Below are 43,994 nucleotides of genomic sequence, written 5' to 3'. Positions count from 1 at the left end.
GGGGCTGCATGGGTAGGTCGGCGGCTTTAGCCCCGACATGGGCCTGTGCCGAAGCGGAAAAACGTCGGACTCTTCGAGTGCCGACCTACGGGGCTGCATGGGTAGGTCGGCGGTCGAAGACCCCGACATGGGCCTGTGCCGGGCGGAAAAACGTCGGACTCTTCGAGTGCCGAGCTACGGGGATGCATTGGTAGGTCTGCGGCTTTAGCCCCGACATAGGGCCTGTGCCGAAGCGGACAAATGTCGGACTCTTCGAGTGCCGAGCTACGGGGGCACGCTTTTGTAGGTCTGGGGCAACTACATCATCCCGATCATCGAACGTGGCACGCGCACCTTCAAATCCAGCAGCATCTGGCCCATGCCTTTGCCTAAAGGGTCGTTGCGGCTGGATGCGGGGCCGCCGCCGTCCAGGGCTTCGTGCAGCAGCAAGTTCATGGCGTCGATGCCGGGCAAGTGAAAACGCTCCACCGGCCCGTGCACCAGGTGTGCGAAATACGCCTTGACGACTTCGGGCGTCACCCGCGCCCACAAGAGCGGCAGCCACTCGGGGCGCCGTGCAATCAAGCCAATGTTGGAGATGTCGCCTTTGTCGCCACTGCGTGCCCAGGCGAGCCGAATCAGGGGAACTTCGATCTGATCTTCTTCAGGGTCCACCCACGGCACCGGAAGGGGCAGCACGGGGGCCGGGCGCGGTGTCGCCACCGGCGCCTCAGGGACAGACCAAACCTGATCGCCCATGCGCACCTGGACAGGCACGCGGGATTTGTCAACCAGAAAGGCCAAGGGTTGGATGTGCGGCGAGGCCGAGGGACGCCCCGCGCCCGGGCCGGTGGTGCCCGGTGACCAAGAGGTGCCAGATGGCGCAATTTCGCGGGCGAAGATGTCGAGCGCCTGTTTCATCGGGTGGTTCACCACCACGCGCAGCATGACTTCACGCGCCGCGCCCGCACGAGCATGGGGGCCGTACAGGGTTTCGGCTCCCAGCAATTCGACCACTGCGCGGCTGAAATCGGGCAGGCCCATCTGACTGAGCAGTTCGCGGCTGCGCGCCAAAATGGCCTGACCCGTGCGCTGGGCTTTGGCAGCGGCATCGATGCCGATGATCACCATGCTGCCGGTACAGCGGTAACCGTCCATGGCGGTGGCCGAGACCTTGTACTGCGCGCTGGGCGGGCGGCCTTGTGCGCCACTGACGCGCACACGCTCGGCGCTCAGTTGTTCGATCTTGACCTGGCGAAAATCGCAGCACACATCGGGCAAGAGGTAGGCGCTGGGGTCGCCGATTTCATAAAGCAGCTGCTCGGTCACGGCGGCGCGCAAGATGATGCCGCCCGTGCCGGGGGCTTTGCTCAGCTCAAAACTGCCGTCGGCCTGGCAGTCAATGATGGGGTAGCCGATGTGCGGCCAGTCTGGCACGTCTTGCCAGTCGGTGTGCAAGCCGCCCGTGGCCTGGCAGCCGCATTCGATGATGTGGCCCGCCAGGCTGCCGCCCGCCAGCGCGTCGTAGTCGGTGGCCGTCCAGCCAAATTCATGAATCAGGGGGCCGAGGGTGACGGCGCTGTCCACCCCGCGCCCGGTGATCACGATGTCGGCCCCGGCGGCCAGCGCACGCGCCACCGGCATGGCACCCAGATAGGCATTGGCCGACAGCAGTGTGCCTGGCAGCGGCTCATCCCGGAACATGTCGCGTGTGCCCACGTCACGCAATGCAGGCAGCAGAGCGCTGATGTCGTCGCCTTCGACCACGGCAATCTTCGGGCTCAGCCCCATGCTTTGCGCCAGGGCTTGCAGCGCGTTGGCGCAGCCTTGCGGATTCATGCCGCCTGCGTTGGCCGCCACCTTGATGCCGCGCCGCATCACCTCGGGCAGGACCGATTTCATGGCGATGTCCACAAAATCGGTGGCATAGCCCATCTCGGGTTTCTTGGCGCGCACCGCAGCCAGGATGGCCATGGTGGTTTCGGCCAGGTAGTCAAACACCAGGTAGTCGATCAGGCCCGAATTCACCAACTGGGGCGCGCCCACCATGCTGTCGCCCCAAAAACCCGAAGCGCCCCCAATGCGGACAGTTTTGCGCGTGTGCGATGTGCTTTGTGTCATGGTCAATCCCGTCGGTCAAGCGCCTGCACGTGCAGGCTTGGGCGCTAGGTTAGCAGCAGCTTGCAGGGTCTGGCTTGTGTGGACTGGCTGGCGCAATAGTCGGACTCCAGCGAGTGCTGGACTTGCAACAACGCCTCTGGTGTGGTCAAGCGCCGCAGCTGGATTGCCGCGTCGCAAGCTCCTCGCAATGACGGCCATTCGTCATCGCGAGCGAAGCGTGGCGATCCAGTGTGTGGACAAGCGCCGCAGCTGGATTGCCGCGTCGCAAGCTCCTCGCAATGACGGCCATTCGTCATCGTGAGCGAAGCGCGGCGATCCAGTGTGTGAACAAGCGTTGTAGCTGGATTACCGCGTCGCAAGCTCCTCGCAATGACGGCCATTCGTCATCGCGAGCGAAGCGCTGCGATCCAGTGTGTGAACAAGCGTTGTAGCTGGATTGCCGCGTCGCAAGCTCCTCGCAATGACGGAAACGATGTCCACCACGTCGCTGCGCTTACGGTGCTTCAGCTCCGACAATGCCCGCTTCGGAGTAGGCCGCATGTCGGGGCTGAAGCCGCCGACCTACGAGGGACATGCTGGCACCCTGGCGACAGTAAAGGGGGCGGGCTGGGTGCAAGGTGGCCTCGGACCATGACAAGCACAGGGAGCAACCAGTTCGCACAAGACGTTCAGCCACCCGTGTTTATGCTGCACCTGTTTTCAACTCATCACGCCCAAGCCATGCTGGACACACCTTCATTGCCCCATTACTTTTCGGCAGAACACGAAGAATTTCGCGCCTCGCTGCGTGATTTTGTGAGCCGCGAAATCACGCCCCATGTCCACGCATGGGACGAAGCCGAGACTTTTCCGCGTGATTTGTACCAGCGCATTGCCCGCCTGGGGGTGCTGGGTATTGGCTACCCCGAAGCCCTGGGCGGCACCCCGGCCGATCTCTTTTTCCACATCATCACGGCCGAAGAAATGGCGCGTTCGGGCAGCGGTGGCGTGTCGGCTTCGCTGCTCTCGCACACGATTAGCCTGCCCCCGATTGCCCGCTATGGCAGCCAGGCTTTGCAGCAGCGCATCGTGCCTGCCGTGCTGTCGGGTGAAAAAATCGCCGCGCTGGCGGTGACCGAACCGGGCGGTGGCTCGGACGTGGCCGCGCTCAAAACCACGGCCGTGCTTGAGGGTGACCACTATGTGGTCAACGGTGAAAAAGTCTTCATCACCTCGGGAATGCGGGCTGACTATTTCACGGTGGCGGTACGCACCGACCCGGCCAACCAAGGTGCGGGCGGCGTTTCGGCCTTGATGATCGAGGCCGATTCGCCAGGTTTGACGCGCACGCCCTTGAAGAAGATGGGTTGGTGGTCTTCGGACACGGCGCAGCTGCGTTTTGACAATGTGCGTGTGCCGGTGGCGCATCTGCTGGGCGTGGAAAACCAGGGCTTCAAGGTGTTCATGAACAACTTCAATGGCGAACGCCTGGGCATGTCGGCGCAGGCCTGCATGTTTGCCCAGGTGTGCCTGCAAGAAGCCACCGATTGGGCGCGTGAACGCCAGACCTTTGGCCAGCCGCTGTCGCAGCGTCAGGTGATTCGCCACAAACTGGTGGACATGGCCATGAAGATCGAGGCGGCCCGCAGCCTGGTGTACGAGCTGGCCTGGCAGGTGGAGCACCACCATGGTGACTCCGCTCATCTGGTGGCTCGCACCTGCATGGCCAAAATTTTGTCTACCCAGGCCATGCAGTTTTGCGCCGACCAAGCGGTGCAAATTCTGGGCGGCATGGGCTTCATGCGCGGCACCCGCAGCGAGCGCATTTACCGCGAGGTCAAGGTCATGATGATCGGCGGCGGCTCGGAAGAAATCATGAAAGACCTGGCTGCCCGGCAGCTGGGCATTTGAGGCCAAGGACCCCCATGCAATCAAGCTCTGAAGACCTGCTGGGTGAATACCGCGCACTGGCCGATCTGTGCGAAACCCTGACCCCCGCGCAGTGGCAAATGCGCACCGACTTTTATGACTGGACGCCTTGGGACGAAATTGCCCATCTGGCGTATTTCGATGAAACCGCGCTGCAAGCGGTCACCGATCAGGGCCAATTTGCCAAGGACATGCCCAAGCTGGTCCGGCTGATGCTGCGGGGTGACCCGATCAGTGGGGTGGCCCGTGAACATTTCGGCCATCTGTCGGGGCCTGCTTTGCTGGCCCTGTGGCGCCAGCGCCACGAAGCGCTGGTGGCGGCACTGGCGCCGCTGGACCCCAAGGCGCGACTGCCCTGGTATGGCCCCGACATGAGCGCTCGATCCTTTGCCACGGCACGCCTGATGGAAACCTGGGCCCACGGCCAGGACATCTGGGATGCGCTGGGCCGCACACGCGGGGCGAGCCCGGGGCTGCGCCACATCCTGCATCTGGGGGTGGGCACCTACGGCTGGACCTTTGTCAACCGGGGCTTGCCGGTGCCCCAGCCTGCGCCGCATGTGGATGTGGTGGCACCCGATGGCAGCCACTGGACCTGGGGTGATCCTTCTGCGACCGACTGGGTGACCGGGCCTGCCATGGACCTGGCATTGCTCGTGACGCAGCGGCGTCACCGGGACGACACCGCCTTGCGTTGGGCGGGGGCAGGGGCCGAGCAATGGACCCTGATTGCCCAATGTTTTGCCGGTCCCCCGGCCGACGGTCCCGCGCGAGGGGTGCGTGGCCAAAGCCGCTGATCCCCTGGGCGGCCTGTGCCTGCCAGGCCAGGCGCTGGCGCTGGATCTGGCGCCTGCGCTGGCACCCCGCTTGGCACAGCGGCTGGCAGGCTTGGGTGAGCACGCCCTGGCTGATCTGTCTTACAGCAATCTCTGGCTGTTCAGACGGCCCCACGACTACCGTTACCACGCCGGTCCCTGGCCCTGCATCAGCGGCCAGAGCTACGACGGCCAGCGCCATGCCTTGCCCTTGTTTGATGTGCGCGAAGCGAGCGCCGAGGTGGTCGATGCCTTGCTGGCCCGCTTTGCCTGCCTGTATCCCTTGAGCGCGCGCGAGGCGGGGCACTTCGACCCGGCGCGCTACCGCATCGAGACGCAGCGTGACGATGCCGACTACCTCTACAGTGCCGAGCAGTTTCGCCGCTACCCCGGGCGACTGCTGCAAAAAAAGCGCAACCTGATGGCCCAGTTGCAGGCCCTGCACTGCGTGACGGCGCAGCCCTACACCCTGGCGCTGCAAGGCGATGCCCTGCAGGTCTTGCAAGGCTGGCTGGGTGACAAAGGCAAAGCCGCAGGCGCGGCCGATGATCTGCCCTGCCGCGAAGCGCTGGCGCTGGCGTCGCAGCTGGGCTTGAGCGGTTTTGTGTACTGGGCTGACGCGCAGCCCGCCGGTTTTTTACTGGCCGAAACCGTGCAGCCGGGCGTGGTGGTGGTGCGCTTTGCCAAGGCCTTGGTGAACTGCAAGGGCATGGCCCAGTACATGTTTCACCACTTTGCCCTGACAGCGCCGGGGCCTGTGCAATGGCTCAACTTCGAGCAAGACATGGGGCTGGCCAATTTTCGGCGCACCAAGCTCAGTTACCAGCCTGCGCAACTGATCCAGAAGTGGCGTATCAGCCAGTTCTCGCAAGAGTCGTGATGCCCCATTCACTATGCTTGTTTCCCAGGCGCACCACCGCGAGTGGTCCGCACATTTTGATGTTTCCGATTGGTGAAAGTTTTCGACATGGCACACATTGAGTCCACCGTCTCCGTCAGCAGTCCTGCCTTTGTGGCCAACCGCGAGCAGATGCTGGCGCTGCTGGCGCAGGTGCGCGCTTATGAGCAGCGCACACACACCAAATCGGCCGCCTCGCGTGAGCGTTTTGAAAAGCGCCAGCAGCTTTTGCCGCGTGAACGGCTGGCCCTGCTGCTGGACCCGGGGGCACCTTTTCTGGAGCTGTCGACCCTGGCCGGTCTGGGCCTGGACACGCCCGATTTGGCTCGCAGTGTGCCGGGGGGCGGGGTGATTGCGGGCATCGGTTTTGTCAGCGGCATCCGCTGCATGGTGCTGGCGTCCGACTCGGGCATTGACGCCGGTGCCTTGCAGCCCATGGGCCTGGACAAATTGCTGCGGGTGCAGGAAATCGCCCTGGACAACAAGCTGCCTTATGTGCAACTGGTTGAAAGCGCCGGAGCCAACCTGATGACGTACCGGGTCGAAGATTTTGTGCGCGGCGGCAATTCCTTTCGCAACCTGGCGCGCATGTCTGCGGCCGGGCTGCCCGTGGTCACGGTGACCCATGGCTCGTCCACCGCCGGTGGGGCGTACCAGACGGGCTTGTCGGACTACATCATCCTGGTGCGTGGTCGCTCGCGGGCCTTTTTGGCCGGGCCGCCGCTGCTCAAAGCGGCCACGGGCGAGGTCGCCACTGAAGAGGAGTTGGGTGGCGCTGTCATGCACACCAGCATCTCGGGCCTGGGCGACTACCTGGCCGAAGACGACCGCGATGGCCTGCGCATTGCCCGCGAAATCATGGGGCAGATCGACTGGCACCGGGGCATGCCGGTGGAGGCACCGCGCCGCTTCAAGCCGCCGCGCTACGACGCCGAGGAACTGCTGGGCATCATGCCCGCAGACCACAAACGGCCTGTGGACATGCGCCAGGTGATTGCCCGCATTGCTGATGATTCTGAGTTTCTGGAGTTTGGCGAAAACTACGGCAGCGCCACGGTGTGTGGGCATTTCAAGATCGAAGGCTGGCCGGTGGGCGTGATCACCAACAACGGCCCGATCGACCCGGCCGGTGCCACCAAGGCCACCCACTTCATCCAGGCTTGCTGCCAGTCACGCACGCCCATCATTTACCTGAACAACACCACCGGCTTCATGGTGGGCCGCGCTTACGAAGAGGCGGGCATCATCAAGCACGGCTCCAAGATGATCCAGGCCGTGACCAATGCCACGGTGCCGCAAATCACCCTGTATTGCGGTGCCTCGTTCGGGGCGGGCAATTACGGCATGTGTGGCCGGGGGTTCCATCCGCGCTTTTGCTTCAGCTGGCCCAATGCCAAGACCGCCGTCATGGGCGGAGAGCAGGCCGCAGGCACCATGCGCATCGTGACCGAAGCGGGCATGCGCCGCAAAGGCGAGGTGGACGAAGCCAAGCTCGACGAAATGAGCCGCCGCATCGTCGAGCGCTTTGACAGCCAGATGAGCGTGTTCACCACCAGCGCCTTGCTGCTGGACGACGGCGTCATCGACCCCCGCGACACCCGCGCCGTCTTGTCCAAAGTGCTGGCCGTTTGCCGCGAAGCCGAAGCCCGTGAGCCGCAAAAAATGCAGTTCTCTGTGGCCCGTCCTTGATGGCTGGTCTTTGACGGTCCGTCCTTGATGGCCTGGCCCATTTACGCCCTCTTTTTCAACGAATGCACACCATGTCACCAGACACGCCACCTTTCACACCCTTTCACAAGGTTCTCGTTGCCAACCGGGGCGAGATTGCGCTGCGGGTGATGCGCTCGGCGCGAGCGCTGGGTTACCGCACGGTGGCGGTGTATTCCACGGCCGACGCCCAGGCCAGCCATGTGCAGGCGGCCGACGAGGCGGTGTGCATTGGCGAGCCTTTGCCCGCGCAGTCGTACCTGAACATCCCGGCCATCATCGAAGCGGCCCGGCTGTGCGGGGCCGATGCCATACACCCCGGCTATGGTTTTTTGGCTGAAAACGAGGACTTTGCAGCCGCTTGCCGCGAGGCCGGGCTGGTCTTCATTGGCCCCTCGCCCGAAGCCATCCGGGCCATGGGCGACAAGGCGGGCGCCAAGCGGCTCATGTTGGCGGCCGGTGTGCCCTGCATTGAGGGCTACCAAGGGGCTGACCAAAGTGCGCAGCACCTGGCCGAGCAGGCCGCGCAACTGGGTTACCCGGTGATGATCAAGGCCACGGCAGGCGGCGGCGGGCGCGGCATGCGTTTGGTCACGCAGGCGCAGGACTTTGCCGAGCATTTGCGCAGCGCCCAGTCCGAAGCGCTCAACGCCTTTGGCGATGCCACCGTGATCCTGGAGCGGGCCATTGTGCAGCCGCGCCACATTGAAATCCAGGTCTTTGCCGACCGCCACGGCAACGCCATCCACCTGGGCGAGCGCGATTGTTCGGTGCAGCGACGCCACCAAAAACTGGTGGAAGAAGCGCCGTCCCCGGCGGTGGACGCCGCCTTGCGCGAACGCATGGGGGCCACGGCAGTGGCCGCCGTGAAGGCCATTGGCTACGAGGGCGCGGGCACGCTGGAATTTTTGCTCGATCAGGACGGGCACTACTACTTCATGGAGATGAACACCCGGCTGCAGGTGGAGCACCCGGTGACCGAGGCCATCACGGGGCTGGACCTGGTGGCCTGGCAGCTGCGTGTGGCGGCGGGCGAGGCCTTGCCGCTGACGCAAGCCGAAGTGGGTTTTGAAGGGCACGCCATCGAGGTGCGCCTGTGCGCCGAAGATGTGCCCCGGGGCTTCATGCCGCAAAGCGGCACCATGAGCCGCTGGCAGTTGCCTGCGGGCGTGCGCGTGGAGCATGCGCTGCATTCGGGCGCTGTGATCCCGCCTTATTACGACTCGATGGTGGCCAAGCTGATTGCGCACGGCAAAACGCGTGAAGAGGCCCGCCGCAAGCTCATGCATGCCCTGCACGATCTGGTGGCGCTGGGGGTGACCACGAACCAGGCCTTTTTGGGCCGATGCCTGGCCCACCCCGAGTTTGCAGCGGGCCAGGCCACCACGGCCTTCATTGCCCAAAATGAAGCGGTCTTGCTCGAAGTGGATGCGGCCGCGCAGGGCAAAGCCGTGGCCGTGGCCGCTGGCTTGCTGCACCAGACCGCAGGCCGCAGCCTGCAGGGCCAGGCCGCGCAGGGCTTGAGTGTGCACGGCGACAGTGACCAGCGCCTGACCCACGCCCTGCCCATGGGCATGCGCCTGGCCATCGACGGTCAGGAAATTCAGGCCAGCGTGGCACAAACGGGGTCGCAGCGTTTGGATGTGCGGGTGGGCGATGCCCTGCACACCCTCGACGTGGTGTCGCTGGGCGCACATGAGGCACGCTTCATTTTGGACCGCGTCATGCAGCATGTCGCTTTTGAACGCGATGCGCACAGCCTGTGGCTGCTGCACGCCGGGCACCCCTATCAGGTGGTCGACCGCACGCGCCAGCCCAGTGCGCGCCAGGGCGAAGCTGGTGGCGATGGCAAAGTGCGCGCCAGCATGAATGGCCGCGTGGTGGCCGTGCTGGTGACGGTGGGCGAGCGCGTGCAGGCCAAGCAGCCCCTGGTCACGCTCGAAGCCATGAAGATGGAGCATGTGCACGCCGCGCCCGCCTCGGGCACGGTGGTGGCCTTGCCTGTGGCCACGGGCGAGCAGGTTCAAGCGGGCCGTGTGGTGGTCGAAATCGAGCCGGACTTAGTTGCCCCCGCTGTCAAGACTGAATAAGGAGTCACACCATGAACGAATCAGCAGCCGTATTGCACGAGGTCAGAGGCCGCACCTTCTGGATCACCATCAACCGCCCGGACAAGCGCAACGCCATCAATGCCGAAGTGGTTCAGGGCCTGCGCGATGGCCTGCGTCTGGCGCACACCGACCCCGAAGTGCGCGCTGTGGTCTTGACCGGGGCTGGCGATAAAGCCTTTTGCGCCGGTGGCGACTTGCAGCCCGGCAAGGGCTTTAACTTTGACCTGTCCAAGCCCAATTCGGCCTATGCCGATTTGCTGCGCGAGGCGCAAAACGCCACCTTGCCCCTGATTGCCCGCATCAACGGCACCTGCATGGCCGGAGGCATGGGCCTGGCCTGCATGACCGATTTCGCCATTGCAGCCGACCATGCGCTGTTTGGCTTGCCAGAGGTCAAGGTGGGCGTTTTCCCCATGCAGGTCATGAGCTTGCTCAAAGACTTGGTGGCACCGCGCACCGTGCGCGAATGGGCCCTCACCGGCGAGCCCTTTTCTGCGCAAGAGGCACTGCAGGCGGGGCTGGTCAATTATGTGGTGCCCAGTGCAGAGCTGGACGCCAAAACCCAGTGGCTGATCGAGCGCATCGTGAACAAGTCCCCCACCGCCATCCGGCGCGGCAAATACGCCATGCGCGCCATTGAAGCCATGTCTTTTGACCAGGCCATTGCCTACACCGAAAGCCAGATCGCCCTTCTGGCCATGACCGAAGACGCCCGCGAAGGCCTGGCCGCCTTCAACGACAAACGCCCCCCCGTCTGGACTGGCCGCTGAACGCTGGCGGGTGTGCCAGCCACTGTCGTGGTCTTCGCCTCCTGACCCGGTTCACAAGTCCAGCACGCTGGTCAGCGTGACATCGCTGGGGGCTTCGTAGTCCGCCACGATCCAGGCGCGGCTGGGCTGGGTGGCGGCTTCGTTCAGGAAGCCCTTGATGATGCGGATGGACGCCACATCCAGCGAGACAAAGGGCTGGTCCAGCAAAGTCACCGTGGCGCCCGAGGCCAGTGCGGCGGCGATCATGACTTTGCGGCGGCTGCCCGTAGACAGCATGTTCAGCCGTTTGTGCAGGTGTGGCGTCAAGTCCAGCGCTTGCACCAGTCCTTGCAGCAGCGCATCGTTCCAATGCGGGTAACTGGGGCGCAATGCGTCCCAGCGCGCCTGTACGAGGGTGTCGTCGTGTTCGGGGGATTTCAGGTCAGCCCAAAAAACCTGCTGCCGGTAAACGCTCGCTTGATCTGGCCATGCCGCACTGGCTGTAGCAAGCCGCCCACTGATGGGGGATAAATCGGTGGCCAGCAAACGCAGCAAGCTGGTTTTGCCAGTGCCTTCGTCGCCGGTCACGGCAGTGACGCCTGCGGGCACATTCAGACTCAGTGCATGAAACAGGGGCGATGGGCCAGGGCCGCCAGACAGGTCGGTGATCTGCAGCGCGGTCGCGTGAGCGGGGTTCAAGAGTGTGTGCTTGGGCATGGCGCAGATGTTAGCGTTTGTGGTGTGCAGCAGACAACAGACCCTGGCGGGTGACGACCTGGTGAGCCTGCTTGTGCGTCATCGGATTGATCCGGCACGCTGAAGTTTGAAATGTGTGAGAAATGTCATCGCGTAGGTCGGTACTCGCAGAGTCCGACGTTTTCTCATCTCGTAGGTCGGCACTCGCAGAGTCCGACGTTTTCAGCCTCAGGCACAGGCCCATGTCGGGGTCTTCGACCGCCGACCTACAAGATTTTTGAGCCTTTGACACATCGTAGGTCGGCACTCGCAGAGTCCGACGTTTTCAGCCTCAGGCACAGGCCCATGTCGGGGTCTTCGACCGCCGACCTACAAGATTTTTGAGCCTTTGACACATCGTAGGTCGGCACTCGCAGAGTCCGACGTTTTCAGCCTCAGGCACAGGCCCATGTCGGGGTCTTCGACCGCCGACCTACAAGATTTTTGAGCCTTTGGCACTTCGCAGGTCGGCACTCGCAGAGTCCGACATTTTCAGCCTCAGGCACAGGCCCATGTCGGGGTCTTTGACCGCCGACCAACAACAATTTTGAGCCATTGACACATCGCAGGTCGGCACTCGCAGAGTCCGACGTTTTCAGCCTGAGGCGCAGGCTGATGTCGGGGTCTTCGACCGCCGACCTACAAGATTTTTGAGCCTTTGACACATCGCAGGTCGGCACTCGCAGAGTCCGACATTTTCAGCCTGAGGCACAGGCCCATGTCGGGGTCTTCGACCGCCGACCTACAAGATTTGGAGTCTTTGACACATCGTAGGTCGGCACTCGCAGAGTCCGACGATTTCAGCCTGAGGCACAGGCCCATGTCGGGGTCTTCGACCGCCGACCTACAAGATTTTTGAGCCTTTGGCACTTCGTAGGTCGGCACTCGCAGAGTCCGACGTTTTCAGCCTGAGGCACAGGCCCCTGTCGGGGTCTTCGACCGCCGACCTACAAGATTTTTGAGCCTTTGACACATCGTAGGTCGGTACTCGCAGAGTCCGAAGTTTTCAGCCTCAGGCACAGGCCCATGTCTGGGTCTTCGACCACCGAGCTACAACAATTTTGGGCCTTGAACACTTTGTAGGTCGGCACTCGCAGAGTCCGACATGATGGGTTTCGGCACAGACACACTGAAAGATGCATGAGCGGGATCTGACTGTCTGTGCCTTTGTGAGGTGACAGCCCGGAGATCTGAACGCAGCGTCCTAGAATGAAGCCATGGACGCTGCATCTCGCATTTACAAAATTCCCGAATCCGTGCTGGTGGTGATTCACACCCCTGCGCGCGATGTGCTTTTGATTCGCCGCACCGATGTGGGCACTTGGCAATCTGTCACGGGCAGCAAAGACTTTGATGCGGAAGACTGGCGCGAGACGGCCCGGCGCGAGGTGCCGGAGGAAACCGGCATCGATGCCCATCATCCCACCTGTGAACTGCTGGACTGGCAACTGGAAAACGTCTATGACATTTACCCTGCCTGGCGCTGGCGATATGCCCCCGATGTCAGCCGCAACACCGAGCGCGTGTTTGGCCTTCGGGTGCCGCAGGGCACGCCCGTGACCTTGAGCCCCGCTGAGCACACCGAGTGGCAATGGCTGCCTTGACATGAGGCTGCAGACATGTGTTTTTCTCCCTCAAACGCGGAAGCCATCCTGATGCTGCCCCGCTTTTTGCAGCATGCCGCCAGTGTTTGATCAACACGCGGTCTTGCGGGTAGCGACCTGGAACATCCACAAAGGCGTGCAGGGCCTGGGGCCTGCGCGGCGGCTGGAAATTCACAACATCGGCCATGCGGTGGAGCAACTCGATGCCGACATCGTCTGTCTGCAAGAGGTGCGGCGCATGAACCGGCGCGAAGAGCGCTACTTTGCCCACTGGCCTGTCCAGCCTCAGGCCGACTATCTGGCACCTGAGGGCTATGAAGCGGTTTATCGCACCAACGCCGTCACGCGCCATGGCGAGCATGGCAATGCCATGCTGTCTCGCTGGCCTGTGTTGTCACACCAGCACCAGGATATTTCCGACCATCGCTTTGAGCAGCGCGGTTTTTTGCACACCGAAGTGCAGGTCACGCAGCGCATCGTGCATGTGGTGGTGGTGCACCTGGGCCTGGTGCCTGCCAGCCGCTTGCGGCAGGTGGCGCTTTTGCTGAACTACATCGAGCGTCATATTCCGCAGTCGGCACCGGTGCTGGTGGCGGGTGATTTCAACGACTGGGGCACGGGTTTGGGGCGGCGCATGGCCGGGGCGGGCTTTACCGAGTGGCGCGAGCGGCCCACACCCACCTATCCCTCGCGTCTGCCGCTCAATCAACTGGACCATGTGTATGCGAGGGGACTGCGGCCGTTGGGCGCCATGGTGCCTTCGGGGCGCATCTGGCCGCGCATGTCGGACCACTTGCCTTTGCTGGCCGAATACGCCTGGGACGCCTAGCCCATGCGCCACAGTCCTCTTTTGCGCGACGGTCACCAGATCCAGTTGATCGAAGGTGGGCAGGCCTATTTCGAGGCGCTGGTGGTGGCGCTGGACCAGGCGCACTCGCAGGTGCACATGGAAACCTATATTTTTAACTTTCACGGCGCCGCATCCATGGTGGCCGAGGCTCTGGAGCGTGCAGCACTGCGCGGGGTGCGTGTGTGGGTGGTGGTGGATGGGGTGGGCACGCCGAGTTTGCCTGCGCCATGGCGTCAACGCTTTGAGAAAGCCGGGGTGGTTTGGCGCACCTACTCGCCTTTGGGTACCTTGGGTCTGCTCATTCCCAGCCGGTGGCGGCGTTTGCACCGCAAGCTGTGCGTGGTCGATGGCCAATTGGCATTTTGTGGCGGCATCAACATTTTGGACGATTGGTTCGACCCGCAGCACGGTACGCTGGCCCATCCCCGGTTTGACTTTGCGGTGCGTGCCCGTGGGGCTTTGGTGCAGCCCATGCTGGAAACCATGACCCAGCTGTGGTGGCGCATGCAAGGGGTGCGTCATGTGCGCCAGCAGCAGTTTCCCGAGGCCATCAGCTCGTTTCGCGCAGCGGGCCTGCATTTGCCTTGGACGCAGGACTCAGCTGCTGACCTGAGTACCCATGATCGCGCCCACACCGTGTCCAAGGCGGGTTTGCTTTTGCGCGACAACGTGTTGTATCGCAGCCAGATCGAACGGGCTTACCTCAAGGCCATTGGCGCCGCTCGGCATGACATCATCATTGCCAATGCCTACTTTTTGCCTGGACGCCGTCTGCGCAAAGCCTTGATCCATGCGGCCCAGCGGGGAGTTCGGGTCAGATTGTTGCTGCAGGGGCGCTACGAGTATTTCATGCAATACCATGCGGCCAGGCCTGTGTATGGCGAACTGCTGGCCGCCGGGGTTGAAATTCATGAATACCACGCCAGTTTTTTGCACGCCAAGGTGGCCGTGATGGACGCAGACAACGAGCACCCCTGGGCCACGGTGGGCTCATCCAATCTCGACCCCTTGAGTTTGTTGTTGGCGCGTGAGGCCAACGTGGTGGTGGTGGACAAGGGTTTTGCCCAAAAGCTGCATCAACGGCTGACCCATGCCATCGATAACCAAAGTACGCCCGTGTTGACCGAGGTTTACACGCAAAGACCCTGGCATCAGCGCGGGCGCGACCGCATCGCTTTTGGCCTCATGCGCCTGGCCTTGTTTCTGACCGGTAACCGTTACTGAGCGGCTGCAGGACGATCCCCCCGTTGAATGGGGGGGCGGTTAATCGCTGTTACGATCATCCCCATGTTAAACAAAGCCCCAGACGCCATGACTGCTTCTGCTGCCACGCCCGAAGACGATGGCGTTCCCGTTTCCATCAAGATCCGCGAGCGCATCAACGCCGCCCGCAAACGCTTCCATGCCAACGACAACATCGCCGAGTTCATTGAGCCCGGCGAGTTGGACAAGCTGCTCGACGAAGTCACGGGCAAGATGGCAGGCGTGCTCGACAGTCTGGTGATCGACACCGTGAACGACCACAACACGGGCGACACCGCCCGCCGAGTGGCCAAAATGTACCTCAAGGAAGTGTTCAAGGGCCGCTATATTGAAGGCCCCGAGATCACAGAATTCCCCAACGCCGAGCACCTGAACGAGTTGATGATCGTCGGCCCCATCACCGTGCGCAGCGCTTGCAGCCACCACTTTTGCCCCGTGATCGGCAAGATCTGGATCGGCGTCATGCCCAATGAGCACACCAACGTGATTGGCCTGTCCAAATACGCCCGCCTGGCCGAATGGATCATGGGCCGCCCCCAAATTCAGGAAGAAGCCGTGGTGCAGCTGGCCGACCTGATCCAGCGCAAAACCCAGCCCGACGGCCTGGCCATCGTTATGGAAGCGAGCCACTACTGCATGGGCTGGCGCGGCGTGAAGGACATGGACAGCAAGATGATCAACTCGGTCATGCGCGGTGCCTTCCTCAAGGACCCGAACCTGCGCCGTGAATTTTTATCTTTGATTCCTGGAAGGAACTGATCATGTTGGTACGCCTGCTTTATGCCAGCCGTGCGGTGGATACCCGCCCTGAAACCATCGACGCCATCCTGACCCAGTCGCGCCAGTTCAACCCGACCAGCGGCATCACGGGCATCCTTTGCTATGGCGGCGGCATCTTTTTGCAAGCCATCGAAGGCGGGCGCAACGCCGTGAGCGACCTGTATGGGCACATCCAGAAAGACGCCCGCCACAAGGATGTCGTGCTGCTGCACTACGAAGAAATTTCCGAGCGCCGCTTCGGTGGTTGGACCATGGGCCAGGTCGATGCGTCCCGCGTCAACACCAACATCTTGCTCAAGTATTCCGAGCGCGCCGAGCTCGACCCGTACAACGTGTCGGGCAAAGTGTCTTTGGCCTTGCTCGAAGAGCTGATGGCCACGGCGTCCATCATTGGCCGGGCATAAACCCCTTATTGCCCTGCGATCCTTCACCCGTCACGACGATTCCACCCCTCTTCATTGCGCCTCCACTTCCCGTCATTGCGCTCCCTCACCCCGTCATTGCGAGCGAAGCGCGGCAATCCAGCTGCTTCGGTCGATCTGGCGGAAAAGCCCGTTGCGAGCGCTCCTACTGGATTGCCGCGTCGCAAGCTCCTCGCAATGACAAATCAGTGGTTCTTCGCAATGACATGTCAGTGGGCATCACGAGCCGTTAACCACGAGGCCTTGCAATTGCGCTCTTGGTCATTGCGCCACCGTCCCCTGTCAATGCGCTCCCACTCCCCGTCATTGCGAGCGAAGCGCGGCAATCCAGCTGCTGCGGTCGATCTGGCGGAAAAGCCCGTTTCGAGCGCTCCTACTGGATTGCCGCGTCGCAAGCTCCTCGCAATGACAAATCAGTGGTTCTTCGCAATGACATGTCAGTGGGCATCACGAGCCGTTAACCACGAGGCCTTGCAATTGCGCTCTTGGCCATTGCGCCACCGTCCCCTGTCATTGCGCTCCCACTCCCCGTCATTGCGCTCCCACTCCCCGTCATTGCGAGCGAAGCGCGGCAATCCAGCTGCTGCGGTCGATCTGGCGGAAAAGCCCGTTGCGAGCGCTCCAACTGGATTGCCGCGTCGCAAGCTCCTCGCAATGACAGATCAGCGGTTCCTCGGAATGACAGGCCAGTTATTACTCGGAATGACAGGCCAGTGGTCATCGCGAGCCATGTGCCGTGAGGTACGCAGAGATCTGGTGGTGCGAGGCGATTCTGTGATTCTGTTCAGCCCCCTATCAAGACCCTTTGACATATGCCCCTGAGTGCGCTTGCTCTGGTTGTTCTGGCCGGGCTGATCCATGCCAGCTGGAACATCGCCGCCAAAAAGGCTGGCGGTGACGTGCGCTTTGTGGCCTTCACCTCGGTGGTCTTGATGCTGTTTTGGGCCCCTTTGGGCCTGTGGATGGGCTGGCAACAAGTGCCCACTTGGGGTCTGCTGGAATGGGGCCTGGTGCTGGCCAGTGCCTTGCTGCACATCGTTTACTTCATTGTCTTGTTGCGCGGCTACCGCAAGGCCGACCTGACGGTGGTCTACCCGCTGGCGCGGGGCTCGGGGCCACTCTTATCGTCCATGGTGGCGATTTTTTTCCTGGGCGAGCAAATTTCTTCGTTGGGTCTCCTCGGCATCCTGGGGGTGGTGGGTGGCGTGTTTTTGATTGCGGGTGGCCCGGGCCTTTGGCAGGCCGCGCAAGACCCGCAGCAGCAAGCGCGTGTGCGGACCGGCATTTTTTATGGCGGCGTCACGGGCCTGTTCATCGCCAGCTACACCGTGGTCGATGGCTATGCCGTCAAGGTGGCGCTGATGTCGCCCATTTTGGTGGATTACTTTGGCAACCTGGTGCGGCTGGTTTTTTTGACGCCCACTTTGCTGCGCGACCGCCCGGCCGTGTGGGCGCTGTGGCTGCAGCAAAGGCGTTACGCCTTGATCGTCGGCATCTTCAGCCCTGTGTCTTATGTGTTGGTGCTTTATGCCCTGCAGGTGGCACCGCTGTCGCATGTGGCCCCGGCGCGGGAGGTATCCATGCTGTTTGCCGCCTTGCTGGGCGGCCATTTGCTGGGCGAAAAAGACCGGGGGCCGCGCATTGCCGGGGCCGTGCTGATCGCCGCAGGCGTCATGGCTTTGGGGTGGTGAGATGAACACAGTGTCATTGATCGGCTGCGACTTCTCCAGCAGCCCCAGCAAACGCAAACCCATCGTGCTGGCGCTGGGCCAGGCCCGGCAGGGCAGGGTGCAGCTGCAAGCCTTGCAGACTTTTGAAACGTTGAACTCGTTTGGCGACTGGCTGGCTCAGCCCGCTGAATGGGTGGGTGGTTTTGACTTGCCTTTTGGTTTGCCGCGTGAGCTGGTCGAAACCCTGGGCTGGCCCACCGACTGGGCCGCCTGCATGGACCACTATTGCGCCTTGGAACGCAGCGACATCCGCGAACAGTTTGCTGCGTTTTGCAATGCCCGCCCAGTAGGCGGCAAGTTCGCCCACCGTGCTGCCGACCGGCCTGCGGGCTCCAGCCCGTCCATGAAATGGGTCAACCCGCCCGTGGCCTACATGCTGCACGCAGGCGTGCCCCTGTTGCGGCAAGCAGGTGTGCAATTGCCCGGCCTGCACGCAGGCGACGTGCGCCGCGTGGCGCTGGAAGCCTACCCCGGCCTGCTGGCCCGTGAGGTGCTGGGCAACCAAAGCTACAAAAGCGACGACAAAGCCAAACAAACGCCTGAGCGCTTGCTGGCCAGGCGCGAACTGCTGAGCGCACTGGAACGCGGCCAAACCCGCTTGGGCCTGCGCCTGGTGGCCAGCAACGCGCTGATGGGGCGTCTCGCCGATGACGCGAGCGGCGACGCCCTCGACGCCACCTTGTGCCTGATGCAAGCGGCCTGGGCGCAGCAGCAGCACGAGGCGGGGCATCCGCAATACGGTTTGCCGCCGTGTGATCCGCTGGAGGGGTGGATCGTGACGGCGTGATTCATTGCCTCCTGTAGGAGCCGCGCCCTCGCGGCGAATGCTTGTTGTTGATCCAGGGTAAATCAACGCCCGACACCTGGCGGTACAAAAACAGCAATGCACGGAGTGCTTGCTTGTGAGTGGAGGTGGATAACTTGCGCTCATTGGCCAGCATGGATAAAAACGAAACCATTAGAGGTCATTTTTTCGATTTTGAGGCTATAGTGAAGTCATCGAATCCACGCGAGCAACCAATCGAGCAAGCGGGTGGATTGCAAGGAAGGGGCATCGGGTTTCATGGCAAATTTATTCCTGTCTGAGATTGCAGCATGTGAGTCTGTAAGCCAAGGCGCAAGCGGCTTGCTGGCAATTCATCGAAAAATGTATCGACTGTGCCCGGATGTATCCACCGAGTTTTGCGGTCTACATCACGTTAGGCAGACATGGTGACTTCTTCTTCGGAAGCGCTGCGCGATTCGATCGCGGCGATGTCTACGATCCGCTCGTTAACGCAGCGAAGCGGCGAAAACGTGCTGGAGGAGGTTGCCGCTGTGCTTCAGCGCCTTGCGCGATCGCCGCACTGGAGGGCGACATCTTGGCGCGCTGCGACTCCGAGCGAGGAACTCCTCTACGAGTTGGCCGTTCTCGCGGGTGCCCCGTCGCTGTATCTGGTGTCGGATGGTCAGGGCGTCACAAGTCCGCCCCACGAACACGGAACATGGACGGTTATCGCCGGGGTCAGCGGAAATGAGGCCAATGATCTGTATCGGAGGGTTTCGGGTAGCCGCGTCGCGCCGATCAACCGCGTAGTAGTCGGCCCCGGTGAGTCAATGGTTCTTGCGGTAGATGCCATTCACTCAACAGAGGTCGTCGGAGAAGGACCGACGTTTCATCTTCACCTTTACGGCAGGCCGTTAAGCGAATTGGATGGTTTCGCCTCTCGGGTCTTTGCAAAGCATGATTAGAAAAGAAAGACCATGGTGCCCCTGGTCTGCGTCCCGAATAACACGCCAATTATTTCGGTGCTTTCGTGATTGATCTGGAAGGTAATAACATTGAAGCCGCATGTCACCTGCCTGAATAAGTGTCAACATCAACGTGGTTGACAACACATTCAATGCGAATACTCAAAGGTATTTTTTCAACCGTTAAACCAACCCAAGGAGAGGCCTAGTGTTCTCACACATCATGGTGGGCGTCAGTGACTTTCAACGTGCGATGGCTTTTTATGAACCCGTGCTGGCATCGCTTGGAATTGCGTTTCGCTTTCAAGAAGACGAGCGCCCTTGGGCGGGTTGGCAGTCATCGCCAGATCCGAGGCCCTTGTTTCTGATTGGGCGTCCCTTCAACCAACAAGCGCACCAAGCAGGCAATGGTCAGATGGTCGCCTTCTTGGCCAGTTCGCGCCCGCAAGTCGATCAAGTGCATGCGCTGGCTTTGGCCAGTGGCGGTACTTGTGAGGGCAAGCCAGGGTTACGGCCCGAATACCATGCCCATTACTATGGTGCGTATTTCTGTGATCCCGATGGCAATAAGCTCTGCATTGCTTGTCATCAGGTTGAGTAACGTGCTTCAATCGGACGTTATCAGAAATGGAACTGTGAATGCACACCGCCATCCTCGTCATCGATGTTCAACAAGGCCTATGCGAAGGCCCTGATGCCGCGCACGATTGTCCCGGCACCATAGAACGCATCAACGTGGTCACGCACCGGGCACGCGTTGCGGGCGTGCCGGTGTTTTTCGTTCAACACGAGTCAAACGCAGGCTATTTGGAACACGGCAGCCCTGAGTGGCAATTGGCAAAAGGCTTGCAGGTGCAGGCCGATGATCGGCGCATTCGCAAAACCACGCCAGACTCTTTCTTGCGCACAGGACTTCATGAAGCGTTGCAGGCCTTGGGTGTCAAGGACTTGGTGGTGTGCGGCATGCACACCGAGTTTTGTGTAGACACCACCACGCGCAAAGCCTTGGCCTTGGGTTATCCGGTGGTGCTGGTGGCCGACGCACACACCTCGGCTGGCAATGCCGCCATCAGTGCTCAGCAGGTCATTGCGCACCACAACGCCACGCTGACCAACATCTCCAGTTTCGGGCCCAGGGTCACGGCCGTGGGGCAGGACGAGGTCCGCTTTTCCGACTGAACACAAAATGATGGAAACAGTCCCACAGGCCACTGCTGCGATTGACCCTTTGGACATGGTCATCCGCAACGCCCGGCATGACGATGCTGCCCGCATCGCCGTCTTGGCCACGCAGGTTTGGCTTCACACCTATGCGACAGAGGGCATTTCTGCCGGAATAGCCGACTACACGAGGTCCGAACTCACCCCGGACAAGTACCTGGCCATCCAAAACGATGCTTCGGCCCACATCTGGGTGGCAGAGCGGGGTGTCCACCTCATTGGTTTTGCGGTACTCAACATGGGTGTGCCATGTCCGACCAGCGCATCGACATTGGCGGAACTTCAGACGCTTTATGTGCAAGCGCATTTTGTGAGGCAAGGTGTGGGGCGACAGCTTTTGTCTGTGGCCGAAAAAAAGGCCTTCGATCTGGCAGGTATGCCGCTTTGGTTGACGGTCAATGCCCACAATGCGCAAGCCATCGGTTTTTACATGCGCCAAGGCTACACAAAGCAGGGAACAACAGATTTTGTGCTGGGTGAGCAGCGCCATGAAAATCTTGTCTTGATCGGTCGCACACCAGCATGCACATAAGCCCACTCACCGCCGCAAACGCCATGGCCTACAAGGCCTTGATGCTGCACGCCTACTAGCATGCGGCCGATTCATTCACCTCCACACCTCAAGAGCGAGCATTGGAGCCGGACAGTTGGTGGCGCGGGCGCATCGTTGATCCTTCAGGGCTGACCTGGGTGTGGGGTGCTTTTGCAGGGGCTGAACTGGTGGGCACGGTGGCAGTCGAGTACGCCGCAAAAACCAAAACACGCCACAAGGGCTTGATCGTGGCCATGTTTGTGCATGAACATTTTCGTGGCCAAGGGCTGGCCCGCAAACTGATGCGTGCAGCTATTGAGCATGGCATGGCGCGTCAAGGTCTTCGCGTTCTTCAGCTGGAGGTGACGCAAGGCAATGCCCCCGCAGAGCAGCTTTACCAAAGTCTGGGTTTTGAGACTTTTGGCGTGGAGCCTATGGCCGTTTTGACCGCCAACGGTTACCGGTCCAAAGTCCACATGTGGCTGGATCTGGCTTTGGCAAAAAATCAAACCTTAAAGTTGTGAAACCATGACAGTCCGTATCCGGTTCCAGCAAGTTGCTCAGACGGCACTGAAGTTGGATGCGTTGGCGACAATCGCTGCTGCACAAAATTGAACGAGGACACACGCCCCATGATCGCTCCCGAAAAACCCAAAGGCCCCGCATCGTATTTCCCGTCCATTGAGAAAAAGTACGGTCAGCCCATCACGCATTGGCTGGATTTTCTCCCATCGTGCGAGGGGATGAAACACATGGAAATGGTGGCTTGGCTCAAGACCGATCACGGCATGGGCCACGGGCACGCCAATGCCATCGTGGCTTATTGGATGGCTTCGCACAAATGATGGAGCGTGCATGCAAGGCAAGTCGATGATTCATGCCGGGCTATTGAAGCGTTGATGTCCATGATGAATGAATCTGTCCGTGAAGCTGCGCGCCGCAGCGTGCTGTGTTGGTTGGCCACGGTGGATGCCGATGGTCAACCCAATGTTTCCCCCAAAGAAGTTTGGGCCATCGCTGACGACGCGCATGTGGTGGTCGCCCACATCGCTTCGCCCGTGAGTGCGCGCAACATCGCGCAGCAGCCGCAGGTGTGTGTGAGCTTTGTCGATGTGTTTGTGCAAAAGGGCTTCAAGCTCAAGGGCGCAGCGCATGAGGTACTTGCCGATGACCCCGCTTTCACCCGCTGGGCCGCGCCACTGCTGGCCATGGTGGGGCAGCGTTTTGCCATTCAGAGTGTGCTGGTCATTCGCGTCACGTCAGTGGCCACCATCGTGGCACCCAGCTATCGCTTCTATCCCGACGAAACGACCCATGCTTCGCAAACAGCTTCCGCCATGCGGATGTATGGTGTGCAACCGGCGAAAAACCTTGGGCCTGAAAAGTAAGTCGGTGGCTTGTGCCCCGATCACTGCGGGTCGGCACGCTTGGTGAGGCGCAAATTTTGCAATCAGGCGTCGCGCAAAAGGATGATGGTTTGCCTGAGGTCGTGCGCCCAGGCGCGGCGATCGCGGCCATTGGCGTGTTGGGGGTCGCCAAAATGCACCACGGCGACGATGGGCGGGGCCGTGAGGGTGCGCCACATGGAGCCGATCAGGGTGTCGTCACCGATGTAGCAGGGCGCAAAACTGGGCTCGCCCGTGCGGGCATCCACAAACTGGAGTGACATCGGCTGCACCGGGGCCTCGGCCAGGATGGCCGCTTGGATCAGGTTGGCGTGAAACGGCAGCAGTTCGCGCCCGTCACTGGTGGTGCCTTCTGGAAAGACAGCGATCACATCGCCATCTTTCATGGCATCGGCCATGTCCTTGACCATGCGCAGGGCATCTTTGCGGCTGGTGCGCTCAATGTAGAGCGTGCCTGCACCTGTGGCCAGGGTGCCCACGAGGGGCCAGGCGCGTATGTCGGACTTGGAGACAAAACGGCAATGCCGCGCCGCGTGAATGACCGAAATGTCCAGCCATGAGATGTGGTTGGCCACGATCAGCGCCGGACCTGTGAGCACCGGCTGACCCAGCACCCGCAGATGGATGCCCCACAGCGCCAGTAATTGCAGTGCCCAGGCTTGTACACGCGCTTCGCGTTGCTCGATGCTCAGTTGGGGAAAGCGGACGTAAATCATCCACATGCCCACCAGCACATGCCACAGGCCACGCAGAAGTTTCCAAAGGGCTCGCAGTGTTGTCATGGAAATGATCTGATCAAACAGCACGCCTGTTCAGGCATGGATTGCCGCGCTTCGCTCGCAATGACGATATGGTGAACTGGAAGCTCGCCATGAAGATCTGGTGAAAAGTGAGCTTGCCTTGAAGACCCTCGTCACTGCGAGGAGCTTGCGAAGTGGCAGTCCAGTTGCTGCGCTTGCACATGCCCGGTAGCCTGAACAAACACAAGTAACTGGATGGCCACGCAGCGTTCGCCCTGACGAGGTGCTGATCTCCGAAACCCTGCCTTGAAGACCCTCGTCACTGCGAGGAGCATGCGACGTGGCAGTCCAGTTGCTGTGCTTGCTCATGCCCGGTCTCCTTAACAAACACATGTGACTGGATGGCCGCGCAGCGCTCGCCTTGACGATCTGATGATATGTAAGCATGCCTTGACGACCCCCGTCACTGCGAGGAGCTTGCGACGTGGCAGTCCAGTTGCTGCAATTGCTCATGCGCGGTAGCCTTAACAAATACATGTGACAGGATGGCCACGCAGCGTTCGCCGTGACGATAGGATGATTGGCCATCTTCTTGTCTGTCATCGCGAGGAGCGCAGCAACGTGGCGATCCAGACTCAAGCCGCAGCCTGAAATGCCACATGCCCACCCACTACCGTGGCCAGCACGCGACCGGGTAACTCGTAGCCCGAAAACGGTGTGCTCTTGCCCTGGCTGCGTAGCGCATTTGCCGTCACTGGCCAATGGTCCTGATCGGACAGCACACAGACATCGGCCACACCGCCCACGGCCAATTGACCGATGGAATCTTGCAAGGTGCCGAGCGACGCGCCCAGCACACGGGCCGGAGATGATGTGATGCGCGAGAGCACTTGCGGCAACGCCACGCCCGATTCCTGGCCCCATTTGAGCGCCAGGCTCCAAAGCAGTTCGAGACCCGTGGCACCTGGCTCGGATTCGGCAAACGGCAGGGCCTTGGCGTCGGCGTCGACCGGGGTGTGGTCGGACACCAATACATCCAGCGTGCCGTCGGCCAGGCCTGCACGCAGCGCATCGCGGTCGCGCTGCTGGCGCAGCACGGGCACCAGGCGCGCACGGCTGTCGAAGTAGCCCATGTCGGCATCGGTCAGGTGCAGCGAGTTGATGCTCACATCGGCGGTGACGGGCAAGCCCTCGGCTTTGGCCTGGCGCAACAGGGCCACGCCCGCTGCACTGCTGATGCGGCACAGGTGCACACGCGCTTGCGTGGACCGGACCAATTCAAAAATTGTGTGCAAAGCGATCGTCTCGGCAGCCACCGACACGCCGGACAAGCCCATGCGCGTGGCCAGAGGGCCGCTGGCGGCCACACCTTTACCCAGGTGCAACTCCTGCGGGCGCAGCCACACTGCGTAGCCAAAGGTGCTGGCGTATTGCAGCGCGCGTTGCAGCACTTGGGTGCTGGGGATCGGCACCTCGGCCTGGCTGAAGCCCACGCAGCCTGCAACCGTGAGCTGGCTCATCTCGGTCAGTACATCGCCCTTCAGGCCCACGGTGAGCGCGCCCAGCGGCAGCACGCGGGCCTGGTGCAGTTTTTCAGCGCGGTAGCGCAGCATTTCGACCAGGCCGGGCTCGTCCAGCACCGGCTCGGTGTCGGGCGGACACACCAGGCTGGTCACGCCACCGGCCACAGCCGCGGCCATCTCGCTCTCGAGCATGCCCGCGTGTTCCTGCCCGGGCTCGCGCAGGCGCGCCGCCAGGTCGACCAGACCGGGGGCCACGATGCAGCCTTTGGCGTTGATCACGCGATTGGGGTTGAAGTCGGCGGGGGCTTGGCCCATGGCCACAATGCGACCGGCTGCGATCGCCACATCGGCGGTCTGGTCAAAGCCGCTGGCGGGGTCGATGACGCGGCCGTTCTGAATCAGGATCTTCATGTTCTTGTCCTTATGCCTCGTTGCCCGCGACGATGCTCATCACCGCCATGCGCACGGCGATGCCGAAGGTCACCTGCGGCAAGATCACGCTTTGCTGGCCGTCGACCACGGCGGAGTCGATCTCGACCCCCCGGTTGATCGGCCCCGGGTGCATGACGATGGCATCGGGCTTGGCCAGTTGGAGTTTTTCGGGCGTGAGGCCAAAGCTCTCGAAGTACTCCTGGCTGGAGGGCAGCAGCGCGCCGCTCATGCGCTCATTTTGCAGGCGCAGCATGATGACCACGTCGCAGCCCTTGATGCCGTCTTTGAGGTTATTGAACACGCGCACGCCCATCTGGGCCATGTCGGCGGGCACCAGCGTTTTGGGGCCGACCACACGCACTTCGGCGCAGCCGAGCGTGGTGAGCGCGTGGATGTCCGAGCGGGCCACACGCGAGTGCAGCACATCGCCCACGATGGCCACGGTGAGGTTGGAAAAATCTTTCTTGTAGTGCCGGATGGTGTACATGTCCAGCAGCGCTTGCGTGGGGTGGGCGTGGCGCCCGTCACCGGCGTTGACCACATGCACATGGGGCGCCACATGCTGGGCGATTAGGTAGGGCGCCCCCGATTCGCTGTGGCGTACCACAAAGATGTCGGCGGCCATGGCGCTCAGGTTGGCGATGGTGTCGAGCAGCGATTCGCCCTTGGCAGCAGACGAGCGGGCAATGTCCAGCGTGTAAACATCGGCCGACAGACGTGTGGCTGCGATGTCGAAGGTGGTGCGGGTGCGGGTGCTGTTTTCAAAAAACAGGTTGAACACGCTCTTGCCGCGTAAGAGGGGCACCTTTTTGACTTCGCGTTCTTGAACGCTGACAAAGCCCTGCGCCGTGTCGAGGATGTGGGTCAGGATGTCCTTGGACAGGCCTTCGGTGGAGAGCAGATGGATCAGCTCGCCGTTTTTGTTGAGTTGGGGGTTGTTGCGTTTGTAGAGCATGTTGTGTTCACCTCGTGGCCTGTGGTTGCGCCCTCAAGAAAGCGGGGTTTTGTTCTCCACGTCAAAACTGAAGCGACCCTCTGCGTCGCGGGCCAGGGCCAGCGATTGCGTCTCGGGCAGGGCCACACGGGCGGCGGCGTAATCGGCATGCACGGGCAGCTGACGGCCACCCCGGTCCACCAGCACGGCCAGCTGCACGCGGGCGGGCCGGCCGTAATCAAAGAGTTCGTTGAGCACGGCGCGGATGGTGCGACCGGTGTAGAGCACGTCGTCAAGGATCAGGATGTCAGCGCCGTCGACCTCGAAGGGCAGGGTGGTCTGGCCACCGGCCGAAAGGCCGCGCTGGGCAAAGTCGTCGCGGTGCATGACGGAAGACACCTGGCCCGCTTCACCGGCCAGGCCCAGGTCACGTTGCAGGCGCTGGGCCAGCCAGGCACCGCCCGAAGTGATGCCCACCAGGCGGGTGTCGGCCTGACACAGGCTGCGCACGCCGCCCAGCAGTTCCTGGTACAGGGCCTCGGCGTTGAGAGCGAGGGCACTCATGGGAGGCTCCTTAAAAATTGTTCAAGAATGATGGCCGCTGCCGCCGCATCAGCGTCTTTTGCACCGAGGGAGTGGGCTTCGGTGGTGGTGTAACGCTCGTCCACCTCGTAGACCGTCAAGCCAAAGCGGCCGCGCAGTTGGCGGCCGAACTTGCGGGCGCGCAGGGTGTTCTCGTGCTCGCCCCCATCTGGGTGGGTGGGCACGCCGATCACCAGCGCGTCGGGCTGCCACTCTTTGATGCGTTCAGCGATCTTGGCAAACCGGGCATCGCCCTCGGCCGCAATCGTGCCTTGCGGCGTGGCACTCTTCATCAATCGGTTGCCCACGGCCACGCCGGTGCGCTTGAGGCCGTAATCGAAGGCCAAAAAGGTTTGCAGGTGGGCGGGCACCACCATGTCGGAAGGAGCGCTGGGCACCGCGCTCATGCGTGGCCCGCCTCGGGCGAGAGCATCCAGCTTTTGAGGCCCAGCAGGTCCAGAGCCCGGTCGTAGCGTTCGGCCATGGGCACGTCAAAAATCACATCGGCGGACGCGGGCACCGTCAGCCAGGTGTTTTCGCCCAGCTCGGATTCGAGCTGGCCTTCCCCCCAGGACGAGTAACCCAAAGTGATCAATACCCGGCGCGGGCCTGCCCCGGAAGACAAGGCTTCGAGCACGTCACGGGATGTGGTCATCTCCAGCCCGCCCGGCACCGTCAGGGTGGAGGCGTAAATAGAACCACCATCATCTTGGGGCTTGTCCATGCGCAGCGGGTCATGCAGCACAAAACCGCGCTCGGTCTGCACCGGGCCGCCCTGTGATACAGGGTTTTGCATCAGGTCTTCGCGGCGCAAGGGCAGTTCCACCTTGTCAAACAGCAGGCGCATGCTGATGTCGGCGGGTTTGTTGATGATCAGGCCCATGGCACCGCGTGGGCTGTGTTCACACATGTAGATGACGCTGCGGGCAAAAGTCTCGTCCTCCAACCCGGGCATGGCGATCAGGAAATGATGTTTGAGGTCAATCGAGGCAGAATCAGCGGTCATGCATCGATTTTAACGGCCCACCTTCCTCGGAGCAGGGCTTGTGCGCACTTATTCACCCAACCCGGCGAACTGTCATGCAAACCACTTTCTCCAGCGGCCTGGTGTGGCTGCGTCGCGATTTGCGCGTGACCGACCATGCGGCGCTTTACCACGCACTGAAGCACTGCCAAAAGGTGCATGTGGTGTTTGTATTTGACACCGCCATCCTGGACAAATTGCCCCGGGCCGACCGGCGGGTGGAATTCATCCGCGATTCACTGGTACAGGTGGACGAGCGTTTGCGTGCGCTGGCCGGACACCCGCAGGCTGGCCTGATCGTGCGGCATGGCGTTGCGCAGGACAAGATCGCCAAACTGGCCCACCACCTGCAGGTGCAAGCGGTGTTTGCCAACCACGATGACGAGCCGCAAGCGCTGGCGCGTGACATCCAGGTGCGCGGGCACCTGGCTGACCATGGCATCGTGCTGCACACCTTCAAGGACCATGTGATTTTTGAGCGCAACGAGGTGCTGACCCAGGTGGGCAAGCCTTTTGCGGTGTTCACGCCCTACAAAAATGCCTGGCTCAAGAAGATCACGCCGTTTGACCTGAAGGCCTATCCGGTCGAGAAGTACGCCCAGCACTTGGCCCCGCGCCCGGATGACCTGGCACAGCCGGTGCCCGCGCTGCAAGACATCGACTTTGAAAACACCAACTTGCACGCGCTGAAGATTCCGCCCGGTGAATCGGGCGGGCAGACGCTCTTGCAGGACTTTTTGACCCGGATTGACCACTACGAAGACACGCGCAATTTTCCGGCCGTCAAAGGCCCCAGCTACTTGAGCGTGCATTTGCGCTTTGGCACCGTGTCGATTCGCCAACTGGCCCGCGAGGCCCATGCCCGCCTGCTGGCAGGCAGCCCCGGAGCAGCGGTGTGGCTGTCCGAGCTGATCTGGCGCGACTTTTATGTGCAGGTGCTGCACAACTTTTCACATGTGGGGCGCGGCCAGAGCTTCAAGCCCGAATACGACAGCATCAAATGGGAGCACGGCACCCACGCCCATAAATTGTTTGACGCCTGGTGCCAGGCCCGCACCGGCTACCCGCTGGTGGACGCTGCCATGCGCCAGCTCAACCAGACGGGCTACATGCACAACCGCCTGCGCATGGTGGTGGCGAGTTTTCTGGTCAAGGATCTGGGCATCGACTGGCGTTGGGGCGAGCGCTACTTTGCCGAGCATTTGAATGACTTTGACTTGTCGGCCAACAACGGCGGCTGGCAGTGGGCCAGTTCCAGCGGCTGTGATGCGCAGCCTTACTTTCGCATCTTCAACCCCATCAGCCAAAGCGAAAAGTTTGACCCCGAGGGCAAGTTCATCCGCCGTTATGTGCCCGAATTGGCGGCGCTGCCCACCGCCGCGCTGCACGCGCCTTGGCTGGCCAAGCCCATGGAGTTGCAAACCGCCGAGGTGGTGATTGGCAAAACCTACCCGGCCCCCATCGTGGAACACGCCGATGCCCGCGAAAAAACGCTGGCACGCTATGTGGTGGTCAAGAAAAAAGCCGCATGATCGATCGGGTGGGACGTGGCAATGCAGCTGCTGAGCTTGTTCAAACACTGGATCGCCGCGCTTCGCTCGCGATGACGGATGGCAGTCATCGCGAGGAGCAACCTTGAGACGGAAGAGCAGTCGCTGACTATTCCCGTCATTGCAAGGAGCAACCTTTAGCCGGAAGAGCAGTCGCTGACTATTGTCGTCATTGCGAGGAGCTTGCGACGTGGCAATCCAGCTACAGCGCTTGTTCACCTACTGCATCGCCGCGCTTCGCTCGCGATGACGGATGGCAGTCATCGCGAGGAGTAACCTTTAGCCGGACGTGCAGTCGCTGACTATTGTCGTCATTGCGAGGAGCTTGCGACGTGGCAATCCTGCTGCAGCGCTTGTTCACACACTGGATCGCCGCGCTTCGCTCGCGATGACGGATGGCAGTCATTGCGAGGAGCAACCTTGAGCCGGAAGAGCAGTCGCTGACTATTGCCGTCATTGCGAGGAGCTTGCGACGTGGCAATCCAGCTTCTGAGCTTGTTCACCTACTGGATCACCGCCCTTGACACGCGATGACGCCATACCTGTGCGATCAGATCGCGACCATCTCGAAGTCTTCTTTGCGGGCTGCACACTCTGGGCAGGTCCAGTTCATGGGCACGTCTTCCCACTTGGTGCCAGGTGCAATGCCGTGTTCGGGGTCGCCTTCGGCTTCGTCGTAAATCCAGCCGCAAATCAGGCACATCCAAGTTTTGTGTTCCATCACAGTGTCGCAATCAGAGAGTCGAATAGAATGATTTGATTGTATCGGGCCGCGCTGCGTGCCCGGCTGAAGACCCTCTGAAGCCCATCCCGCCATCCGCTGCCATGACCGATCACAACTCCCCATTTCCCGACAACGACGAGTCTGAGTTGGAGGAATCTGCCGGTTTGGCCTGCATTTTGTCGTTCAACGCCAACGACCCCAGCGGCGCGGGTGGATTGACCAGTGATGCCACCGCCATGGCATCGGTCGGCGCGCACTGCCTGCCCATCTGCACGGGCGCTTATGTACGTGACACCTCCAGCATCACCGACTTCTATCCCCTGGATGAAGAGGCCGTGCACGACCAGGCCCGTGCAGTCGCTGAAGACATGCCGGTGCAGGTCATCAAAGTGGGTTTTGCGGGCACCCCCGAAAACCTGGCCACCATTGCCGAGCTGGCCGATGACTACGACGGCGTGCCCGTGGTGGCGTACATGCCTAATCTGTCATGGTGGGAAGAAGACAAGATCGACGCCTATCTGGACGCTTTTCGCGAATTGCTGCTTCCTCAAACCAGCGTGCTGGTGGGCCACCACAGCACGCTGCGCCGTTGGCTGCTGCCCGAATGGACCGGTGAGCGCAATCCTGGTCCGCGTGACATCGCCAAGGCTGCGGCTGAACTGGGTGTGCCCTACACCTTGGTCACGGGCATGCCCCTGCCCGAGCAGTACATCGACAATGTGCTGGCCTCACCCGAGACGGTGCTGGGTCATGAAAAATTTGAACGCATTGAGGCCATTTTTGTGGGTGCGGGCGACACGCTCACTGCCGCGCTGGCTGCTTTGCTGGCCACGGGCATGGACTTGCCCGAAGCCACCAGCGAAGCCCTGCACTACCTGGACCGCTGCCTGGATGAAGGCTTTCGGCCCGGCATGGGGCAGGTCATTCCTGATCGCTTGTTTTGGGCACTGCCCGACGACGAAGAAGGCGCGTCAGACGACGACGCCGATGCGCATCCTGGTGCCGATTACTTTGAAGTGCCATTTAACGAAACCAAACACTGAAGCCGGAGACAAAAACAATGACCGACCGCAACCAAACCCTTTTTGACCGCGCCGCCCAGGTGATCCCCGGGGGCGTGAACTCGCCTGTGCGAGCTTTCCGTGCCGTGGGTGGCACGCCCCGCTTTGTGCAGCGCGCCCAAGGCGCATATTTTTGGGACGCCAACGGCCAGAAATACATTGACTACATCGGCTCCTGGGGCCCCATGATCCTGGGCCACGGCCACCCTGCCGTGCTCGAAGCCGTGCAAAAGGCCGCTCTGGACGGCTTCTCGTTTGGCGCCCCGACCGAACGCGAGATCGAACTGGCCGAAGAAATCCTCAAGCATGTACCGTCCATGGAAATGGTGCGCTTGGTCAGCTCGGGCACCGAAGCGGGCATGAGCGCGCTGCGCCTGGCACGCGGTGCCACCGGCCGCAACAAGTTCATCAAGTTCGAAGGCTGCTACCACGGCCATGCCGACGCGCTGCTGGTCAAAGCCGGTTCGGGCCTGGCCACCTTTGGCAACCCCACCAGCGCCGGTGTGCCGCCCGAAGTGGTGCGCGACACGCTGGTGCTCGAATACAACAACATCACTGCGCTGGAAGAAGCCTTTGCACTGCACGGCAAGGAACTGGCCTGCGTGATGATCGAACCCATCGCGGGCAACATGAACTTTGTGCGCGCCAGCGTGCCTTTCATGACGCGCTGCCGCGAGCTGTGCACCGAGCACGGCGCACTGCTGGTGTTTGATGAAGTCATGTCCGGCTTCCGCGTGGCCCTGGGCAGCGCGCAAAGCGTGTACGCCAAAGCCATTCCCGGCTTCAAGCCCGACATGACGGTGCTGGGCAAAGTGATTGGCGGCGGCATGCCGCTGGCGGCCTTTGGCGGCCCGCGCGAGATCATGTCCAAATTAGCCCCCACCGGCCCGGTGTACCAAGCGGGCACACTCAGCGGCAACCCCGTGGCCACCGCCTGCGGCCTGACCACACTGCGCGAGATCGCCAAGCCCGGTTTTTGGGATGCGCTCAGCGCCCGTACGCAAAGCCTGGTTGACGGACTGACGGGCGCAGCCGCTGCGGCGGGCGTGCCTTTCAGCGCAGATTGCCAAGGCGGCATGTTCGGCTTTTTCTTGCTGCCGGAGCTGCCGCAGAACTACGCCAAGGTCATGACCAGCGACAGCCCCAAATTCAACAAGCTGTTCCACGGCCTGCTGGACGGCGGTGTGTACATTGCGCCCGCCTTGTATGAAGCCGGTTTTGTGAGCGCTGCTCACACCGAAGCTGACATCGCCGAAACGGTTCGCGTGGCGGGCGAAGTGTTCAAAACCCTCTGACTTTGTGGGAGCCCACCCTGTGGGCGATGGGCGTGGCACACGCCCCAAAAACATCGCCCGCAGCTTGGGCTTCCACGGAAAGATACCTATGAAATTGCCAGTTCCAGCTGATTTGGTCTTGGGCTCTTCCCTCAAAGCCGTCAGCTTGGCTTTGCTGTGCACATTAGGTGGCCCAGCAAAAGCTGAGTTCGATGCCAGCCGCCTGTGGGTGAATGCCGGGTTTTATTCTGCGCACTTTGACACTGACAAAGGACTTCGCAACGCCAATCCTGGGCTGGGCTTGGAGTACACACTGGACGAACGTTGGAGCCTCACGGCTGGGCGCTTCATCAACAGCAACGACAGGAACTCCAGTTATGTTGGGGCTTACTACCAACCCTGGCAACTCGGCCCCCTGAAACTGGGGGTGGTTGGCGGCGCGTTCAACGGCTATCCCAATGCCTTCAACGGCGGCTGGTTTCCGGCACTCATTCCCACCGCCACTTACGAAAGTGGTCATTGGGGTCTGAACGTGGCCCTGGTGCCGCCGCTCAAAGACCGACTGTATGGCGCGCTGAGCTTTCAGCTCAAATTCCGGTTTCAGTCGGGACTCTGACCCGTCAACACCAAGCAGCGCTCCAGCCCGAAGCGCTCAAAGTCACGGTCAAATGTGACCATGCGCAGGCCTGAACTTTGGGCTGTAGCCGCCAGGCACAAGTCGGTCCACAAACGAATGGGCTGAGTCTCTGCGCGACGCCCCAGAAGCTGCTCGATCGCGTCATCCAAACCCGGGGGATCGGCCAGCAAACCCACTGCAGGTGTGTCCAGCCATTGGCGGTACAAGGCCATGGCCTGGGATAAATTCAAGACATTGGGACCCATTGCGCGCGGCTGAGACAGCACCCGCACCAAACCCATCATGGTGGTACGACAAAACCACAAAGGCGTGTTGGCTTCACATGCCGATTGCCAATAGCGCATGGCCGCAGCGTGAAACGGGTGCGCGGCGCTGCACAAACCTAGCCACACGTTTACATCGAGCAAATCGCCCGGTGCCAAGCGCCAGTTGGCCGAGGCCTCAGCGACGCCCCAAGAGCTGGATGGTTCGCTCATCGTCTTCCTCGTTGATCAACGCATACAGATCGGCATTGGTCATCTGGCTCACCGGCAGGGCCATGGGGCCTTGACTTGGAATCACCGGGGGGCGCGCCAGAAACCGTTTTTGCGGGTCCACCACCTCGCGGGCGGTCAAACCCCTCTCCACCAGCTCAATGACCAGATCGCGCAGGGTCCGACCCTCTTGGGCGGCCCGGGTTTTGAGGTGCTTGAACAGCGCATCAGGAAAATCAAGTGAAGTTCGCATGTTTGCATTTTTGCATGAATGCATCAAAACATGCAATGGCGCTTCACTGTCTGCCCGTGCGCCAGCCCAAAGCTGGCCCAGCAAACCGGCGATAATCCGCCCCTGCATTCACGTCCAGACCGGGCGCTTGCCCACCCCTCAGGACACCCCATGAAAAAGAACTTCCCCCTGCAAGCCGAAGGCAAGCACCCTGACCGCGTGCTTGAAGCCGTCAAACACGAGATCCGCAAATACTTCAAGCGCGAGCGCAGCCGTGACGTGCCCAAGGGCGTGGACTTTTGGGACTTTGACTGCAAAGTGGGCCTGAACGCCGACACCGCCGAAGTGGTGCGCGTGGGTGCCGTGATCGAAGCCGTAGACGCCGCCGCCAAAACCGGTGCCACCTCGGTGTATGTGGAGATTTTGAGCAAGCACGGTGTGCGCGTGCTCAAGGCGCAGGAGTCGGGTGGTGAAGACCGCTTGGGTGACCACAGCGAGTCTTGATCATCATCGGGCAAACGCCTAGGACTGAATACCAAATAGTGAAAATCAAGGCTCTATGATCCCGTCCATGGATCAAAGCCTCACCCCTTGCGAAAAAACCGAAAAATTCATCCAACGCTGGCAAATCAGCACAGCCAGCGAACGTGCCACATCGCAAAGCTTCATCATTGAACTGTGCGAATTGCTGGACGTGGCCAGACCCCACGCCACAGCAGACCGGGACTACATGTTCGAACGCGCTTTGAAAGAAGCGCATGCCGACGGCCATGAATCAGACCGGTACGTGGACTGCTACAAACGTGGCCACTTCATTCTCGAAGCCAAAAAAGTCAATATCGGCAGCCACACCAAAAGCTACAGCAACACCCTGATGGGCGCGCATGCCCAAGCGCAAAACTACGCCCGTGCCTTGCCCGCCGACGAAGGCCGACCGCCCATCATCCTGGTGGTCGATGTGGGTCAGGTCATCCAACTGTTTGCCGAGTTCAGCCGCACGGGCGGCAACTACATTCCCTATCCCGACCCGCGCAGCCACCAGATCAAGCTGCAAGACCTGCGCGACGAGAAAATTCGCCAGCGTCTGCACCTGGTCTGGACCGACCCCATGGCGCTGGACCCCAGCCGCGCCAACGCCAAAGTCACCCGCGAAGTGGCCAGCGTGCTGGCCAGTGTGGCCAAAAGCCTGGAGGCCGACCGCAACCCACCGCACCAAGTGGGCGCTTTCCTCACGCGCTGCCTGTTCAGCATGTTTGCCGAAGACGTGGGCCTGCTGCCCGCCAGCGACAAGGTTGAAGGCAAGAGCGAAGGCAAAGGTGCCTTCACCGAACTGCTGCAAACCCACCGCGCCCACCCGGCCACGCTGCAACGCATGCTGCAAGCCCTGTGGGCCGACATGGACCGGGGCGGATTCAGTGTCGCTGTTCAAAAAGAAGTCCTCAAGTTCAACGGCAAACTGTTCAAAGCCTCGCAATCCGAAGGCTACGCCCTGCTGCTCAGCGCCAGCCAGATCGACAGCCTGCTCACGGCCGCCAAAGCCAACTGGACCGAAGTCGAGCCCGCCATTTTTGGCACCTTGCTCGAACGCGCCCTGGACCCGGACGAACGCCACGCCCTGGGCGCGCATTTCACGCCCCGCGCCTATGTGGACAGGCTGGTCATCCCCACCGTCATCGACCCCTTGCGTGCTGAATGGAGCGACACCCAAGCCGCCACCATGGTCCTGATGGGCGAGCACGATGCGCTCAATGCCGAGGCCGACCAACTGACCGACGCCTTGGCCGACAAACAAAAAACCCAGCGAGAAGGAAAAGCCAAGGTCCAAAACGAGCTGAACGCCATCGACAAACTGCGTGCCAACGCCCGCGCCAAAAAACGCGAAGCCATCCAGACCGTCAAAGCCTTTCACCACCGACTGTGCACCGTGCTCGTGCTGGACCCAGCCTGTGGGAGTGGCAATTTTTTGTACGTGACGCTGGAGCACCTCAAACGCCTGGAAGGCGAAGTGCTCAACCTGCTCGAATCGCTGGACGCGGGCCAAAACAGCCTCAACCTCGAGGGCGAAACCGTCAGCCTGCAGCAACTGCTGGGCATTGAGCTCAACAGCCGCGCCGCCGCTCTGGCCGAGCTGGTGCTGTGGATCGGCTACCTGCAGTGGCAAGCCCGCACCGTGGGCGTGGGCAACATCGCCGAGCCGGTGGTGCACGACTACGGCAACATCCAAAACCGCGACGCCGTGCTGGCCTATGACAGCACCGAGCCCCAAACAGATGAAGCAGGCCGCATCGTCACCCGCTGGGACGGCAAGACCTTCAAGCCCCACCCCGTGACCGGCCTGAACGTACCCGACGAATCCTCGCAAGTGGTGCAAGAGCGCTACATCAACCCACGCAAAGCGCAGTGGCCCCAGGCGCATTTCATTGTGGGCAACCCGCCCTTCATTGGGGCCAGCACCATGCGCGCCGCACTGGGTGACGGCTATGTGGACGCGCTGCGCAGCAGCTGGCCCGAAGTGCCCGAAAGCGCCGACTTGGTCATGTACTGGTGGCACCAAGCCGCGCTGACCGTGAGTGCTGAACAGGCCCAACGCTTTGGCTTCATCACCACCAACAGCATCAAACAAACCTTCAACCGCCGCGTGATGCAGGCCGCGTTGGACAAGCCAGAAAAGCCTCTGTCACTGGTCTTTGCCGTGGCCGACCACCCCTGGGTGGACGGCGCCAACGGCGCGGCCGTGCGCATCGCCATGACCGCCGCGCAGGCGGGCGAGCACACCGGCCGCTTGCTCACGGTGCAAAGCGAAACCCCGCAAGACGACGGCGAAGTGGCCGTGACCCTGAGCGAAGCCCAAGGCCTGCTGCACGCGGATTTGCGCATTGGGGCCAATGTGGCGGCGGCCAAAGCGCTGCGGGCCAACCTGGGTTTGAGCAACCGTGGCGTTCAGTTGTTTGGCGCGGGCTTCATCGTCACTCGCGAAGAAGCGACTCATCTGGGCCTGGGCACAGTGCCCGGACTGGAACTACACATCCGCGAATACCGCAACGGCCGCGACCTGACCGCCAGCCCACGCGATGTGATGGTGATTGACTTGTTTGGGCTGGGTGCCGACGAGGTGCGTCAAAAGTTTCCTGCTGTTTACCAATGGCTGGTGGAGCGCGTCAAACCCGAACGCGATGCGAAAGGCAGCACCAAAGACGGTGCAGGCTACGCCAAACTCTGGTGGTTGCATGGGAAGCCGCGCCAAGAAATGCGCAAGCAAATGCATGGCCTGCCGCGCTACATCGCCACAGTTGAAACCACGAAACACCGCGTCTTTCAATTCCTCCATGACACCGTTTTGCCGGACAACAAGCTGGTGGCCATTGCGCTGCAAGATGGACTGCAAATGGGCGTGTTGTCGAGCAGTCTGCACACGTCATGGGCGCTGTCCGCAGGCAGCTGGTTAGGCGTTGGCAACGACCCGGTTTACGTTAAAACCCGTTGCTTCGAAACCTTCCCCTTCCCCGCCGAAGACACCGGCCTCACACCCGCGCTGACCGAGCGCATCCGCCAGCTGGCCGAACAACTCGACGCACACCGCAAAACCCAACAAGCCGCGCACCCCGACCTGACCTTAACCGGCATGTACAACGTGTTGGAAAAATTGCGCGGCGACCAAGCCCTGGGCGCCAAAGACAAAACCATGCACGAGCAAGGCCTAGTGAGCGTGCTGCGCACCCTGCACGACGAACTCGACGCCGCTGTGCTGCAAGCCTATGGCTGGAGCAACCTCGGCCCTGTGCCGCACCACGACGCCGCCGCCCACGCCGCCTGGACCGACGCGCTGCTGCTGCGCCTGGTGGACCTGAACACCCGCCGAGCCGCCGAAGAAGCCACCGGCACCATCCGCTGGTTGCGCCCGGACTACCAAAACCCGGCCAAACCCGCCCAAACAGCCGCACTCGAACAAACCACAATGGACCTGCCCAGCGCCGAAACGCCGGACAGCACAGAAGAAGCCGACGCCCCCACCAGCACCGCCAAGCCACTCGCCCAACACCCCTGGCCCGCCACCCTGCCCGAACAAATCAAGGCCGTCGCCGACATCCTCAGCGCCGCCCCTTCAGCACTCGACCTGGACGCCCTTGCCGCCCACTTCAAAGGCCGAGGCCGCTTGCGCGAACGCCTGCATGTCATTCTGGACACGCTGGTGGCGATTGGGCGGGTGCAATCATTGAATGGAAAATGGCGGGGGGTGTAAGTGCACCGCTCAATAGGTCACCACACTTGGAGAAACTGCACATATGAACAACGATGAACTGGTGCCCACACTGGTTGACGCAGCGATCGCCAAGCTCAGACGCTTGGATATGTGTCGAACGCCTTTGAGCACCATGCCTGAAGCCATGCGCGACCATGACATTCCCACAACAAATGGCTGGCTGGGGTGGAAGCCTGTGGCCAGCACCGTGACCGATGCCGACATTCAAGATTTAGAGAAAAAACTGAATCTGCAGTTTCCGTCGCTTTACAAGCAATTGCTTCAGTACCGTCATTTCTATGATTTGGGCATACAGGGTGTACGCCTTGAATGTCACCCCATAGACACATGGAGGAAAACCCTGGACAACCTCTACAAAGCTTATGAGCCCGAGAGAATCGTCGGGCTTGGCTTTCTGCCGTTTGGCTCTGAATGTTTCATGGATGCTGGTTTGCTGTGTTTTGACACGCGGAGAATGTGCAACGGAGACTGCCCCGTGGTGTACTGGGACCATGAGTATTTTGAGACAGATGAGGAAATCAAGCCTTTGTTTTCCAGCGTCCAAGCCATGTTTCGGTGCATGCGGGTGGTGACCCAATTCGATTTCAATTTTTTCCACCACTTTCCAGACGAGTCACCCCGCTTACTTGCAGATCGCCAACAAGCCCTGGGTTTGTTTCTGGCACAAGACCCATGGGGTGCGGGTGGTGTGGCGCGCCCCTATTGGACAAGTGGGGGAGTCAATCCACCTCAGTGATCTGAGAAATTCTGGCGCTCACCCTGTGCATACGGCCCAGTTGCTGTTGGGCGCATGGCCATTGGCCAGATCAAATTCTGCGCCGCTCATTTCTTTCTGGGTGTCGCCAGGCCTCTCAAAAATGCCCACGACAAGCCGCATGGTTGAGAGCCTGACGCCCGAAGCAAGTCCTGGATGCTGATGCACCCCTTGGGATGGCTTTCAACGTGCCTACAATGCCCCTCATGTTTCTTGAATTGCGCCAACTGGACATCCAATACCCCGCAAGCCCAACGCCTGCCGTGCGGGGGGTCAACCTGGGTCTGCGCTCCGGTGACATCGGGGTGCTGATCGGCCCGTCGGGCTGCGGCAAAACCACCTTGTTGCGTGCCGTGGCGGGGCTGGAACCGATATCGGGTGGCCAGATCCTGCTGTCCAACCGGGTGGTGAGCGAAAAGGGTCATACCGAGCCGGCCGAACGCCGCCGCATTGGCATGGTGTTTCAGGACTATGCGCTGTTTCCGCACATGGACGTGGGGCGCAACGTGGGCTTTGGCCTGGCGCATTTGCCTAAACCCGAGCGCCAAAAACGGGTGGCCGAGGTGCTGGAACTTGTGGGGCTGACGGGTTCAGACAAACGCTACCCGCATGAACTCTCTGGCGGTCAACAGCAACGCGTGGCGCTGGCCCGCGCCCTGGCGCCCAAACCTGATTTGCTGCTGCTGGATGAGCCGTTTTCCAATCTGGACATCGACTTGCGCGAACGCCTGGCCCATGAGGTGCGCAACATCCTCAAGGCTGCCAAGGCCACAGCCTTGCTGGTCACACATGACCAGCTTGAAGCTTTTGCCATTGGCGACGTGATCGGCGTCATGAACGAAGGCCAGCTGCACCAATGGGACGATGCCTACAGCCTTTATCACCGCCCGGCCACCCGCTTTGTGGCCGATTTCATTGGCCATGGCGTGTTCACCCCCGCCACGCTGCGCGAAGTGGACGGACACATCTTGGTCAGTACCCCGGTGGGTGAGTTGCGCGATGTGGCCGAATGCCCTTTGCCTTGCGCGTTTGAAGACGGCCAGTGCGACGTGCTGCTGCGGGCCGACGACATCGTGCACGACGACGATGCCCCAGTGAAAGCGCAAATCACTCGAAAAGCCTTTCGCGGCTCAGAGTTTTTGTACACGCTGCGTCTGGCCACGGGCGAGCAACTGATGGCCCACGTGCCCAGCCACCACGACCACAAACTCGGCGAATGGATCGGTATACGCGCCGAGGTGGACCATGTCGTCACCTTCAACCGCGTTTGCCCTGCCCAGCAAGGTGAGCTGTGTCAAATGCCCTGCGCCAAAGCCCTTCACAGGGTTGCCGAAGGGCCTGACTGCGAAAAAGCCAAGCTGTAAGTCTTTGGCGCAAGTCGCCCCTGCACCGGTGTGGTCGAAGGGGGCCTTGTGGGTGAATCAGGCCGATGTCGGGGTCTTCGACCGCCGACCTACAAATAGGGTTTTCTTGGCGGGTATTGTTGGACGCAGACCCGCCCTGCAACCGTAGGTCGGCACTCGCAGAGTCCGACGCTGGGTGAGACCACTGCGGAGGCCGCGGCAGGCATGCGCGCTGAACAGCCATGTGTCGGGGTCTTCGACCGCCGACCTACAAATAGGGTTTTCTTGGCGGGTATTGTTGGACGCAGACCCGCCCTGCAGCCGTAGGTCGGCACTCGCAGAGTCCGACGCTGGGTGAGCCCACTGCTGAGGCCGCGTCAGGCATGCACGCTGAACAACCATGTGTTGGGGTCTTCGACCGCCGACCTACAAATAGGGTTTTCTTGGCGGGTTTTGTTGAACGCAGACCCGCCCTGCACCCGTAGGTCGGCACTCGAAGAGTCCGACGCTGGGTGAGCCCACTGCTGAGGCCGCGGCAGGCATGCACGCTGAACAACCATGTGTCGGGGTCTTCGACCGCCGACCTACAAGGCTTCGCAAGTCGGCCCGCGCAGCGTCCGGGGTTTGCCGCTCGGACGTGTCCAAATTGCAGGTCGGTAACCGAAGAGTCCGACTATTGCAGGGGCACGGCCTGTTGAGGGGCGCGCCTTGAGGGTTGATGAATCAAGCCTGAGATGACGCCCCCAACGTGGGCGCTCTCAGACCCCGACAGGGCAGGGGGCAGTCAGGGGCTGCATTCAGATTGAAACCATGCCAGGCGCAGCGGCACAAATTCAATGCTGTGCCCATGGCCTGAACTTCACTTGCGCACGACCACCAAACCCTTCAAATATTCGCCCTCCGGGAAATTGATCGTCATCGGGTGGTCTGGCGCGCCTTGCAGGCGTTCGCTGATGAAACCATCCACACCCGCATCTGTGCCGGCCGAAGCCACGATTTTGTGGAACAAGTCGGCGCTGATGCCGCCCGAGCAGGAGTAAGTGAACAACTCGCCGCCGGGGGCCAACAGTTTGAAGGCCAGGCGGTTGATGTCCTTGTAGGCGCGGGCAGCGCGTTCGGCGTGCGCGGCCGTGGGCGCGAACTTTGGCGGGTCCAACACGATGGCATCAAAGGTCTCGCCCGCCTCAATGAAGGCGCGCAGGCTGGCGTTCACATCGGCATCCATGAAGATCGCGCGGGCCTCGTCAAAGCCATTCAGGCGCACATGGGCTCGGGCACGGTCGAGCGCCGGGCCGGATGAGTCGATGGATGTGACATGCCCAGCCCCGCCCGCCAGCGCCGCCACCGTGAAGCCGCCGGTGTAGCAGTAGCAATTGAGCACTCTGCCAAACCGGCGGTGGCGCGTGTGCTGTGCAAAGCGCTGGCGGCTGTCGCGCTGGTCCAGATAGAAACCTGTTTTGTGACCGGTGGCAACGTCCAGGGTCAGCTGCCAGTCGTGTTCCCGGATGGTGAGCTCGGTCGGCCCCTCGCCACGCAACCAGCCGGTCACTTCGGGCAGGCCCTCGAGGCTGCGCACATTGGCATCCGAACGTTCATACAGGCGCGTGAGGCCGGTGACTTTGAGCAAAGCATCTGCAATGACCGACTTGAAGCGCTCGGTGCCGCAGCTGGTGAACTGGGCGACCAGCGTGTCGGCATAGCGGTCGACGATGAGGCCTGGCAACCCGTCGGACTCGCCATGCACCAAGCGCACGCCATCACTCTGAATGTCAAACCACTGTCGCGCGGCCACAGCTTGGGCGATGCGCGTTTCGATGAAAGCCGCGTCAATGCGTTGGGTGTCGTCAAAACTCCAGATGCGAGCCCGGATGCGCGAAGAGGGGCTGAAGGCGGCCCAGCCCAAAAATTGCCCGCCGTGCGATTCCACCCGCACCGTCTCGCCCGGATCGCCGCCGCCTTTGGCAATGGCAGAGTCAAACACCCAGGGGTGGCGGCGCAGCAAGGAGCGTTCCTTGCCGTCTTTGAGTCGTATGCTTTTCATGGGGGTATTGTCGGGCACAGACCCGCCCTGCACCCGTAGGTCGGTACTCGCAGAGTCCGAAGCTGGGTGAACGCACTGCGGAGGCCGGGCCGGCATACACGCTGAACAACCATGTGTCGGAGTCTTCGACCACCGACCTACGCATACCGTTGCCCTCGTAGGTCGGTACTCGAAGAGTCCGACGTTGCATGCTTGACCCAAAGCGCTGGTTGCAGGCGATGGTGTGCATTCAGGCCAAACGTCGGGGTCTTTGACCGCCGACCTACGCATAGCGTTGCCCTTGTAGGTCGGTACTCGAAGAGTCCGACGTTGCATGCTTGACCCAAAGCGCTGGTTGCAGGCGATGGTGGTCCATCAGGCCAAACGTCGGGGTCTTTGACCACCGACCTACGCATAGCGTGTCCCTCGTAGGTCGGTACTCGAAGAGTCCGACGTTGCATGCTTGACCCAAAGCGCTGGTTGCAGGCGATGGTGGTCCATCAGGCCAAACGTCGGGGTCTTCGACCGCCGACCTACGCATACCGTTGCCCTTGTAGGTCGGTACTCGAAGAGTCCGACGTGGGTGAAGGCACTGCGAAGGCCGCTTAGACAAGTCGGGTTATTTGCGCTTGGCCCTTGGGTGTGCCGCGTCGTAGGCCTTGGCCAGGTGTTGAAAATCCAGCCGCGTGTAGACCTGCGTGGTGGTGATGTTGGCATGGCCCAGCAGTTCCTGCACAGCACGCAGGTCGCCACTGGACTGCAGCACATGGCTGGCAAAGGAGTGGCGCAGCATGTGCGGGTGCACCGGCGTGGCCAGCCCGGCCAGCAGACTGCGGCGTTTGAGGCGTTGCTCGACGGCCCGTGCGGTCAGGCGCGTGCCATGACGGCCGGGAAAAAGCGCCAGTGCCAGACTCGAGGCGCCAGGTGCAGGCTGCGTCAGCATGCCGGGCAGTTGAGGGCGTACCGCCAGCCAATGCGCCAGCGCCTCGACGGCCGAGCGACCCAAGGGCACGCTGCGGCGCTTGCTGCCTTTGCCTTGCACCTGCACTTCGGCGTTTTGCAGGTCGATCCAGCCGCGCCCGGAACGCGCTGCGTCGGAGCTGGCCATCACGTCCAGCCCCGTCAACTCGGCCACGCGCAGCCCACAGCCGTACAGCAGTTCGACCATGGCGGCATCCCGTGCTTCGAGCCAGGGGTCGTCGCCGGATTCTTCGTGTTCGGCCAATTGCACCGCCTCGTCCACCCCCAGGGCCTTGGGCAAAGGCTTGGCGACACGGGGAGCGCGCACATCGATCACCGGGTTGTGGCTGATCAGCCCTTCCCGGCCCAGCCAGGCGTAAAACCCCCGCCAGCCCGAGAGGATGAGGGCGATGCCACGGCCACTTCGGCCCGCACTGTGCATCTGGGCCACCCAGCGGCGGATGTGCCCGGTTTGCACCTGCAGCAAAGGCAGCTGGCTGGCGGCGGCCATGTCCGCCAGGCGAATCAGGTCCAGCTGGTACAAGGTGCAGGTGCGATCGGCCAGCCGTTTTTCAAAACGGACGTGGTCCAGGTAACGGGTGACCAGGGGATCGGGCTCGGCCATCTGGCGGCCTCGACTTCAGCTGCGCAGCACCGACAAGGCAGCGCCCGCCAATTCGCCCAAGCGCTCCAGCAAATCGGTGCCCATTTGGCTGTGGAAGCGCTTTGGATCGGGGGAGGCCAGCACCAGCAGTCCAAAAGGCGGCTGTCCGGGGGCAGGGCGCAAGGCCAGCAGCGCCAATGAAGCCGCTTGCGCCGGCTCGGACAACCACTGCACAGCTTCATAGCCAGAATTGGGCCCCACATAAGGCGTTTCCAAAGAGGTGGCCAGTTTTTGCACCGCCTCC

Annotated in this window: 43 protein-coding genes and 2 pseudogenes (1 of these 45 cut by a window edge); 29 read left to right on the top strand and 16 right to left on the bottom strand. The window is 61.6% G+C overall.

Going from position 1 to position 43,994, the window contains the following annotated elements; translation table 11 throughout:
- Positions 1-297: 297 nt before the first annotated feature.
- A complete protein-coding gene (locus H663_RS33000) occupies positions 298-2,100 on the bottom strand; it encodes an acyclic terpene utilization AtuA family protein (RefSeq protein ID WP_053171870.1) in 1,803 nt (600 codons plus the stop codon).
- A 720-nt stretch (positions 2,101-2,820) separates the two neighbouring features.
- Here H663_RS33000 and H663_RS32995 point away from each other — a divergent pair.
- The 6 genes from H663_RS32995 to H663_RS32970 all read left to right on the top strand — a co-directional run bounded on the left by H663_RS32995 (position 2,821) and on the right by H663_RS32970 (position 10,309).
- On the top strand, positions 2,821-3,990 hold the full coding sequence (locus H663_RS32995) for an acyl-CoA dehydrogenase family protein (RefSeq protein WP_053171872.1): 1,170 nt from the start codon (positions 2,821-2,823) through the stop codon (positions 3,988-3,990).
- 14 nt (positions 3,991-4,004) lie between these two features.
- On the top strand, positions 4,005-4,805 hold the full coding sequence (locus H663_RS32990; RefSeq protein ID WP_053171874.1) for a TIGR03084 family metal-binding protein: 801 nt from the start codon (positions 4,005-4,007) through the stop codon (positions 4,803-4,805).
- Positions 4,789-5,703 carry a phosphatidylglycerol lysyltransferase domain-containing protein gene (locus tag H663_RS32985; protein ID WP_053171876.1) on the top strand — a complete coding sequence of 305 codons (915 nt, stop codon included), beginning with the start codon at positions 4,789-4,791 and terminating at the stop codon, positions 5,701-5,703. The genes H663_RS32990 and H663_RS32985 overlap by 17 nt, the downstream gene beginning before the upstream one ends.
- An 87-nt stretch (positions 5,704-5,790) precedes the next feature.
- A complete protein-coding gene (locus H663_RS32980; RefSeq protein WP_053172169.1) occupies positions 5,791-7,410 on the top strand; it encodes an acyl-CoA carboxylase subunit beta in 1,620 nt (539 codons plus the stop codon).
- Between the two features lie 71 nt (positions 7,411-7,481).
- On the top strand, positions 7,482-9,518 hold the full coding sequence (locus H663_RS32975; RefSeq protein ID WP_116695876.1) for an acetyl-CoA carboxylase biotin carboxylase subunit: 2,037 nt from the start codon (positions 7,482-7,484) through the stop codon (positions 9,516-9,518).
- A gap of 11 nt (positions 9,519-9,529) precedes the next feature.
- Positions 9,530-10,309, top strand: coding sequence for an enoyl-CoA hydratase/isomerase family protein (locus tag H663_RS32970; RefSeq protein WP_053171881.1), 780 nt, complete (start codon positions 9,530-9,532; stop codon positions 10,307-10,309).
- Positions 10,310-10,360: 51 nt separating this feature from the next.
- Here H663_RS32970 and H663_RS32965 read toward each other — a convergent pair whose 3' ends face one another.
- Positions 10,361-11,005 (bottom strand): ABC transporter ATP-binding protein, encoded by a 645-nt coding sequence (locus H663_RS32965; protein ID WP_116695871.1) that lies wholly within the window; start codon positions 11,003-11,005, stop codon positions 10,361-10,363.
- Positions 11,006-12,240: 1,235 nt separating this feature from the next.
- Between H663_RS32965 and nudB the strand changes: the two are divergent.
- From nudB to H663_RS32930, 7 genes and pseudogenes are all read left to right on the top strand, one after another.
- A pseudogene (gene nudB / locus H663_RS32960) lies at positions 12,241-12,717 on the top strand (dihydroneopterin triphosphate diphosphatase).
- Complete coding sequence (locus H663_RS32955) at positions 12,701-13,456, top strand: endonuclease/exonuclease/phosphatase family protein (protein WP_053171883.1); 756 nt, start codon at positions 12,701-12,703, stop codon at positions 13,454-13,456. Before nudB ends, H663_RS32955 begins: the two are co-directional and overlap by 17 nt.
- 3 nt (positions 13,457-13,459) lie before the next feature.
- Positions 13,460-14,701 (top strand): cardiolipin synthase ClsB, encoded by a 1,242-nt coding sequence (clsB, locus tag H663_RS32950; protein WP_053171885.1) that lies wholly within the window; start codon positions 13,460-13,462, stop codon positions 14,699-14,701.
- A gap of 87 nt (positions 14,702-14,788) precedes the next feature.
- A complete protein-coding gene (folE, locus tag H663_RS32945; protein ID WP_240620524.1) occupies positions 14,789-15,499 on the top strand; it encodes a GTP cyclohydrolase I in 711 nt (236 codons plus the stop codon).
- 2 nt (positions 15,500-15,501) lie between these two features.
- Positions 15,502-15,924 carry a BLUF domain-containing protein gene (locus tag H663_RS32940; RefSeq protein ID WP_053171889.1) on the top strand — a complete coding sequence of 141 codons (423 nt, stop codon included), beginning with the start codon at positions 15,502-15,504 and terminating at the stop codon, positions 15,922-15,924.
- Between the two features lie 830 nt (positions 15,925-16,754).
- Positions 16,755-17,633 carry a DMT family transporter gene (locus H663_RS32935; protein WP_053171891.1) on the top strand — a complete coding sequence of 293 codons (879 nt, stop codon included), beginning with the start codon at positions 16,755-16,757 and terminating at the stop codon, positions 17,631-17,633.
- A gap of 1 nt (position 17,634) precedes the next feature.
- Positions 17,635-18,459: a DUF429 domain-containing protein gene (locus H663_RS32930; RefSeq protein ID WP_053171894.1), complete on the top strand. Its 825-nt coding sequence runs from the start codon at positions 17,635-17,637 to the stop codon at positions 18,457-18,459.
- 1 nt (position 18,460) lies between these two features.
- Here the strand turns inward: H663_RS32930 and H663_RS42060 are convergent, their stop codons facing one another.
- Positions 18,461-18,613 (bottom strand): phage integrase N-terminal SAM-like domain-containing protein, encoded by a 153-nt coding sequence (locus H663_RS42060; RefSeq protein WP_240620526.1) that lies wholly within the window; start codon positions 18,611-18,613, stop codon positions 18,461-18,463.
- Between the two features lie 268 nt (positions 18,614-18,881).
- Here H663_RS42060 and H663_RS32920 point away from each other — a divergent pair, with 268 nt between their 5' ends.
- From H663_RS32920 to H663_RS32890, 8 genes and pseudogenes are all read left to right on the top strand, one after another.
- The gene (locus tag H663_RS32920; protein WP_053171896.1) at positions 18,882-19,403 is read left to right on the top strand and encodes a cysteine dioxygenase family protein; all 522 of its coding nucleotides are present in this window, start codon (positions 18,882-18,884) and stop codon (positions 19,401-19,403) included.
- 5 nt (positions 19,404-19,408) lie between these two features.
- Positions 19,409-19,522: pseudogene (locus H663_RS42225) on the top strand (VOC family protein); the annotation flags it as partial.
- Positions 19,523-19,611: 89 nt separating this feature from the next.
- Entirely contained in the window at positions 19,612-20,004 is a 393-nt protein-coding gene (locus H663_RS32915; protein WP_053171898.1) for a VOC family protein, read from the top strand.
- Positions 20,005-20,042: 38 nt separating this feature from the next.
- Positions 20,043-20,582, top strand: coding sequence for a cysteine hydrolase family protein (locus H663_RS32910; protein WP_053171900.1), 540 nt, complete (start codon positions 20,043-20,045; stop codon positions 20,580-20,582).
- Positions 20,583-20,592: 10 nt separating this feature from the next.
- Positions 20,593-21,156, top strand: a complete 564-nt coding sequence (locus tag H663_RS32905) for a GNAT family N-acetyltransferase (RefSeq protein WP_165803914.1) — start codon at positions 20,593-20,595, stop codon at positions 21,154-21,156.
- Between the two features lie 101 nt (positions 21,157-21,257).
- Positions 21,258-21,680, top strand: a complete 423-nt coding sequence (locus tag H663_RS32900; protein WP_053171904.1) for a GNAT family N-acetyltransferase — start codon at positions 21,258-21,260, stop codon at positions 21,678-21,680.
- Positions 21,681-21,788: 108 nt separating this feature from the next.
- On the top strand, positions 21,789-22,001 hold the full coding sequence (locus H663_RS32895; protein WP_053171907.1) for a DUF4287 domain-containing protein: 213 nt from the start codon (positions 21,789-21,791) through the stop codon (positions 21,999-22,001).
- A 63-nt stretch (positions 22,002-22,064) separates the two neighbouring features.
- Complete coding sequence (locus H663_RS32890; RefSeq protein WP_240620523.1) at positions 22,065-22,544, top strand: pyridoxamine 5'-phosphate oxidase family protein; 480 nt, start codon at positions 22,065-22,067, stop codon at positions 22,542-22,544.
- A 62-nt stretch (positions 22,545-22,606) separates the two neighbouring features.
- On the opposite strand, the gene H663_RS32885 is transcribed toward H663_RS32890, so the two are convergent.
- The 6 genes from H663_RS32885 to H663_RS32860 form a co-directional block, all read right to left on the bottom strand.
- Positions 22,607-23,344, bottom strand: coding sequence for a lysophospholipid acyltransferase family protein (locus H663_RS32885; protein WP_053171911.1), 738 nt, complete (start codon positions 23,342-23,344; stop codon positions 22,607-22,609).
- 593 nt (positions 23,345-23,937) lie between these two features.
- The gene (locus tag H663_RS32880; RefSeq protein ID WP_053171913.1) at positions 23,938-25,236 is read right to left on the bottom strand and encodes a dihydroorotase; all 1,299 of its coding nucleotides are present in this window, start codon (positions 25,234-25,236) and stop codon (positions 23,938-23,940) included.
- Between the two features lie 10 nt (positions 25,237-25,246).
- The gene (locus H663_RS32875) at positions 25,247-26,212 is read right to left on the bottom strand and encodes an aspartate carbamoyltransferase catalytic subunit (RefSeq protein WP_053171915.1); all 966 of its coding nucleotides are present in this window, start codon (positions 26,210-26,212) and stop codon (positions 25,247-25,249) included.
- A 33-nt stretch (positions 26,213-26,245) separates the two neighbouring features.
- On the bottom strand, positions 26,246-26,755 hold the full coding sequence (pyrR, locus tag H663_RS32870; RefSeq protein ID WP_053171916.1) for a bifunctional pyr operon transcriptional regulator/uracil phosphoribosyltransferase PyrR: 510 nt from the start codon (positions 26,753-26,755) through the stop codon (positions 26,246-26,248).
- On the bottom strand, positions 26,752-27,180 hold the full coding sequence (gene ruvX / locus H663_RS32865) for a Holliday junction resolvase RuvX (RefSeq protein ID WP_053171918.1): 429 nt from the start codon (positions 27,178-27,180) through the stop codon (positions 26,752-26,754). Before ruvX ends, pyrR begins: the two co-directional genes overlap by 4 nt.
- Positions 27,177-27,779, bottom strand: a complete 603-nt coding sequence (locus tag H663_RS32860; protein ID WP_053171920.1) for a YqgE/AlgH family protein — start codon at positions 27,777-27,779, stop codon at positions 27,177-27,179. The genes ruvX and H663_RS32860 overlap by 4 nt, the downstream gene beginning before the upstream one ends.
- 74 nt (positions 27,780-27,853) lie before the next feature.
- Between H663_RS32860 and H663_RS32855 the strand changes: the two genes are divergently transcribed.
- The gene (locus tag H663_RS32855) at positions 27,854-29,329 is read left to right on the top strand and encodes a cryptochrome/photolyase family protein (RefSeq protein WP_053171922.1); all 1,476 of its coding nucleotides are present in this window, start codon (positions 27,854-27,856) and stop codon (positions 29,327-29,329) included.
- Between the two features lie 568 nt (positions 29,330-29,897).
- On the opposite strand, the gene H663_RS32850 is transcribed toward H663_RS32855, so the two are convergent.
- Positions 29,898-30,068 carry a rubredoxin gene (locus H663_RS32850; protein WP_019427587.1) on the bottom strand — a complete coding sequence of 57 codons (171 nt, stop codon included), beginning with the start codon at positions 30,066-30,068 and terminating at the stop codon, positions 29,898-29,900.
- A 104-nt stretch (positions 30,069-30,172) separates the two neighbouring features.
- On the opposite strand from H663_RS32850, the gene thiD reads away from it, so the two are divergent.
- From thiD to H663_RS32835, 3 genes are all read left to right on the top strand, one after another.
- Positions 30,173-31,114, top strand: a complete 942-nt coding sequence (thiD, locus tag H663_RS32845; RefSeq protein ID WP_053171924.1) for a bifunctional hydroxymethylpyrimidine kinase/phosphomethylpyrimidine kinase — start codon at positions 30,173-30,175, stop codon at positions 31,112-31,114.
- 17 nt (positions 31,115-31,131) lie between these two features.
- Positions 31,132-32,427 carry a glutamate-1-semialdehyde 2,1-aminomutase gene (gene hemL, locus H663_RS32840; RefSeq protein ID WP_053171926.1) on the top strand — a complete coding sequence of 432 codons (1,296 nt, stop codon included), beginning with the start codon at positions 31,132-31,134 and terminating at the stop codon, positions 32,425-32,427.
- Positions 32,428-32,515: 88 nt separating this feature from the next.
- Positions 32,516-33,022 carry a hypothetical protein gene (locus H663_RS32835; RefSeq protein WP_053171929.1) on the top strand — a complete coding sequence of 169 codons (507 nt, stop codon included), beginning with the start codon at positions 32,516-32,518 and terminating at the stop codon, positions 33,020-33,022.
- Here H663_RS32835 and H663_RS32830 read toward each other — a convergent pair.
- Together H663_RS32830 and H663_RS32825 are read right to left on the bottom strand one after the other, a co-directional pair.
- The gene (locus tag H663_RS32830; RefSeq protein WP_053171931.1) at positions 33,007-33,519 is read right to left on the bottom strand and encodes a TA system VapC family ribonuclease toxin; all 513 of its coding nucleotides are present in this window, start codon (positions 33,517-33,519) and stop codon (positions 33,007-33,009) included. The two genes, H663_RS32835 and H663_RS32830, sit on opposite strands and share 16 nt — an antisense overlap.
- Positions 33,485-33,769: a hypothetical protein gene (locus H663_RS32825; protein WP_053171932.1), complete on the bottom strand. Its 285-nt coding sequence runs from the start codon at positions 33,767-33,769 to the stop codon at positions 33,485-33,487. The genes H663_RS32830 and H663_RS32825 overlap by 35 nt, the downstream gene beginning before the upstream one ends.
- 150 nt (positions 33,770-33,919) lie before the next feature.
- Here H663_RS32825 and H663_RS32820 point away from each other — a divergent pair, with 150 nt between their 5' ends.
- From H663_RS32820 to H663_RS32810, 3 genes are all read left to right on the top strand, one after another.
- Positions 33,920-34,252 carry a DUF6172 family protein gene (locus H663_RS32820; protein ID WP_053171934.1) on the top strand — a complete coding sequence of 111 codons (333 nt, stop codon included), beginning with the start codon at positions 33,920-33,922 and terminating at the stop codon, positions 34,250-34,252.
- A 67-nt stretch (positions 34,253-34,319) separates the two neighbouring features.
- On the top strand, positions 34,320-37,988 hold the full coding sequence (locus tag H663_RS32815; protein WP_053171936.1) for a class I SAM-dependent DNA methyltransferase: 3,669 nt from the start codon (positions 34,320-34,322) through the stop codon (positions 37,986-37,988).
- Between the two features lie 43 nt (positions 37,989-38,031).
- On the top strand, positions 38,032-38,745 hold the full coding sequence (locus H663_RS32810) for an SMI1/KNR4 family protein (protein WP_053171938.1): 714 nt from the start codon (positions 38,032-38,034) through the stop codon (positions 38,743-38,745).
- Between the two features lie 18 nt (positions 38,746-38,763).
- Here H663_RS32810 and H663_RS42400 read toward each other — a convergent pair whose 3' ends face one another.
- A complete protein-coding gene (locus tag H663_RS42400) occupies positions 38,764-38,886 on the bottom strand; it encodes a hypothetical protein (RefSeq protein ID WP_276309831.1) in 123 nt (40 codons plus the stop codon).
- Between the two features lie 83 nt (positions 38,887-38,969).
- Here H663_RS42400 and H663_RS32805 point away from each other — a divergent pair, with 83 nt between their 5' ends.
- Positions 38,970-40,127, top strand: a complete 1,158-nt coding sequence (locus H663_RS32805; RefSeq protein ID WP_053171940.1) for an ABC transporter ATP-binding protein — start codon at positions 38,970-38,972, stop codon at positions 40,125-40,127.
- An 838-nt stretch (positions 40,128-40,965) separates the two neighbouring features.
- On the opposite strand, the gene H663_RS32800 is transcribed toward H663_RS32805, so the two are convergent.
- From H663_RS32800 to H663_RS32790, 3 genes are all read right to left on the bottom strand, one after another.
- Positions 40,966-42,147, bottom strand: a complete 1,182-nt coding sequence (locus H663_RS32800) for a class I SAM-dependent rRNA methyltransferase (RefSeq protein ID WP_053172171.1) — start codon at positions 42,145-42,147, stop codon at positions 40,966-40,968.
- Positions 42,148-42,745: 598 nt separating this feature from the next.
- Positions 42,746-43,711: a tyrosine recombinase XerC gene (locus H663_RS32795; RefSeq protein WP_053171942.1), complete on the bottom strand. Its 966-nt coding sequence runs from the start codon at positions 43,709-43,711 to the stop codon at positions 42,746-42,748.
- A 15-nt stretch (positions 43,712-43,726) separates the two neighbouring features.
- A protein-coding gene (locus H663_RS32790) for a DUF484 family protein (protein ID WP_053171943.1) crosses the window boundary here: on the bottom strand, positions 43,727-43,994 show its end. It continues 413 nt past the right edge of the window; the window shows 268 of its 681 coding nt (coding positions 414-681); its start codon lies beyond the right edge, outside the window; its stop codon occupies positions 43,727-43,729.

The organism is Limnohabitans planktonicus II-D5, assembly GCF_001270065.2.
GTDB lineage: Bacteria > Pseudomonadota > Gammaproteobacteria > Burkholderiales > Burkholderiaceae_C > Limnohabitans_A > Limnohabitans_A planktonicus.
This window is presented reverse-complemented; position numbering and strand designations above follow the sequence as displayed.

Bases quoted from the DNA above. Each gene is read 5' to 3' on its own strand.
- H663_RS33000 (WP_053171870.1), bottom strand. From the start codon at position 2,100: ATGACACAAAGCACATCGCACACGCGCAAAACTGTCCGCATTGGGGGC.
- H663_RS32995 (WP_053171872.1), top strand. From the start codon at position 2,821: ATGCTGGACACACCTTCATTGCCCCATTACTTTTCGGCAGAACACGAA.
- H663_RS32990 (WP_053171874.1), top strand. From the start codon at position 4,005: ATGCAATCAAGCTCTGAAGACCTGCTGGGTGAATACCGCGCACTGGCC.
- H663_RS32980 (WP_053172169.1), top strand. From the start codon at position 5,791: ATGGCACACATTGAGTCCACCGTCTCCGTCAGCAGTCCTGCCTTTGTG.
- H663_RS32975 (WP_116695876.1), top strand. From the start codon at position 7,482: ATGTCACCAGACACGCCACCTTTCACACCCTTTCACAAGGTTCTCGTT.
- H663_RS32970 (WP_053171881.1), top strand. From the start codon at position 9,530: ATGAACGAATCAGCAGCCGTATTGCACGAGGTCAGAGGCCGCACCTTC.
- H663_RS32965 (WP_116695871.1), bottom strand. From the start codon at position 11,005: ATGCCCAAGCACACACTCTTGAACCCCGCTCACGCGACCGCGCTGCAG.
- H663_RS32955 (WP_053171883.1), top strand. From the start codon at position 12,701: ATGCCGCCAGTGTTTGATCAACACGCGGTCTTGCGGGTAGCGACCTGG.
- clsB (WP_053171885.1), top strand. From the start codon at position 13,460: ATGCGCCACAGTCCTCTTTTGCGCGACGGTCACCAGATCCAGTTGATC.
- folE (WP_240620524.1), top strand. From the start codon at position 14,789: ATGACTGCTTCTGCTGCCACGCCCGAAGACGATGGCGTTCCCGTTTCC.
- H663_RS32940 (WP_053171889.1), top strand. From the start codon at position 15,502: ATGTTGGTACGCCTGCTTTATGCCAGCCGTGCGGTGGATACCCGCCCT.
- H663_RS32935 (WP_053171891.1), top strand. From the start codon at position 16,755: ATGCCCCTGAGTGCGCTTGCTCTGGTTGTTCTGGCCGGGCTGATCCAT.
- H663_RS32930 (WP_053171894.1), top strand. From the start codon at position 17,635: ATGAACACAGTGTCATTGATCGGCTGCGACTTCTCCAGCAGCCCCAGC.
- H663_RS42060 (WP_240620526.1), bottom strand. From the start codon at position 18,613: ATGCTGGCCAATGAGCGCAAGTTATCCACCTCCACTCACAAGCAAGCA.
- H663_RS32920 (WP_053171896.1), top strand. From the start codon at position 18,882: ATGGTGACTTCTTCTTCGGAAGCGCTGCGCGATTCGATCGCGGCGATG.
- H663_RS32910 (WP_053171900.1), top strand. From the start codon at position 20,043: ATGCACACCGCCATCCTCGTCATCGATGTTCAACAAGGCCTATGCGAA.
- H663_RS32905 (WP_165803914.1), top strand. From the start codon at position 20,593: ATGGAAACAGTCCCACAGGCCACTGCTGCGATTGACCCTTTGGACATG.
- H663_RS32895 (WP_053171907.1), top strand. From the start codon at position 21,789: ATGATCGCTCCCGAAAAACCCAAAGGCCCCGCATCGTATTTCCCGTCC.
- H663_RS32890 (WP_240620523.1), top strand. From the start codon at position 22,065: ATGAATGAATCTGTCCGTGAAGCTGCGCGCCGCAGCGTGCTGTGTTGG.
- H663_RS32885 (WP_053171911.1), bottom strand. From the start codon at position 23,344: ATGACAACACTGCGAGCCCTTTGGAAACTTCTGCGTGGCCTGTGGCAT.
- H663_RS32880 (WP_053171913.1), bottom strand. From the start codon at position 25,236: ATGAAGATCCTGATTCAGAACGGCCGCGTCATCGACCCCGCCAGCGGC.
- H663_RS32875 (WP_053171915.1), bottom strand. From the start codon at position 26,212: ATGCTCTACAAACGCAACAACCCCCAACTCAACAAAAACGGCGAGCTG.
- pyrR (WP_053171916.1), bottom strand. From the start codon at position 26,755: ATGAGTGCCCTCGCTCTCAACGCCGAGGCCCTGTACCAGGAACTGCTG.
- ruvX (WP_053171918.1), bottom strand. From the start codon at position 27,180: ATGAGCGCGGTGCCCAGCGCTCCTTCCGACATGGTGGTGCCCGCCCAC.
- H663_RS32860 (WP_053171920.1), bottom strand. From the start codon at position 27,779: ATGACCGCTGATTCTGCCTCGATTGACCTCAAACATCATTTCCTGATC.
- H663_RS32855 (WP_053171922.1), top strand. From the start codon at position 27,854: ATGCAAACCACTTTCTCCAGCGGCCTGGTGTGGCTGCGTCGCGATTTG.
- H663_RS32850 (WP_019427587.1), bottom strand. From the start codon at position 30,068: ATGGAACACAAAACTTGGATGTGCCTGATTTGCGGCTGGATTTACGAC.
- thiD (WP_053171924.1), top strand. From the start codon at position 30,173: ATGACCGATCACAACTCCCCATTTCCCGACAACGACGAGTCTGAGTTG.
- hemL (WP_053171926.1), top strand. From the start codon at position 31,132: ATGACCGACCGCAACCAAACCCTTTTTGACCGCGCCGCCCAGGTGATC.
- H663_RS32835 (WP_053171929.1), top strand. From the start codon at position 32,516: ATGAAATTGCCAGTTCCAGCTGATTTGGTCTTGGGCTCTTCCCTCAAA.
- H663_RS32830 (WP_053171931.1), bottom strand. From the start codon at position 33,519: ATGAGCGAACCATCCAGCTCTTGGGGCGTCGCTGAGGCCTCGGCCAAC.
- H663_RS32825 (WP_053171932.1), bottom strand. From the start codon at position 33,769: ATGCGAACTTCACTTGATTTTCCTGATGCGCTGTTCAAGCACCTCAAA.
- H663_RS32820 (WP_053171934.1), top strand. From the start codon at position 33,920: ATGAAAAAGAACTTCCCCCTGCAAGCCGAAGGCAAGCACCCTGACCGC.
- H663_RS32815 (WP_053171936.1), top strand. From the start codon at position 34,320: ATGGATCAAAGCCTCACCCCTTGCGAAAAAACCGAAAAATTCATCCAA.
- H663_RS32810 (WP_053171938.1), top strand. From the start codon at position 38,032: ATGAACAACGATGAACTGGTGCCCACACTGGTTGACGCAGCGATCGCC.
- H663_RS42400 (WP_276309831.1), bottom strand. From the start codon at position 38,886: ATGCGGCTTGTCGTGGGCATTTTTGAGAGGCCTGGCGACACCCAGAAA.
- H663_RS32805 (WP_053171940.1), top strand. From the start codon at position 38,970: ATGTTTCTTGAATTGCGCCAACTGGACATCCAATACCCCGCAAGCCCA.
- H663_RS32800 (WP_053172171.1), bottom strand. From the start codon at position 42,147: ATGAAAAGCATACGACTCAAAGACGGCAAGGAACGCTCCTTGCTGCGC.
- H663_RS32795 (WP_053171942.1), bottom strand. From the start codon at position 43,711: ATGGCCGAGCCCGATCCCCTGGTCACCCGTTACCTGGACCACGTCCGT.